The 57,671-nt window shown below is 31.3% G+C and carries 58 protein-coding genes and 2 tRNA genes (2 of these 60 only partly in view); 42 read left to right on the top strand and 18 right to left on the bottom strand.

Annotation, left to right across the window (positions count from 1 at the left end):
* Positions 1 to 129: the end of a ComF family protein gene (locus tag ACTS9J_RS01090; protein WP_280035031.1), read on the top strand. Its footprint begins 537 nt before the window's first position; only the last 129 of its 666 coding nucleotides appear in the window; its start codon lies off the left edge, out of view; it ends in the stop codon at positions 127 to 129.
* Positions 130 to 156: 27 nt separating this feature from the next.
* Positions 157 to 1,914: an Ig-like domain-containing protein gene (locus ACTS9J_RS01085; RefSeq protein WP_448352732.1), complete on the top strand. Its 1,758-nt coding sequence runs from the start codon at positions 157 to 159 to the stop codon at positions 1,912 to 1,914.
* A gap of 18 nt (positions 1,915 to 1,932) precedes the next feature.
* On the opposite strand, the gene ACTS9J_RS01080 is transcribed toward ACTS9J_RS01085, so the two are convergent.
* The 4 genes from ACTS9J_RS01080 to radA form a co-directional block, all read right to left on the bottom strand.
* Entirely contained in the window at positions 1,933 to 2,463 is a 531-nt protein-coding gene (locus ACTS9J_RS01080) for a hypothetical protein (protein ID WP_448352731.1), read from the bottom strand.
* Positions 2,464 to 2,468: 5 nt separating this feature from the next.
* Positions 2,469 to 2,879: a DUF2752 domain-containing protein gene (locus ACTS9J_RS01075; protein ID WP_448352730.1), complete on the bottom strand. Its 411-nt coding sequence runs from the start codon at positions 2,877 to 2,879 to the stop codon at positions 2,469 to 2,471.
* A gap of 4 nt (positions 2,880 to 2,883) precedes the next feature.
* The gene (locus tag ACTS9J_RS01070) at positions 2,884 to 3,261 is read right to left on the bottom strand and encodes a CD225/dispanin family protein (protein WP_291069359.1); all 378 of its coding nucleotides are present in this window, start codon (positions 3,259 to 3,261) and stop codon (positions 2,884 to 2,886) included.
* 71 nt (positions 3,262 to 3,332) lie between these two features.
* Positions 3,333 to 4,697: a DNA repair protein RadA gene (radA, locus tag ACTS9J_RS01065; protein ID WP_125349136.1), complete on the bottom strand. Its 1,365-nt coding sequence runs from the start codon at positions 4,695 to 4,697 to the stop codon at positions 3,333 to 3,335.
* A gap of 198 nt (positions 4,698 to 4,895) precedes the next feature.
* Between radA and ACTS9J_RS01060 the strand changes: the two genes are divergently transcribed.
* From ACTS9J_RS01060 to ACTS9J_RS01045, 4 genes are read left to right on the top strand one after another with little or no spacing between them, the layout of a single operon-like run.
* Complete coding sequence (locus ACTS9J_RS01060) at positions 4,896 to 5,705, top strand: hypothetical protein (protein WP_448352729.1); 810 nt, start codon at positions 4,896 to 4,898, stop codon at positions 5,703 to 5,705.
* On the top strand, positions 5,698 to 6,492 hold the full coding sequence (locus ACTS9J_RS01055; RefSeq protein ID WP_448352728.1) for a hypothetical protein: 795 nt from the start codon (positions 5,698 to 5,700) through the stop codon (positions 6,490 to 6,492). The genes ACTS9J_RS01060 and ACTS9J_RS01055 overlap by 8 nt, the downstream gene beginning before the upstream one ends.
* Positions 6,485 to 7,273 carry a hypothetical protein gene (locus ACTS9J_RS01050; protein WP_114998536.1) on the top strand — a complete coding sequence of 263 codons (789 nt, stop codon included), beginning with the start codon at positions 6,485 to 6,487 and terminating at the stop codon, positions 7,271 to 7,273. The genes ACTS9J_RS01055 and ACTS9J_RS01050 overlap by 8 nt, the downstream gene beginning before the upstream one ends.
* Entirely contained in the window at positions 7,266 to 8,042 is a 777-nt protein-coding gene (locus tag ACTS9J_RS01045) for a hypothetical protein (protein ID WP_291087583.1), read from the top strand. The genes ACTS9J_RS01050 and ACTS9J_RS01045 overlap by 8 nt, the downstream gene beginning before the upstream one ends.
* 157 nt (positions 8,043 to 8,199) lie before the next feature.
* Here the strand turns inward: ACTS9J_RS01045 and ACTS9J_RS01040 are convergent, their stop codons facing one another.
* From ACTS9J_RS01040 to panC, 3 genes are all read right to left on the bottom strand, one after another.
* Positions 8,200 to 9,219: a lysylphosphatidylglycerol synthase transmembrane domain-containing protein gene (locus tag ACTS9J_RS01040; protein ID WP_291065429.1), complete on the bottom strand. Its 1,020-nt coding sequence runs from the start codon at positions 9,217 to 9,219 to the stop codon at positions 8,200 to 8,202.
* Between the two features lie 23 nt (positions 9,220 to 9,242).
* Positions 9,243 to 9,590, bottom strand: a complete 348-nt coding sequence (gene panD / locus ACTS9J_RS01035) for an aspartate 1-decarboxylase (RefSeq protein WP_038336011.1) — start codon at positions 9,588 to 9,590, stop codon at positions 9,243 to 9,245.
* Positions 9,591 to 9,675: 85 nt separating this feature from the next.
* Entirely contained in the window at positions 9,676 to 10,518 is an 843-nt protein-coding gene (panC, locus tag ACTS9J_RS01030) for a pantoate--beta-alanine ligase (protein ID WP_416425882.1), read from the bottom strand.
* Between the two features lie 118 nt (positions 10,519 to 10,636).
* Here panC and ACTS9J_RS01025 point away from each other — a divergent pair, with 118 nt between their 5' ends.
* The 6 genes from ACTS9J_RS01025 to ACTS9J_RS01000 all read left to right on the top strand — a co-directional run bounded on the left by ACTS9J_RS01025 (position 10,637) and on the right by ACTS9J_RS01000 (position 17,811).
* Positions 10,637 to 11,449, top strand: a complete 813-nt coding sequence (locus ACTS9J_RS01025; protein WP_416425884.1) for a glycogen/starch synthase — start codon at positions 10,637 to 10,639, stop codon at positions 11,447 to 11,449.
* A 15-nt stretch (positions 11,450 to 11,464) separates the two neighbouring features.
* On the top strand, positions 11,465 to 13,075 hold the full coding sequence (locus ACTS9J_RS01020; RefSeq protein ID WP_448352727.1) for a DUF4270 family protein: 1,611 nt from the start codon (positions 11,465 to 11,467) through the stop codon (positions 13,073 to 13,075).
* Between the two features lie 46 nt (positions 13,076 to 13,121).
* Positions 13,122 to 14,969, top strand: coding sequence for a glutamine--fructose-6-phosphate transaminase (isomerizing) (glmS, locus tag ACTS9J_RS01015; protein WP_416425888.1), 1,848 nt, complete (start codon positions 13,122 to 13,124; stop codon positions 14,967 to 14,969).
* Between the two features lie 103 nt (positions 14,970 to 15,072).
* Entirely contained in the window at positions 15,073 to 15,660 is a 588-nt protein-coding gene (locus ACTS9J_RS01010) for a riboflavin synthase (protein ID WP_291065436.1), read from the top strand.
* A gap of 2 nt (positions 15,661 to 15,662) precedes the next feature.
* Positions 15,663 to 17,111, top strand: a complete 1,449-nt coding sequence (locus tag ACTS9J_RS01005; protein WP_448352726.1) for an ATP-binding protein — start codon at positions 15,663 to 15,665, stop codon at positions 17,109 to 17,111.
* Between the two features lie 49 nt (positions 17,112 to 17,160).
* Positions 17,161 to 17,811, top strand: coding sequence for a tRNA1(Val) (adenine(37)-N6)-methyltransferase (locus tag ACTS9J_RS01000; RefSeq protein ID WP_448352725.1), 651 nt, complete (start codon positions 17,161 to 17,163; stop codon positions 17,809 to 17,811).
* Between the two features lie 194 nt (positions 17,812 to 18,005).
* Here ACTS9J_RS01000 and pckA read toward each other — a convergent pair whose 3' ends face one another.
* Positions 18,006 to 19,577 (bottom strand): phosphoenolpyruvate carboxykinase (ATP), encoded by a 1,572-nt coding sequence (gene pckA, locus ACTS9J_RS00995; RefSeq protein WP_448352724.1) that lies wholly within the window; start codon positions 19,575 to 19,577, stop codon positions 18,006 to 18,008.
* Positions 19,578 to 19,806: 229 nt separating this feature from the next.
* On the opposite strand from pckA, the gene ACTS9J_RS00990 reads away from it, so the two are divergent.
* From ACTS9J_RS00990 to ACTS9J_RS00890, 21 genes are all read left to right on the top strand, one after another.
* On the top strand, positions 19,807 to 20,043 hold the full coding sequence (locus tag ACTS9J_RS00990; protein ID WP_038336002.1) for an acyl carrier protein: 237 nt from the start codon (positions 19,807 to 19,809) through the stop codon (positions 20,041 to 20,043).
* A 13-nt stretch (positions 20,044 to 20,056) separates the two neighbouring features.
* Positions 20,057 to 21,310: a beta-ketoacyl-ACP synthase II gene (gene fabF, locus ACTS9J_RS00985; RefSeq protein ID WP_448352723.1), complete on the top strand. Its 1,254-nt coding sequence runs from the start codon at positions 20,057 to 20,059 to the stop codon at positions 21,308 to 21,310.
* Positions 21,310 to 22,062: a ribonuclease III gene (gene rnc, locus ACTS9J_RS00980; RefSeq protein WP_038336000.1), complete on the top strand. Its 753-nt coding sequence runs from the start codon at positions 21,310 to 21,312 to the stop codon at positions 22,060 to 22,062. The genes fabF and rnc overlap by 1 nt, the downstream gene beginning before the upstream one ends.
* Positions 22,063 to 22,066: 4 nt before the next feature.
* Positions 22,067 to 22,525 carry an IPExxxVDY family protein gene (locus ACTS9J_RS00975; RefSeq protein WP_280045920.1) on the top strand — a complete coding sequence of 153 codons (459 nt, stop codon included), beginning with the start codon at positions 22,067 to 22,069 and terminating at the stop codon, positions 22,523 to 22,525.
* A gap of 32 nt (positions 22,526 to 22,557) precedes the next feature.
* A complete protein-coding gene (gene pyk / locus ACTS9J_RS00970) occupies positions 22,558 to 24,000 on the top strand; it encodes a pyruvate kinase (protein ID WP_448352722.1) in 1,443 nt (480 codons plus the stop codon).
* 129 nt (positions 24,001 to 24,129) lie between these two features.
* On the top strand, positions 24,130 to 25,122 hold the full coding sequence (locus ACTS9J_RS00965; protein WP_448352721.1) for a mannose-1-phosphate guanylyltransferase: 993 nt from the start codon (positions 24,130 to 24,132) through the stop codon (positions 25,120 to 25,122).
* 101 nt (positions 25,123 to 25,223) lie between these two features.
* On the top strand, positions 25,224 to 25,643 hold the full coding sequence (locus ACTS9J_RS00960) for an adenylyltransferase/cytidyltransferase family protein (RefSeq protein ID WP_114998507.1): 420 nt from the start codon (positions 25,224 to 25,226) through the stop codon (positions 25,641 to 25,643).
* The gene (locus tag ACTS9J_RS00955) at positions 25,643 to 26,659 is read left to right on the top strand and encodes an NAD-dependent epimerase/dehydratase family protein (RefSeq protein ID WP_448352720.1); all 1,017 of its coding nucleotides are present in this window, start codon (positions 25,643 to 25,645) and stop codon (positions 26,657 to 26,659) included. Before ACTS9J_RS00960 ends, ACTS9J_RS00955 begins: the two co-directional genes overlap by 1 nt.
* Positions 26,656 to 27,978: a nucleotide sugar dehydrogenase gene (locus ACTS9J_RS00950; RefSeq protein ID WP_295676917.1), complete on the top strand. Its 1,323-nt coding sequence runs from the start codon at positions 26,656 to 26,658 to the stop codon at positions 27,976 to 27,978. Before ACTS9J_RS00955 ends, ACTS9J_RS00950 begins: the two co-directional genes overlap by 4 nt.
* On the top strand, positions 27,978 to 28,526 hold the full coding sequence (gene rfbC, locus ACTS9J_RS00945) for a dTDP-4-dehydrorhamnose 3,5-epimerase (protein WP_295676920.1): 549 nt from the start codon (positions 27,978 to 27,980) through the stop codon (positions 28,524 to 28,526). Before ACTS9J_RS00950 ends, rfbC begins: the two co-directional genes overlap by 1 nt.
* Positions 28,527 to 28,546: 20 nt before the next feature.
* A complete protein-coding gene (gene rfbA / locus ACTS9J_RS00940; protein ID WP_295676923.1) occupies positions 28,547 to 29,407 on the top strand; it encodes a glucose-1-phosphate thymidylyltransferase RfbA in 861 nt (286 codons plus the stop codon).
* A 4-nt stretch (positions 29,408 to 29,411) separates the two neighbouring features.
* A complete protein-coding gene (wecB, locus tag ACTS9J_RS00935) occupies positions 29,412 to 30,536 on the top strand; it encodes a non-hydrolyzing UDP-N-acetylglucosamine 2-epimerase (protein ID WP_295676925.1) in 1,125 nt (374 codons plus the stop codon).
* Positions 30,536 to 31,834, top strand: coding sequence for an oligosaccharide flippase family protein (locus ACTS9J_RS00930; RefSeq protein ID WP_448352719.1), 1,299 nt, complete (start codon positions 30,536 to 30,538; stop codon positions 31,832 to 31,834). Before wecB ends, ACTS9J_RS00930 begins: the two co-directional genes overlap by 1 nt.
* Positions 31,835 to 31,908: 74 nt before the next feature.
* Entirely contained in the window at positions 31,909 to 32,925 is a 1,017-nt protein-coding gene (locus tag ACTS9J_RS00925) for a hypothetical protein (RefSeq protein ID WP_448352718.1), read from the top strand.
* A gap of 3 nt (positions 32,926 to 32,928) precedes the next feature.
* A complete protein-coding gene (locus ACTS9J_RS00920) occupies positions 32,929 to 34,026 on the top strand; it encodes an EpsG family protein (RefSeq protein WP_448352717.1) in 1,098 nt (365 codons plus the stop codon).
* Positions 34,019 to 34,849, top strand: a complete 831-nt coding sequence (locus ACTS9J_RS00915) for a glycosyltransferase family 2 protein (RefSeq protein WP_448352716.1) — start codon at positions 34,019 to 34,021, stop codon at positions 34,847 to 34,849. The genes ACTS9J_RS00920 and ACTS9J_RS00915 overlap by 8 nt, the downstream gene beginning before the upstream one ends.
* Before the next feature lie 15 nt (positions 34,850 to 34,864).
* Entirely contained in the window at positions 34,865 to 35,788 is a 924-nt protein-coding gene (locus ACTS9J_RS00910) for a DUF6625 family protein (protein ID WP_448352715.1), read from the top strand.
* Entirely contained in the window at positions 35,785 to 36,891 is a 1,107-nt protein-coding gene (locus tag ACTS9J_RS00905) for a glycosyltransferase (protein WP_448352714.1), read from the top strand. The genes ACTS9J_RS00910 and ACTS9J_RS00905 overlap by 4 nt, the downstream gene beginning before the upstream one ends.
* Complete coding sequence (locus ACTS9J_RS00900; RefSeq protein ID WP_448352713.1) at positions 36,872 to 38,017, top strand: glycosyltransferase family 4 protein; 1,146 nt, start codon at positions 36,872 to 36,874, stop codon at positions 38,015 to 38,017. Before ACTS9J_RS00905 ends, ACTS9J_RS00900 begins: the two co-directional genes overlap by 20 nt.
* A gap of 19 nt (positions 38,018 to 38,036) precedes the next feature.
* On the top strand, positions 38,037 to 38,642 hold the full coding sequence (locus tag ACTS9J_RS00895; protein ID WP_448352712.1) for a sugar transferase: 606 nt from the start codon (positions 38,037 to 38,039) through the stop codon (positions 38,640 to 38,642).
* Between the two features lie 3 nt (positions 38,643 to 38,645).
* On the top strand, positions 38,646 to 39,257 hold the full coding sequence (locus ACTS9J_RS00890) for an acetyltransferase (RefSeq protein ID WP_448352711.1): 612 nt from the start codon (positions 38,646 to 38,648) through the stop codon (positions 39,255 to 39,257).
* A gap of 22 nt (positions 39,258 to 39,279) precedes the next feature.
* Here ACTS9J_RS00890 and ACTS9J_RS00885 read toward each other — a convergent pair whose 3' ends face one another.
* On the bottom strand, positions 39,280 to 39,501 hold the full coding sequence (locus ACTS9J_RS00885; protein ID WP_448352710.1) for a hypothetical protein: 222 nt from the start codon (positions 39,499 to 39,501) through the stop codon (positions 39,280 to 39,282).
* A gap of 3,047 nt (positions 39,502 to 42,548) precedes the next feature.
* On the opposite strand from ACTS9J_RS00885, the gene ACTS9J_RS00880 reads away from it, so the two are divergent.
* The 3 genes from ACTS9J_RS00880 to ACTS9J_RS00870 all read left to right on the top strand — a co-directional run bounded on the left by ACTS9J_RS00880 (position 42,549) and on the right by ACTS9J_RS00870 (position 45,915).
* A complete protein-coding gene (locus tag ACTS9J_RS00880) occupies positions 42,549 to 43,322 on the top strand; it encodes an RNA polymerase sigma factor (protein WP_448352709.1) in 774 nt (257 codons plus the stop codon).
* Between the two features lie 10 nt (positions 43,323 to 43,332).
* Positions 43,333 to 44,430: a hypothetical protein gene (locus tag ACTS9J_RS00875; RefSeq protein ID WP_280045889.1), complete on the top strand. Its 1,098-nt coding sequence runs from the start codon at positions 43,333 to 43,335 to the stop codon at positions 44,428 to 44,430.
* A gap of 348 nt (positions 44,431 to 44,778) precedes the next feature.
* On the top strand, positions 44,779 to 45,915 hold the full coding sequence (locus tag ACTS9J_RS00870) for a DegT/DnrJ/EryC1/StrS family aminotransferase (RefSeq protein ID WP_291093647.1): 1,137 nt from the start codon (positions 44,779 to 44,781) through the stop codon (positions 45,913 to 45,915).
* Between the two features lie 176 nt (positions 45,916 to 46,091).
* Here the strand turns inward: ACTS9J_RS00870 and ACTS9J_RS00865 are convergent, their stop codons facing one another.
* Both ACTS9J_RS00865 and ACTS9J_RS00860 read right to left on the bottom strand, forming a co-directional pair.
* Positions 46,092 to 47,084 carry a hypothetical protein gene (locus ACTS9J_RS00865; protein ID WP_180905601.1) on the bottom strand — a complete coding sequence of 331 codons (993 nt, stop codon included), beginning with the start codon at positions 47,082 to 47,084 and terminating at the stop codon, positions 46,092 to 46,094.
* The gene (locus ACTS9J_RS00860) at positions 47,077 to 47,733 is read right to left on the bottom strand and encodes an ATP-binding cassette domain-containing protein (RefSeq protein ID WP_180905602.1); all 657 of its coding nucleotides are present in this window, start codon (positions 47,731 to 47,733) and stop codon (positions 47,077 to 47,079) included. Before ACTS9J_RS00860 ends, ACTS9J_RS00865 begins: the two co-directional genes overlap by 8 nt.
* Positions 47,734 to 47,829: 96 nt before the next feature.
* Here ACTS9J_RS00860 and ACTS9J_RS00855 point away from each other — a divergent pair, with 96 nt between their 5' ends.
* Entirely contained in the window at positions 47,830 to 48,849 is a 1,020-nt protein-coding gene (locus ACTS9J_RS00855; protein ID WP_038336503.1) for a phenylalanine--tRNA ligase subunit alpha, read from the top strand.
* A gap of 83 nt (positions 48,850 to 48,932) precedes the next feature.
* A complete protein-coding gene (locus ACTS9J_RS00850; protein ID WP_448352708.1) occupies positions 48,933 to 50,438 on the top strand; it encodes an NAD(P)H-hydrate dehydratase in 1,506 nt (501 codons plus the stop codon).
* Between the two features lie 22 nt (positions 50,439 to 50,460).
* On the opposite strand, the gene ACTS9J_RS00845 is transcribed toward ACTS9J_RS00850, so the two are convergent.
* Together ACTS9J_RS00845 and ACTS9J_RS00840 are read right to left on the bottom strand one after the other, a co-directional pair.
* A complete protein-coding gene (locus ACTS9J_RS00845; protein WP_448352707.1) occupies positions 50,461 to 50,970 on the bottom strand; it encodes a MepB family protein in 510 nt (169 codons plus the stop codon).
* Positions 50,971 to 52,038, bottom strand: a complete 1,068-nt coding sequence (locus tag ACTS9J_RS00840; protein ID WP_448352706.1) for an ABC transporter substrate-binding protein — start codon at positions 52,036 to 52,038, stop codon at positions 50,971 to 50,973.
* A gap of 191 nt (positions 52,039 to 52,229) precedes the next feature.
* On the opposite strand from ACTS9J_RS00840, the gene ACTS9J_RS00835 reads away from it, so the two are divergent.
* Positions 52,230 to 52,303: transfer RNA gene (locus tag ACTS9J_RS00835), tRNA-Arg, on the top strand.
* Positions 52,304 to 52,411: 108 nt separating this feature from the next.
* Here the strand turns inward: ACTS9J_RS00835 and der are convergent.
* From der to ACTS9J_RS00815, 4 genes are all read right to left on the bottom strand, one after another.
* The gene (gene der, locus ACTS9J_RS00830; protein WP_180905606.1) at positions 52,412 to 53,719 is read right to left on the bottom strand and encodes a ribosome biogenesis GTPase Der; all 1,308 of its coding nucleotides are present in this window, start codon (positions 53,717 to 53,719) and stop codon (positions 52,412 to 52,414) included.
* 103 nt (positions 53,720 to 53,822) lie between these two features.
* Positions 53,823 to 54,251 carry an adenylyltransferase/cytidyltransferase family protein gene (locus ACTS9J_RS00825; RefSeq protein ID WP_180905607.1) on the bottom strand — a complete coding sequence of 143 codons (429 nt, stop codon included), beginning with the start codon at positions 54,249 to 54,251 and terminating at the stop codon, positions 53,823 to 53,825.
* A 35-nt stretch (positions 54,252 to 54,286) separates the two neighbouring features.
* Positions 54,287 to 54,637 (bottom strand): phosphomannose isomerase type II C-terminal cupin domain, encoded by a 351-nt coding sequence (locus ACTS9J_RS00820; RefSeq protein WP_448352705.1) that lies wholly within the window; start codon positions 54,635 to 54,637, stop codon positions 54,287 to 54,289.
* Positions 54,638 to 54,749: 112 nt separating this feature from the next.
* Positions 54,750 to 54,825 (bottom strand) — tRNA-Phe (locus ACTS9J_RS00815).
* A gap of 133 nt (positions 54,826 to 54,958) precedes the next feature.
* On the opposite strand from ACTS9J_RS00815, the gene cls reads away from it, so the two are divergent.
* Positions 54,959 to 56,449, top strand: a complete 1,491-nt coding sequence (gene cls / locus ACTS9J_RS00810; RefSeq protein WP_448352704.1) for a cardiolipin synthase — start codon at positions 54,959 to 54,961, stop codon at positions 56,447 to 56,449.
* Between the two features lie 34 nt (positions 56,450 to 56,483).
* Positions 56,484 to 56,627, top strand: a complete 144-nt coding sequence (locus tag ACTS9J_RS00805) for a hypothetical protein (RefSeq protein WP_168801854.1) — start codon at positions 56,484 to 56,486, stop codon at positions 56,625 to 56,627.
* A 42-nt stretch (positions 56,628 to 56,669) separates the two neighbouring features.
* Here ACTS9J_RS00805 and ACTS9J_RS00800 read toward each other — a convergent pair whose 3' ends face one another.
* On the bottom strand, positions 56,670 to 57,308 hold the full coding sequence (locus ACTS9J_RS00800; RefSeq protein ID WP_291068824.1) for an HdeD family acid-resistance protein: 639 nt from the start codon (positions 57,306 to 57,308) through the stop codon (positions 56,670 to 56,672).
* Between the two features lie 173 nt (positions 57,309 to 57,481).
* Here ACTS9J_RS00800 and ACTS9J_RS00795 point away from each other — a divergent pair, with 173 nt between their 5' ends.
* On the top strand, positions 57,482 to 57,671 hold the beginning of the coding sequence (locus ACTS9J_RS00795; protein ID WP_448352703.1) for a hydroxymethylglutaryl-CoA synthase family protein. Its footprint extends 1,136 nt past the window's final position; only the first 190 of its 1,326 coding nucleotides appear in the window; the start codon lies at positions 57,482 to 57,484; the stop codon falls past the right edge of the window.

The raw sequence follows: 57,671 nt of genomic DNA, 5'->3' as shown, positions 1-57,671 counted from the left end.
CTTAAACCTGGACATTATATTTTGATTGATGATGTCTTAACAACTGGTGCAACAATTGCATCGGCAATAAAAAAGTTTAATCTTTCTGAAAATTTTAAGATAAGTGTAATTACCATTGCTTGTGCTTAATAACAAGCTTTTTCTTAACTTGCGCCCATGAATAAGACGACACGTTTTTCGCTTTTGATGTTAACCATTTTGACGGTTATTTCTTGTGCAAGACAAGGTTCACCAACAGGAGGACCTAAAGATGAAACTCCGCCAGTTTTCCTAAAAGCTGATCCAGATACATTGGCTACGAATGTAGATGTCAATTTGCAAGAGGCTACAATCAACTTTGATGAGTATATTCTTCTGAAAGAATACAGTAAAAATGTGGTTGTTTCGCCATCGTTTCAGATTCCTCCAATTGTGACGCCGCAAGCTTTAGCGAAGAAGAATATTTCGATTAAATTTCAAGAACCATTGTTACCAAATACAACATATAGTTTCAATTTTGGTGATGCGATTCAAGATTTTAACGAAAATAATAAGTTATCAAACTTTCAATATGTTTTTTCGACAGGTAGTTTTATCGATTCGTTGAAGGTAACAGGTCGTGTAAATTCGTCTTATGATTTCAAATTACCAGAAAAGATATTGGTCGGGCTATATAAAGTAGATAGTACATACAAAGACAGTATCATTCTGCAAAAGAAACCATATTACATTGCGAGAGCCAATGATAAAGGAGAATATCAATTAAATTATTTGGCTTCGGGTAAGTATAAATTAATTGCTTTTGAGGATAAGGTAGAAAATGTGATGTACGATTATGGAAAAGAGCGTTTGGCTTTTCATAACGAACCAATTGAGCTGAATGCGAATCAACAAATCAACTTGAATTTATTCAATCAAAAACCAGCTTATCGTAAACCTGAAGCGAGTTTTAAACAAGAAGGTTTAATTGTTTTTAAAACGACAGGAGCAACGGATGATGTTACGATAACGCCGGTTGGGAAAGAATTCAAAACGGCTTATATTCAGAAGTTTCCAAGACAAGATTCGATTAATTTTTGGTTCAATCCAAAAGTGGATACAATTGTAGGAAGAAGTGCAAAATTGAACTTCAGGGTTCAACATAAAGATCAAATTGATGAAGTAAGTGCATTATACTCAAAATCGAATACTGAACGAAAATTAGAATTTAAAGCAATAAATGATCAAAAATTAGCACCAAATAAACCGTTTAAAATTCAGGCAAATGCACCAATAAAATCATTGGATTTATCTAAAATTTATGTGTTTAAGGATACGCTTTCCATTCCATTCAAAGTTTCGATCGATACAGTGAATGCTCAGAATTTGAATTTTGCTTTTGAGAAAAATTTAGATGAAAAATTTGAAGTAAATCTCTATCCAAATGCGTTGACAGACGTGTTAGGAGAGAAGAATGATACACTTGCTTATCCTATAAAAATGGGAACGCGTGGAGATTTTGGACATTTAAAATTAACGCTTCAAAATACACCATCAAAACCATTTATTTTACAGTTTTTAAAGACTGATAAAGATTTTACAGTAATTGAAGAAATTTATAATCCAGCAAATAAAAACTATTTTGAGTTCAATTTTATTGAGCCAGGAGAATATTTGTTCCGTTTATTGGTTGATGAAAACGAAAATGGAAAATGGGATACTGGCGATTATTTATCAGGTAAACAGCCCGAACCAATTTATTTGTATCCAGAGCCAATTAAAATTAGAGCGATGTGGGATGCGACCGAAACTTGGGTTTTAGGAGAGGCAAATCAACCAGTTTCTTTACCAAATGATGACAAAGATTCGGACAAAAATAGAATACGTCGAGGAGAATTGAAAGAAGGCGAGGAGCGTCAAAATCCACGAACAGCAAATAAGAAATCAGAGGAATAGTTCTCTGATTTTTTTAATTTAGTCAATTCGCAAATTTCTCGTAATACTTGCGTATGGTTGTATGTCATAAACTGGACAACCTATTCTGTCCAAAATAATACTTCCTACAATTAAATAAACTTGATATTGAGTTTTAGGTGAATTGTTATCAAAAAGATGTTTACAATTTGTAATTAAAATTGCATTGATAAACTCTTCAACAGTAAGTTCTTCCCATTTAATAAAATGATAATCTAAGAAAATATATTTTAAAATATTAGAATAATTTTTAATTTTTAGATTTAAAAAATTGCTTAAATCTTGAAAGTTATTTATTTGTAAGTAATTTGATATTTTATCTGCTAGTTGAATATGATTTCCAAAATAATCCTGAAATAAAGCATAAAGTGAATTAAATTCTTCTTTGTTTTCGGAAGTAATATCAATCATTTGACAAATTAGGTTTGAAATTTCCCCAACTCGACTTATTTGCTGAATATCTTCATCTTTAAAACGAATATTGAAATGATTTTCAAATTCCATGATTAATTCAACTGTATCTAATCCCATATTTTCTAACTTTCTGGTGCCAAATATATAAAAGGTGAAAGAGGAATGTTTCTCAAAATAGAATAAACCAAAAGGAAGATTAAGAAATTTCTAGCAAAACTTTCGGGAAGATGTAATTTGCCTGACATTGGTTTGCCTAAAAAAATATTTTCAATAATAGCATAATACAATTGTACACAAATGTAAAGTGCAAAAGGCAAAATAAGATTGTAGCGTAACGATTGTAAAAAATGCCCGTTAACAAGCAAGGAAAAAGCACGTTGACCACCACAGCCAGGACACCATAAACCTGTTATTTCATGAAACATACATTTGATAGAAAACGGACTTTGGTTGCTGTAATAACTATAAAAATAGACGATTACCAAAATGGGTAAAAGCGTAGCTAATCCATAAACCAAAATCCGTTTTATCATATGATTAATTTCCGTTAGAGCTTTCTAAAATACTTTTATATTGCTCCATATAAGCATCCATACCTCCTGTAATTAACATCACAACATTGATAATAACACCAATTACGCCTAAACCAATTGCAACATAAGCTAATAATTTAGAATTCTTAGCTGCTTGTTCAGCACCTGTATAATCGCCAATATTGTGTTTTGTATTCACTTGATTTGCAAAAACAATTGCAATAATACCTACAATAGTACCGATGCAACAAGGAGAACAAAGCCCTAAAATAGTTCCGATGATGGCCAAGACAAGGTTATTTTCTGGTTTCGGTTTAATTTCTTCAAAAGAAGATTGTTGTGGTTGATTAAAATCTTGATTAGATTGGCTAGAATAATCCATAATAATGTTTTTTTAGTTTCGAATAAAAATAGAAAAAATGTTTAAATAAATTTAATAAAATATTTAATATTCTATTGAAATAACATTCGATATAAATCTTCTACTTTTGATATTCTGACGATTCTAATTCCAAAATCAGTATCTTTTATTTTATTGTATTTTGAAACAAAAATTGCATCAAAACCTAATTTTTCAGCTTCGGTAATGCGTTGTTCAACACGATTTACAGCTCTTATTTCTCCACTTAAACCAACTTCTCCTGCAAAACAACAATTGTCTGGAACAGCAGAATCTTCGCTTGATGAAAGAATTGCTGCAATAACAGCCAAATCAATCGCAGGATCATCCACACGAATTCCGCCTGTAATATTCAAGAAAACATCTTTCATATTCAATCGGAAACCAGCGCGTTTTTCTAAAACAGCCAGCAACATATTCAATCGCTTGGCATCAAAACCAGTCGCAGTACGTTGTGGAGTTCCATAAACAGCAGTAGAAACTAAAGCTTGAATTTCAATCAACATCGGGCGAACACCTTCCAAAGTTGCTGCAATTGCATTTCCGCTTAGTAATTCATCTTTTTTGGTAATTAATACTTCTGACGGATTTGTGACTTCACGCAAACCAGCTCCTTGCATTTCATAAATTCCGATTTCTGCAGTCGAGCCAAAACGGTTTTTGTTTGCACGTAAAATTCGATAAATATGGTTGCGATCGCCTTCAAATTGCAACACAACATCTACCATATGTTCCAAAATTTTTGGTCCAGCAATTACACCTTCTTTCGTAATATGACCAATTAAAATAATCGGTGTGTTGGTTTCTTTTGCGTATTGAATCAGCTCAAAAGTTGTTTCTCGAATTTGCGAAATACTTCCTGGAGATGATTCTACATAAGTGGTTTGAAGCGTTTGTACAGAATCGACAACAATCAGTTGAGGTTGAATTTCTTTGGCATGCGCAAATATTTTTTGCGTATTAGTTTCGGGTAAAATAAAACATTGATCCGATTCAATTCCGATTCGTTCGGCACGAAGTTTTACTTGCGAAACAGATTCTTCTCCAGATACATATAAGATTTTAATCGTATCTAACTTTAAGGCAACTTGCAACATCAATGTCGATTTTCCAACACCAGGTTCTCCACCAACCAAAATCACTGATCCAGGAACAATTCCACCACCTAAAACCCTGTCTAATTCTTGGTTTTTCGTTGAAATTCTTATTTCTCCTAATGGATTTATTTCGCGAATATTCAGGGCAAAAGTTTTTTCTTTTTTATCCGATTTATCTTTCCACGATTTTTTTTCGTCGCCTTTGTCTACAATTTCTTCAACAATGGTATTCCATTCGCCACAACTTTTGCATTGTCCCATCCATTGCGCGGTTTGCGTGCCACAGTTTTGGCAGAAATATGTAGTTTTTGTTTTAGCCATAGTTTCAAATTTAGACAAAAATAATGTTTTATCGCGACAAGATATGGAGTTATAAGTGTGAAAAATTTTAATACAACAACTAAAAAACGTTAATAATAATTTACTTTTTTAACAAATTATCAACTTTAGATAAAGTTGAGTTAAATATTGATTTTCAATCATTTTCTCGATTATTTTTAATCATATTTTAAAATGCCAATGAAAAGAACTTTACTTCTTAGCTTTTTTTATATTTTTTGTATTTCTGTCAATGCACAATCGACTTTAATTTCGGGGAAAATTATGGTAGATAATGCGGATGAAATCGTTAATCTTGATGATTTTGTAATCGAAAATTTAACGTCAAATGCACGAACAAAATCAAATGAAAAAGGTCTTTTTTCGATTCGAGTTCAGCCAAACGATGTTTTACTTTTCAAACAAATTGGAATTGAAGAACGTCAGCTTAAGATTTCTGAATCAATGATTAGAAAGGGTTTTATAGACGTTCATCTAAATGTTGAAGTGATAGAATTATCCGAAACGAAAATAAAACCGCTTAAAAAGAATTGGAAAGAAAATATTAGCAAAGAAGAAACGCAAAGCGAAAAAATCAATAAAAGTTTAGGTATTAATGAAGAGTTTAAAAATGATATGGTGAAAGCCTATTTTGCTTCGGAATATCTTCGAAAATTAAGAGTTCCCATTCGTTATGAAAATGTGATGGGTTTGATAGAGCAATATTCGGACAAAGAAGTGCAGACGTATAAACATTTTCTGAAAAAGAAAAACCTTGATAAATATGATAAAATCATTCAACTCAAAGATTATTTTACCGAATATTATTTTGCACATGATTTGAAAATTCCGAAAGGAAATATTCTTGATTTTATTCATTATTGCTTTGTTCAGTTTAAGTTAGAACCACTTTTAAAAGCAAATAATTATGATAAAATCACTTTAATTTTCGAAGAACAAGCACCAAATTATCTTTCTACTATCAACCAAAAAACAATCGAACATGAGTAAATTTTTATTCTTTTTATTAATCATTTCATCAAGTTATCTTCAAGCACAAAGCACTTTAATCACAGGAAAAATTATTGTGGATGATGCAGAAGAAGTTATTAATTTGGAAGGAACTTCGATTGAAAATTTAACGACTAAAGTTAGAACCAAAGCAAATAATGTTGGTTTATTTTCGATAAATGTGAATTTGAATGATGAATTGTTAATCAAACATACGGGAATCGAAGAAAGAAAATTGAAAGTTTCGGAAACTATGATTACGAAAGGTTTTGTGGAGATTCATGTTAATATTGAACTGATTGAATTGAAAGAAGCGAATATCTCGAAATTGAATATAGATAAACTTAACAAATTGGGAAAAAATAAATCTGCTTCCAAAGAAATTGTTGATGCGACTGGTGTTAATGATAAGGAATTTCAAAAAACTGTTGTTGAGAGACATAATTGGGCGGCATTTCATCGAAAAGATAATCCATATGCAGGTAATTTATTGGAAATCGTGAAATTATTTAAAACACCAAATGGAAAAGGAATTTTAGATAAAAGAAGGATTTCTACTTATGAGAAAATTATTGATTTGAAAAGTGTTATAGGTGAAACTTTTTTCATCAAAGAGTTGAAACTTTCGAGAAGTCAAATTATGGATTTTATTGGAACATGTTATTATTCAAATAATTTTGACAAGTTAATTCGTAAGAAAAATTTCAATAGAATAAAGCAAATTTTAAAAGAACAAGCACCAAATTATCTTTCTACTATCAACCAAAAAACAATCGAACATGAGTAAATTTTTATTCTTTTTATTAATCATTTCATCAAGTTGCCTTCAAGCACAAAGCACTTTAATCACAGGAAAAATTATTGTGGATGATGCAGAAGAAGTTATTGATTTGGAAGGAACTTCGATTGAAAATTTAACGACTAAAGTTAGAACCAAAGCAAATAATGTTGGCTTATTTTCGATAAATGTGAATTTGAATGATGAATTGTTAATAAAACATACGGGAATCGAAGAAAGAAAATTGAAAGTTTCGGAAACTATGATTACGAAAGGTTTTGTGACGATTCATGTTAATATTGAAGTGATAGAATTGAAAGAAGCGAATATCTCGAAATTAGATAAAAATTCGCTCAAAAATTTGGGAAAAGAAAAATCATTTCAAGAAAAATTGAATGATGAAGCGGGTTTTACTTCTCTAGAATTTAAAGCGGAACTGAATCTTAAACATGATGAAGAAAGAGTCAATAGAACGATTAAACAGGTTGGAGGAGTTAATCTAAAAGGGGTATTTGATTTGTTCAAAAACCCAAAAAAACGAATGAAAAATCCAGGTCCAATAAAAGTTGTGAAAGAAGATCAATTATCGGCGTTGCATAAATTTTTTACGACATATTATTTTGTGAATGATTTGAAAATTCCAGAAGGAAAAATAAACGAGTTTTTAGATTATTGTTATTCAAATTTTGATTTTCCGAAATTGTTGCGAGATAATAATTTTGATGAAATTCTTTTTATAATTGAAGAACAAGCGCCGATTTATTTAGCAAAAATGAAGAAAAATGAGTAGAATAAATTACATTATATTATTGAATTTGTTGAGCGTTTTTACATTTGCGCAAACAACCTTGATTACTGGAAAAGTAGTGATTGATGATGGTGTTGCTGGGCAAGATGCGGTAGACAATATTTTGGTGACAAACGAATCGACGAATGCGAAAACGTTTACAAATGCGAGCGGAATGTTTTCAATTAAAGCTTCTGTGGGAGATGAATTGGTGATTACACATGATTTTTATATCGAACGAAAAATCAAAATTACATCGGATATTTTAGTAAAAGGAATGCTGACGATTCATTTGAATATTGAAACGATTGAACTTGCTGAAGCGCGAATTAATACGTTGGACAGAAATTTTAAGAATAACATCAAGTTAGAACACGGAAAAGTAGATGAATTGTATGATAATTTGAACTTGGGTTTTAATCCAAATTTGCGTTTCCGAAAGATAAATCCTAACATGACTTCTACAATTAATAATAATGGATTGTTGGATCCGTCGAATTGGATAGCAACTATTTCTGGACAAAAGAAAAAAGATAAAAAACAAAACGAATATTTCAAAAAGGTAGATAAAATCAAGGATTTAGAGAATTATTTCACCTCAAATTATTTCATCGAAACATTGAATATTCCCGAAAATAAAGTCACTGATTATGTGCGTTATTGCTATGCGAATTTTGAATTAGAGAAACTCGTAAAAGAAAATAAATACGATAAGATTACAGAAATTTTAGAAGAACAAGCGCCTAAATATTTGGAAATGATAAAGAAATAAAATGTATATTTAATGAAACTTATTAGCTATGGAATTACTTTTTGTATTGTTTGTCAATCTTATTTTCTTTTTTGTTATGAAAATAAGTTATAAAATAAATCCTTGGGAAATCAATAAAATGGTAAAGCTTTGGAATCGTAGTTTTGGAGGTATGAGATTATTGTGTAGAATCTCGTCGAATTCGTGCGATTTTGTAAATAGCAATCAATCCAAAACTAATCATCGATACAACTTGAGCTATATAAAGAATTAACCCAAAATAATCGCCAATTGCTCGTCCTTCGTGCTGATCTCCGCCTTTTGCTAAATAAACGGCCGAAAATGCAATCGACATAATATACGGATAAGCCAAACCTCCCGAAACAGGCAAAATCATTCCCAAAGATCCTGCAATCAATAGAAATAAACCTTCTGGTATACTAAAATTTTTGGTGTCTGGAAAAGCAAAGAAAACAAGGAAAGTCATTAGGAAATAACAAATCCAAAGTGCGAAAGAATAAAAAATGAATAAGCCTCTTTTTTCTAATTTCGAGATTGATTTTATACCTTCCCAAAGTCCAAATAGAAAGGTTTTGATTTTTTCAAAAAACTTTAATTGACTAATTTTTTTCCAGAAAATAGCGATTAATCCAATTCCTAAAACAAGAACTCCAATTGTGATGTAGTATTTTAAGAAAGAAGGTTCAGCTGTTGGTTGATGTACTTTTTCTTTGTTTCCTAATTCTACAAATTTGATGAATGTTTCATAATTGAAAATAAGTGTTAAACCGAAAAATAATCCCAAAAATAAAACGTCAATTACACGCTCTAAAACTACTGTTCCGAAAGATTTCTCAAACGGCACTTTTTCCATTTTATAGAAACTTGTTGCACGAGCCACTTCACCACTTCGAGGAATGGTCAAATTCATAAAATATGCAAATGCAATAGCCCAAAAACCAGATGAGGTTTGTGTGTTGTAGCCCATTGGCTTTAGAAGAAGATTCCAACGAGCGGCGCGTATCCAATATGTGAGAATACTGATTGCCATAGATGCAAAAATCCAAAAATAATTGGTTTGTTTTAAAACTTTTGCAACTCGTTCGAAATCAATTTGCTTCACTGTTACCACGACAAAAAAAACGGCTAACAATGAAGCAATGATTAAGAAGAGCGATTGTTTGATCATACTCTTCATATAAATTATTGAAAATTAATTTCTTAATCTAAACGATTGTTCTCGTTAGGGAAAACAATTGTTGGTTCGTATGTTTTGGCTTCCTCAAACTCCATCATCGCATACGTAATGATGATAACTGTGTCACCAACTTGTACTTTACGCGCTGCAGGTCCATTCAGACAGATTTCGCCACTTCCACGTTTACCTTTTATAATATAAGTTTCAAATCGTTCGCCATTCTCTTGTACCACGATTTGTACTTTCTGACCCACAACCATATTGGCAGCATCTATCAAATCTTCGTCGATTGTAATACTTCCGATGTAGTTTAATTTTGCGTCTGTTACCTTAACTCTATGTATCTTAGAGTGAAAAACTTCTACCATCATAATCTTGCAAAGTTACACTGAACTTATAAATTTCAAAACCTGTTTCAATATTTTTCTATTGATTTGAGAAATTTATTATATTTAATTAAAACTGAATATTATCGATTAAACGTACATCGCCTGCATAAGCAACGACAAATCCACGAATATATTTGGCATCAGAAAAATGTTCGATAGACAACAACGTTTCTTCATTTGTGATTTCAAAATATTCTAATTCGAAAGGTGAATTTTTGAATTCATTTTCGACGAAAGCTTTTACTTCAGGAACATCTTTTCCTTCTTTTTTAAGCGTTATAGCTTGTGATAAAATTGAATAAATTTGTGGTGCATCCGAAGTTTGTTGCGTTGATAAACGTGCATTTCTTGAACTAAATGCTAAACCAGAATCTGCTCTGTGAATTGGCATTGGAACAATTTCGACATCTAAATTCTCTTGTTTTACCATTTCTTGAATGATACGAATTTGTTGAAAATCTTTCTCTCCAAAATATGCTCTTGTTGGCTGAACTGCTTTGAATAATTTGCAAACAATTGTGGCAACTCCATCAAAATGTCCAGGACGAGAAGCGCCTTCCATCACTTGGTCTATTGTGCCAAAATCGTAATGTTTTGCACCTTCATTTGCATCATATAAATCCTCAACAGTAGGCATATAGACAAAATCACATCCATTTTTCATTAACAATTCTTTATCATTTTCCTCAGTTCGAGGATATTTTGCTAAATCTTCTGCATTATTAAATTGTGTCGGATTGACAAAAATGCTGACGATTGTGTAGTCGTTTTGAGCTTTAGAAGCTTTGACCAAAGACATGTGACCTTCGTGTAAAGCGCCCATTGTAGGGATAAAGCCAATGGTTTTGTTTTGGTTTTTTAACTCGACGATTGCGGGAGTTAATTTTTCCTTTTCGTTAAATATAACCATAACACTGATTTGTTAAAAAAAAACTAATATCTCGCAAAGCTACTATAAGCAAATAATATATCAACATTTTTTTGTAAATTTGTGCCTTATTATTCATTAGGAAAAGAGAGTAGAAATTATGGAAGGAAAGCGCATATTGTATGTAACAACAGAAATGGTACCTTACTTTCCTGAAAATCCGATGTCTTCACAAGCATTAGATTTGCCAAAAATCATGCAAAGTAGTGGTGCAGATGTAAGAATCTTTATGCCAAGATTTGGAGCAATTAACGAAAGAAGACACCAATTACACGAAGTAATACGACTTTCAGGTATGAACATGATTATTAATGATTTGGATCAACCATTAATCATTAAAGTCGCTTCTGTTCCAGGAGAAAGACTACAAGTGTATTTTATTGATAACGAAGAATATTTCAAACGTAAAGAAGTTTATGGAGAACATAATGGACTATTTTCTGATAACGACGAACGTTCTATTTTCTTCGCAAAAGGAGTTTTAGAGACAGTAAAAAAATTAAACTGGAAACCAGATGTTGTTCACGTAATGGGTTGGATGTCTAGTTTAGTACCATTGTATCTAAAAAAATATTATTCTGACGATCCTTTCTTTCAAGATGCGAAAGCTGTTGTTTCTTTATTTGACAACGGATTTGAAGGAGAATTAGATAACGAATTAGTTAAAAAATTAGCTTTTGATAAAGTAGAAGCTGATGTACAAACATATTTAGAAAAACCTACACATTTGGGTATGATTCAAGCTTCTTTAGAATATGCTGATGCAGTTGCGAAAGGAGAAGAGATGATTCCAGAAGATGTGAAAAACTATATCAACCAACAAAATATTCCTCTATTAGACTATTGTTCTAAAGAACAAGCAAAAGAAGTTTACAATAACTTTTATCTTGAGGAAGTAATGAACTCTAATTAAAATCTGTTTAGATTAATGAAAAAATTTTTGAATGTCCTTTCTGTGTCTGTTGCAATGATGATTGGAATGGGAGCAATTGTTTCGTGTGAGAATGAAACATTAGGATTAGATAACAACGTGATTGGAGGTGAGGCAGAAGGAAATGTAAAATCCTTGGATGTTATTGCTTTTAATGCCAATTTTGACACGCTTCGTACAGATAAGTTTGTACTTCAAAATGGAGCTTTTGGTGTGTACAATGAGCCAATTTTTGGTTCTACATCTTCTAAGTTTTATACACAAATTAGACCTTCGTCTATTGGAGATCAAGATTTTGGAACTGAACCTAAAGTAGATTCTGTGAATTTGATAATTCCAGTTTATTACAGCACGACTAAAGATCCAATTTCTAAAGATACAATCAATCTTTCTAAACCAGGAGAGAAACCAAAAGATACAGATACAATCCAAATTACAACAAAGTATGCAGTTGACTCTTTGTATGGGAATAAGGATTTAACAATGACGTTGAAAATTAAAGACATTCATACAGTTTTATATAAAGACACGAAATATTTTTCAACATTAAGTGGCCTTGAATCTCCAATTTCTGTTAATTCAAGAGTAATCGGAAAAGCTACTATCGGAAAAACAGTAACAGGAAAAGTTGTTAAACAAAAAACGGGAACTTCTAATATTTCTGAGGTTGTTCCTGGTTACAAAGTTTCTTTAGATCCAGATTATTTTGACGAAAAAATTATTAAAAATGCAAAAACAGGATTACTTTCTGATTACGCAACATTTATTCGTGAAAATATCAAAGGTTTAGAGTTTTCTGTTGAAGAATCAAATGGATTTATTGTCAATTTTAATCCAAATAAAATTGACTTGAAGATGTATTATTCATATAAAAATCCGACAGCAAAAACAGATTCAGACACAAATTATAAAGAACGTTTGAGTGCTACTTATGCTTTTGATATGACAAATCAGTGGAATTCTGGTACTGCAAATAATGCCAATATTATTGCTTCTCAAATTGTGAATAATGCAGTAGGTTCTACTTATTCTACAATCAAACCCGATGAAGTGAATGGTGACGCGAGATTGTATTTAAGCGGAATGAGTGGAAATTATGCAAAATTAAAATTCAATCAAACGCAATTAGATGAATTAAAATCTGAGATGACAAAAAGTAATATTGTGATTCTTGGAGCAAAATTAAAATTCTATATTGATGGTTCAACTAGTTTTCCAAAACCGCCTTATTTAGTAGCTTGGAATAACTACAAAAAAGATGATAAAGTTATAAATGAATTGTATGCAGACGTTTTAGAATTCTATAATTCATACCCTACATCAGTTCACTTTAATCCTATTGTAAAAGGAGATACGGATTATTATACAATTGATATCACGAAACATCTAAAAAGCATGTTAGAGAAAGGAAATGAGTATAAAGATCAAACGATGTTTATTACAATGGGTAATTTTATAACATCTGTTAGCGATGCAACTACGATTAATAGTACAAATCCTTATCAAAATAATAGAGCTTATAATCCATACAGAATTGTTTTACATGGAAATAATTCGGAAGTAGCGGATAAAAAATTGAAATTATTGGTATATTACTCTCAAAAATAGAAAGTATTATATTTAACGAATTTAACTTAAAATACTATAAAATATTATGTGTGGAATTGTAGGATATATTGGACATCGCGAAGCGTACCCAATTATAATTAATGGACTAAAAAGACTAGAATATCGTGGATATGATAGTGCAGGTTTAGTTCTTTCTACTGGTACCGATTTTGAATTGGTAAAAACAAAAGGAAAAGTTTCAGATTTAGAAGATAAATCAGCAAATTTAGATAAAACACCTCATTTAGGAATTGGGCATACACGTTGGGCAACACATGGTGTTCCAAATGATGTAAACTCTCATCCTCATATGTCTAATAATGGACGTTTGGTATTGGTTCATAACGGAATTATCGAAAATTATGAATCAATCAAACAATTACTAAAAGACAAAGGGTACGTTTTTCATAGTGATACAGATACAGAAGTTTTAGTAAACTTTATTCAATTATTTCAAGAAGAACAAAATTTAAACTTAACTGACGCAGTTCGTTTAGCTTTGAATGAAGTGATTGGAGCATATGCGATTGCAGTTTTAGACAAAGAAGAAGCAAATACAATTGTTGTAGGACGTTTAGGTTCTCCATTGGCAATTGGTATTGGAGAAAACGAATTTTTTGTAGCTTCTGATGCTTCTCCGTTTATTGAGTTTACAAAAGATGCGGTTTATTTGGAAGATGGTGACATGGCCACAATTACTTTAGATAAAGAAGTTGATGTACGTACAATCCATAACAATGAAGCAGTTTCTTTAGATGTTCAAGAGTTACAATTAAATATTGAAGCGATTGAAAAAGGTGGTTATGAGCATTTCATGTTAAAAGAAATCAACGAACAACCTCGTTCTATTCGTGATACAATGCGTGGACGTTTATTAGTAGACGAAGGTATTATTAAAATGGCTGGTATTTGGGATTATCAAGAAAAATTCTTGAATGCAAAACGTATCATCATTGTTGCTTGTGGAACTTCTTATCACGCAGGTTTGGTTGCAGAATACATGATTGAAGATTTCGCTCGTATTCCTGTAGAAGTTGAATATGCATCAGAATTCCGTTACCGTAATCCAATCATCAATAAACACGATGTGGTTATTGCAATTTCTCAATCAGGAGAAACGGCTGATACATTGGCGGCGCTTAAATTAGCAAAAGAAAAAGGAGCATTCATTTTTGGAATCAACAATGTTGTGGGTTCTTCTATTGCTCGTATTACAGATGCTGGTGCTTATACGCATGCAGGACCAGAAATTGGTGTTGCATCAACAAAAGCATTTACAGCTCAGTTAACAATTTTAGCATTGATTGCCTTAAAATTAGGAAAACAAAACGGTGAATTATCAACAGAGAAATTTACATTGTTAACACGTGAATTAGAGCGTATTCCAGATTTAGTTCAACAAATTTTAGACAACTGTGAAGGTGTTGTTGATCAAATCGCAGAAAAATACAAAGACAACAGAAATGCAATTTATTTAGGACGTGGATACAACTATCCATCGGCTTTAGAAGGAGCATTAAAATTGAAAGAAATTTCATATATCCATGCAGAAGGTTATCCAGCAGCAGAAATGAAGCACGGACCAATTGCCTTATTGGACGAAAATATGCCAGTTATTGTTATTGCAACGAAAAAAGGTTATTACGAAAAAGTAGTTTCTAATATTCAAGAAATTAAATCACGTAGTGCTAAAGTAATTGCAATTGTTAATGATGGTGATGAGCAAGTAACTGCTATGGCAGATGATTACGTAGTAATCCCAGAAACAGCAGAAGAATTCTCTCCAATCTTAACAGCTATTCCATTACAATTATTATCGTACTGGATTGCCGTTAAATTAGGTAAGAATGTAGATCAGCCTCGTAACTTGGCAAAATCTGTTACTGTAGAGTAAAAATTATTACAGAGATAATATATTTAAGGGATGATGTTTTAAAATCATCCCTTTTTCATTTTATAAGTTTAAATTAATTATTAATTTCACAAAAAATAACATCATGTTTACAGGAATCGTAGAAGGAGTAGGAAAGCTTATAAAAGCAGAGAAAGAGCAATCTAATTTACATTTATGGATTGAAGCTGATTTTTGTGATGAATTAAAAATTGATCAAAGTGTTGCACATAATGGAGTCTGTTTAACGGTTGTTGATTTCAAAGATGGACTTTATAAAGTTACTGCTATAGAGGAAACCTTACAAAAAACAAATTTTAACACTTTAAAAGAAGGTGATTTGATCAATTTAGAACGATGTTTGCAATTCAATGGTCGTATCGATGGTCACATTGTGCAGGGTCATGTAGATCAAACCGGAAAAATTGTTTCGATAGAAAACCAAAATGGTAGCTTTTTTGTTACAGTAGAATATGATGAAGCATCGTCTGGAAATGTTACAGTAGAAAAAGGTTCGATTTGTCTTAACGGAATTAGTTTAACAGTTGTTGACAGTAAAGTAGGGCAGTTTTCGGTTGCAATTATTCCATATACTTGGGAGTTTACAAACCTTAATCAAGTGAAAGTTGGCGATACAATGAATTTAGAATTTGATATCTTAGGAAAATACGTCAAAAGATTATTCCAACAATAAAAATGATTAGAAAAAATAATAACCTATCGCTACCCGTTCGTATTATCATTTATATGGTAACGATTTTGTTATTTACAGCAGGTGCTATCTTGCTGATTACTGCCAATCATTTCAATGAACAAACTAAACAATATCACGAAGATATTCTCAAACGAAAAGTTAGAGCGGTAGAGTCTGCGATAGATTATGAAATGGATAATTATCCTGGAATTGCAACCAAAGATAATATTCACGAGATTTTAGAAGATGGTTTTCTTCGCATCGGTGATATCAATAAAACCGATATTGTAATTTATGATTTACGTGGTAATAAAGTTTTAACTACGCAGCCGGTTTCAACGACTTATAATGTTTTGCCTCAAAAAATATTAGACAAACTACAAAAGTCAAATGATTTTATTGTAACGAATAAAGATACCGCTGATGATAACAATCTTTATTCGTCTTATAGTCATATCAAAAATTATTACAATGAAAACATTGCTATTCTCTGTCTACCTTATCAATCTAACCAAGATTTTTTACAACAAGACATGTTTACCTTAATTGGTAGTTATGGATTAGCTTTTGGAGTTATTCTTTTGTTTGGAACGTTAGCGGTTTATTTTGTTACAAAACGGACCCTGAATAAACTTTGGTCGTTTGCAGATCGTATTCGTGAAACAGAAGTTATTGCGAACAATATGCCTATTCGCTATGATGGGAACGATGAAATAAAAGTTTTGGTAGACTCCTATAATGATATGTTGTACCGATTGCGGGAACAATCAGATTTATTAGCTAAGCAAGAACGTGAAGAAGCATGGCGAGATTTTGCGAAACAAGTTGCGCATGAAGTCAAGAATCCATTAACACCAATGCGATTAATGCTACAGAATTATATGCGAAAATTTGATGTAAATGATCCAAATCTTGAAGAAAAGACGATGCGAACAACTACTATTTTATTGCAACAAATTGATACCATCTCTGCGATAGCCGAAGCTTTTTCAGATTTTGCTAAAATGCCTTCTCGTAAAGATGAAAAAATTGATGTGGTAGACGTCATAAAAAATGCGCTATATGTTTTTCCATTGGAGTTTATCGAATTTAATTATTCTCCCAACATCATCATGATGACTTTTGATAAACAATATTTGAATCGAATTATCACCAATATTACAAAGAATGCGTTTCAATCTATTCCGAAATCTCGTATAGCGAAAGTTAAAGTAGATGTGTTTTTAGTGGATGGTTTTTTGCATATAACCATTCAAGATAACGGGAATGGAATTCCTGTCGAATCACAAGATTCTATTTTTGTTCCAAAGTTTACAACAAAGAATAGTGGAATGGGAATTGGTTTGCCAATGGTGAAAAAAATTATTGACGATTATGATGGAACAATTCGTTTCGAAACTGAAATTTCTGTTGGTACAACATTCTACATTTTGATTCCTTGCAATGAATAGAAAACCTTTTCGATTCAAACAATTCGAAATTTTTCAAGACAAAACCGCAATGAAAGTAGGCACAGATGGTGTTTTACTTGGTGCATGGGCTACTTTAAAAAGTGGAAATACTATTTTAGATATTGGTACAGGAACTGGATTACTTTCGTTGATGTTAGCGCAACGTTTTCCTCATTCTATGATTGATGCAATAGAAATTGATAACGATGCTTTTTTACAAGCAAAAGAAAATTACGAGAATGCCCCTTTTTCAGATCGATTAACCATTTTTAATTCATCGCTTCAAGATTATTTAACCCATAAAAAATATGATTTGATTGTCAGTAATCCACCTTTTTTTGTGGTGAATGATACGGTTGATTTTGACGCGCGTAAACAAGCACGGCAGCAAGAAACATTGACTTTTGAAGAATTAATCAAAAAAACTGCTGAATTACTACACAAAGACGGATTAGCGAGTTTTATAATTCCATACGATCAAATGGGTAGTTTTAGTGAAATAGCTATTCAAAACGCTTTAAAACTATCTAGAGTCGTTTATATCAAAGGGAATTCGACAACAGTTACAAAACGTGTGTTGTTAGAATTTAGTTTTCATGAAAAAGAAGTAGAAGAACAAGAACTAATCATTGAAGTCGATCGACATCAGTACACAGAAGATTATATTCAGTTGACAAAGGATTTTTACTTGAAAATGTAATTTTCATCAATGATGAAAAACGATGAGTAAACTACTGATTTTGATGTCAAATAGAAAATTGTATTTCTATGCATCTATGTAAAGATTTATTCAACATTTAAAAACATAAAAAAACCGAGCAATTTGCTCGGTTTTATATTTATTTCTGATTTTCAAAATGAGTTAAAAACTCATTCTCCACCTCAATCTTAACCTTAAATCGTTGGTCCACCCGCTAATAAATCAGCCGTTGCAAACTCTTCAAATTTCTTGAAGTTCGCTTTGAATTTATCTGCTAATTCTTTCGCATTTGCTTCGTATGCTGCTGTAGAATCAAAAGAAGTCGCTGGATTTAATTTTTCTGATGAAACACCATCTATTGCAACTGGAACTTCAAATCCGAAGTATGGATCCTTTTTAAACGCTGCGTTATCCAAATCTCCATTTAAAGCTGCATTGATAACGGCGCGAGTGTCTTTTAAAGACATACGCTCTTTTTTACCATTCCAACCTGTGTTGATTAACCAAACATTTACACCAGTTTTCTCAACTTTATCGCTCAACATTTCAGCATATTTTGTTGGATGTAATGGCATAAATGGTGCACCAAAACATGTAGAAAATGTAGTTTGAGGCTCTGTAACACCAGCTTCTGTACCAGCAACTTTAGATGTATATCCTGAGATAAATAAGTAAGCCGCTTGATCTGGGTTTAATTTTGCAATTGGAGGGAAAACTCCGTAAGCATCAAACGATAAGAAGAAAATATTTTTAGGATTTTTTCCTACAGATGGAACTGCAATATTTTCGATATAATCAATTGGATAAGAAACACGTGTATTTTCTGTGATAGATGTATCTGTAAAATCAACCTCGTTAGTACCTGGAATTAATTTACAGTTTTCTAATAAAGCTCCGTCTTTGATTGCTGCAAAAATTTCTGGCTCACCTTCTGGAGATAAGTTGATAACTTTTGCGTAACAACCACCTTCAAAATTGAAAACTGTATTGTCTTCTGTCCATCCGTGTTCATCATCACCAATCAAACGTCTGTTTTTGTCTGCCGATAAAGTTGTTTTTCCTGTACCAGATAATCCAAAGAACATTGCTGTATCTCCGTTTTTACCTGAGTTAGCAGAACAGTGCATTGGTAAAGTATTTCTAAATACTGGCATGATGAAGTTCAAGGCAGAAAAAATACCTTTTTTCATTTCTCCTGTATAACCAGTTCCTCCGTTTAAAACGATTTTACGTTTAAAATTTAAGATAGAGAAATTGTGTTGTCTTGTACCATCTTCGTCTGCATCTGCAACAAAAGTTGGTGCATTGATAATTGTCCATTCAGCATCACCAAAGTTTTTTAATTCTTCTTCTGTTGGACGAATAAACATGTTATAAATAAATAAATTAGCAGCAGGAGTTTCTGTAATTGCTCTAATTTTTGTTTTGTATGCATCGTCAGCACAAGCAAAAGCATCACGTACATAAATTTCGCGGTTGCTTAAATGCTCAACAACTTTATCGTATAAAGCGTCAAATTTATCAGAATCGAAAGGAATATTGATGTTTCCATCCCACCAAACGTTTTCTGCAGTGATTTCGTCTTTAACAATAAAACGATCTTTAGGAGAACGTCCTGTAAATTCTCCGGTTAACATATTTACTGCTCCAGAAGATGTAATTTCTCCCTGTCCTAATTCTATCATTTTCTCTGTAAGCTCTTCAGGAGATAATTGATAGTTAATTTTGGAATTTTTTATTCCGTAAGATGCCAATTCTATGCTCATTTTTGTGATTTTTAAAGTATTTTTAAAATTTTAAAGGTAAAAACTTTGCACAAAGTTACAATAAAAAGAAGCGTAAAAAATTTGACTTATGTCATTCACTTAAACGTTTTCGTGCATGTTTTTTCACCATATATTTCCAAGTTCTTATGCGTGCATATAAAAAAAAGCTTGTATTTAATATAAGTTTTATATTTTTGCACTAGTTTACAACAATTAAAATTAGAAAATTATGTCTGACATTACATCAAGAGTGAAAGCGATTATCGTAGATAAATTAGGAGTTGACGAAAGCGAAGTTACGCTAGAAGCAAGTTTCACTAACGATTTAGGAGCTGATTCATTAGACACAGTAGAATTAATCATGGAATTCGAAAAAGAATTTGATATCCAAATTCCAGACGATCAAGCAGAAAAAATTTCAACTGTAGGTCAAGCTGTAACATACATCGAAGACTTAAACAAGTAATAGTTCCTATTTTATGGAATTAAAAAGAGTAGTAGTAACAGGTTTAGGCGCGCTAACACCAATCGGAAATACATACCAAGAATACTGGAATGGATTAGTGAATGGTGTAAGTGGCGCTGCGCCTATTACGCTTTTTGACGCAACTCTTTTTAAGACACAATTTGCTTGTGAGATCAAGAACTTCAATATCGAAGATCATTTTGATCGTAAAGAGGCAAGAAAAATTGACCGTTGTGCCCAATTGGGAATTATTGCAGCTAGAGAGGCAATAAAACACAGTGGAATCTTAGAAGATGCAAATGTAAACAAAGAGCGTATCGGCGTTATATGGGGATCTGGTATCGGTGGAATTAAAACTTTTGAAGAAGAAGTTTCAAATTACTCTACAGGAAATGGAACACCTCGTTTCAATCCTTTCTTTATCCCTAAGATGATTGCAGATATCACGCCTGGTCATATTTCAATGGAATTTGGTCTTATGGGACCTAATTATACAACTGTTTCGGCATGTGCCTCTTCAACAAATGCAATTATTGACGCTTATATGTTATTAAGACTTGGAAAAGCAGAAGCAATTGTAACAGGAGGTTCAGAAGCTGCGATTACAGCATCAAGTATTGGAGGTTTCAATGCATTACATGCGTTATCTACACGAAATGATGATCCACAAACTGCTTCAAGACCATTCGACAAAGACCGTGACGGTTTTGTAATGGGAGAAGGAGCTGGATGTATTGTGTTAGAAGAGTACGAACATGCTATTGCGCGTGGAGCTACCATTTATGCAGAATTAGTAGGAACAGGAATGACAGCAGATGCTCACCATATTACAGCTCCACATCCCGAAGGATTAGGCGCATTAAATGTGATGAGAGAGGCTTTATTAGATGCCAATATCAGCGTAGAAGACGTGGATCATATCAATATGCACGGAACATCTACACCATTAGGTGATATTGCAGAATCTAAAGCAATTCAAAAATTATTTGGAGAACATGCTTATAATATTCAAATCAATTCAACAAAATCTATGACTGGTCACTTATTAGGTGGTGCAGGGATTGTTGAAGCGATTTCGGCTATTGGAGCAATCAATAACAGTATCGTTCCACCAACAATTAATCATTTTACGGATGATGAAAATCTTGATCCGAAAATCGATTATACATTTAACAAAGCAAAAGAGAAAAATGTAGATTATGCATTGAGTAATACTTTTGGTTTCGGTGGTCACAATGCTTGTGTGATATTTAAGAAGTATAAGTAATGTCTTTCTTAAAAAAATTATTTTCTTTTAAAAATCATCGTGATGATTCAAATTCATCTGATCCTTTTTTGAAATTTTTGAAGTCGATTTTGGGTTATACTCCTCGCAATGTTGAGGTTTTTAAAGAAGCATTTACCCACAGATCTGCACAGAAAAAAGATGAAAATGGAAACAGTATAAACTTTGAAAGATTAGAGTTTTTAGGAGATGCATTACTTGGTGCTTCTGCAGCAATGCACTTATACTACAAAGCGCCAGATCAACAAGAAGGTTATTTGACAAAAATGCGCTCTAAAATTGTTTCGCGTAAACAATTGAATGCCGTTTCCAAACAACTTGGCTTGTTAGATTATTTGGATCCAATGAACAATCACAACAATTTAGGTGAAGATGTAAATGGTGATATGTTGGAGGCGTTGGTTGGTGCAATTTATGTTGATGGAGGCATAGATGCTGTACAAAAATTTATTCAAGTCAAAATTATTGACCCTTATGCGGATTTAGATCGTTTGGAACACACGATTACAAGTCACAAATCGTTGATTTTGGAATGGAGTCAAAAAACGAGAAATACGATAAGATTCAATACATTTGAGGAGCAAAACGCAGAAGATTTGCAGGTTTTTGTATCAGTTATCCGTCTCAATGATAAAGTCATCTCGAAAGGGAGAGGAACTTCTAAAAAGAAAGCGGAAGAAAGTGCAGCAAAACGCGCCTACTATTCGCTACAAAAGAAAATAGAAAAAGTTTAGAAACATGGCAGAATTACTCTTATATGATGATTGGATAGATTTTCATCTCATAGGCGTAAATTCTAGTTTTAACACTTCTACACAATTTATTTTCCATCTCAACTCTACTTTTGATACGCGTTTTGAGCGTATTCACGATTTGGATATTCGGTTAGATGAGCATACTTATTTTTTCGAAACCTATCAATGGTTAGATGAAGCAAATAAAATAGATTATCATATCATTAAAAATACTCCAAATCAATCCGATTTTAAAAAAAATGAAGTAGATTTATCAAATCTTTTCAAAGAGAGCGTTATTCTTGTGCCAAATTACAAGGATTGCAACTATGTAGTAAAAATCTCTGGTTGGGAAGATGAACTACAATATCTTCAACTACCATTTGTAGAAAAAGATTTTATAAAAACGATCAAAAAAATAGATATCGATTTGATTAGCAATGCAGATCAATTGGTTTTCTAACATAATATTGTGCATAAAAAAAGGGAAAAATTATGATTTACGATAGACAATATCTTAAAAAGACAAAAATTGTCGCGACTTTAGGTCCGGCAACCGATAGTCCAGAGATTTTATTAGAAATGATGAGAAAAGGAACAGATGTGTTCCGTATCAACTTTTCGCACGCAGACTATGCGGATGTGAAACGTAAGATTGAAACAATTCATCAATTAAATAACGATCATGGCTACAATACAGCAATTTTAGCAGATTTACAAGGTCCAAAATTGCGTATTGGAAAAATGGAACACGAAGATTTTATCATCAATCCAGGAGATATTTTAACTTTCACAAACGAAGATGTTGTAGGAACGAACGAAAAAGTTTTTATGACGTACAAAAAGTTTGCGCAAGACGTGCAAGTGGGAGAAAATATTTTGATTGATGACGGAAAATTAATCTTCAAAGTAATCGAGACAAACGGAACGGATACTGTAAAAGCAGAAACGATTCAAGGAGGTCCGCTACGTTCTAAAAAAGGAGTTAACTTACCAAACACCAATATTTCTTTACCTGCTTTAACAGAAAAAGATAAAGAAGATGCAAAATTCGCAATCGAAAATCGTGTCGATTGGTTTGCATTATCTTTTGTACGTTCTGGACAAGATGTAAAAGATTTATCAGAATTTATCAAAGAAAATGGAACAGTAAAAATTCCAATTATCTCTAAAATTGAAAAACCAGAAGCATTAGAAAATATTGATGATATTTTAGAATTTTCTGATGGATTAATGGTTGCTCGTGGAGATTTAGGAGTTGAGGTTCCGTTTGAAATCGTTCCAAAAGCGCAAAAACAATTAATTGACAAAGCGAAATTATCGCGTAAGCCAGTTATTGTTGCAACACAAATGATGGAAACAATGATTTCTAGTTTGACACCAACTCGTGCTGAGGTTTCTGATGTTGCAAATGCAGTTTTTGATGGAGCAGATGCCGTGATGTTATCTGGAGAAACTTCTGTAGGACAATATCCTGTACAAGTTATCGAGAAAATGACGAAGATTCTTCAAACTGTTGAAGATGATGAGCACGTACATGTACCTGAGCACAAACCAAAGATCAAAAACGAACGTTTTGTAACCGATATGGTTTGTTACAATGCAGCTAAAATGGCAGAAGATACTGGAGCGAAAGCAATTGCAACGTTGACGTATTCTGGTTATACCGCTTTCCAAATTTCTTCTCATCGTCCAAATTCATTTATTTTGGTTTTCAATCCAAGTAAACGAATCAACCGTATGTTGAATTTGTTATGGGGTGTAAAATCAATCAATTACGATCCTCGCGATACATCTACGGATCAAACGGTTACAGAGGTAAATATCTTAGCGAAAAATGAGGGTTATGTAGAATATGGTGATTATATCATCAATCTGAATGCAATGCCAGCATTTGAGAAAGGAATTACCAATACACTACGTATTTCGATGATTTAATAAAATCAATACTAATACTTTAAAGCGTTCAATTTTGAACGCTTTTTTTGTATTTAAAAGAAAAATCATAATAGAATGCTATGATATAGTAGTTTTTAATAACTTTACAAGTTCGAATTAGAAGAATTTATGTGTATTTATAACGTGATATTATCTGGAGGAGTAGGAAGTCGTTTATGGCCACTTTCTCGTAAAAGTCATCCAAAACAATATTTACCTTTGTTTAATGAGCAATCATTATTTGAGTTAACAATTCAACGTAACCGTCCAATTGCCGATAAATTAATTGTGATTGGGAATAAAGATAATGACCACTTAAGTCAAGAGGCTTTAGATAAGCACGATGTTGAATACACAAAAATTGTAGAAGCTGTTCCACGTAATACAGCTGCTGCGATTGCATTTGCAGCTTTAGCAGTTGAGGATGATGATATTCTAATTGTTACACCATCTGATCATTTGATCGAAGATATGGAAGCTTATCAAGTTGCAATGAAAAAAGCGATTGCGTTAGCCGAAAAAGATTATATCGTAACATTTGGTGTTCATCCGACTCGTCCAGAAACGGGTTATGGTTATATTGAGCACAAAGGAGATAATGTACTTTCTTTTCGCGAAAAACCAAATCATATTACTGCGCAAGATTTTATCGAGCAAGGAAACTTTTTGTGGAATAGTGGAATGTTTTGTTTCAAAGCGAGAGTTTTACTGAAAGAATTAAAGAAATTTGAGAAAGATATTTACGAAAATTCAAAAATTGCTTGGTCTGAAAATATTAACGGAGAATTGAACGAAGAACTTTCTATGAATATTCCATCAAATAGTATCGATTACGCCGTAATGGAACGAAGCAAGAAGATAAAAGTAGTTCCAGCAAAATTTGTTTGGAATGATTTAGGTTCTTTCGAATCCTTGTATGATTATTTTGTGATGAACGGACATTATGTCGATCGTAATGGAAACATGGTGATTGGAACAGATGTTTATACTTCTTTTGTTGGTTTACAAAATACCATTTTTGTGAATACCCCGACAGCGAATTTAATTCTACAAAAAGAATATTCACAGGAAGTAAAGAATGTTTATACGCATTTAGAAAAAAGAAATTCTGAATTAATTTAAATACTTAGCACTCGATTTGAGTGCTTTTTTTATGTCATAAAAGCTTAAAATTAATTCAATATAAATCCTTAAATTTGTCGTTCCAACAATATTATTATAAAATGACAACGGGAATTACATTCGGTATATTTGACCTTCTTCATGCAGGTCATGTGATGATGCTCGAAGAAGCCAAAAGACAATGCGACTACTTAATTGTAGGGCTTAATACAGATCCTGCAAGTGTAGATCCTTCAAAAAATAGTCCCACGCAATCCATCGTAGAGCGTTATATTCAATTAGAAGGTTGTCGATATGTCGACGAAATTATTCCCTACGAAACCGAACAAGATTTGTTTGATATGTTAAGTGCTTTACCAATAAATGTTAGAGTTATTGGCGAAGAATATCGAAATATCGACTTTACGGGAAAACAATATTGTTTAGATAATAATATTCAAATTTACTACAACAAGCGTACACACCGCTTCTCTAGTTCTGGATTAAGAAAAGTAGTTGCGACTTCTGAAAAGGAGAAATAATGAAAACAGTATTAATAACTGGTGTAGCTGGTTTTATAGGTTACCATTTAGCTGAAAAATTAATCGAAAAAAATATCAAAGTTGTTGGAATTGATAACATTAACGATTATTACACTATTCAGTTAAAATATGATCGATTAAAAGAATTAGGAATCAATCAAGAATTTGCTTCAAATTTTGGGCAGAAAGTTCTTTCTTCTAAATACGAAGAAAAGATGATTTTCTATCGAATGAATTTAGAAGACAAAGAGTCATTGGCTCAACTTTTTAAAGAATATTCGTTTGATGCGGTTGTTAATTTAGCTGCTCAAGCAGGTGTTCGTTATAGTATCGAAAATCCTGATGCCTACGGACAAAGTAATTTGGTTGGTTTTCTAAATATTTTAGAATGTTGCCGAAATTATAACGTCAAAAAATTACTGTACGCAAGTAGTTCAAGTATTTACGGAAACTCTTCAGATGTTCCTTTCTCAACAAATCAAAACGTTGATCATCCTATTAGTTTATACGCAGCTACTAAAAAAGCAAACGAGCTAATGGCGCATGCGTATAGTCATTTATACAATTTCCAAACGATAGGTTTGCGCTTTTTCACGGTTTATGGACCTTGGGGACGACCAGATATGGCCATGTTTTTGTTTACAGATGCTATATTGAATCATCAACCTTTAAAAGTTTTTAATCACGGTGATTTGTCACGCGATTTCACTTACATTGATGATATTATTCAAGGAATAGACAAAATACTTGAAGATAAAAATATTAAAGAAAAATACCAATTATACAATATAGGAAATAGTAAACCTGTTCAATTAATGGATTTTATCAAAGAAGTTGAGCTTTCGACAGGTGAAAAAGCTATTTTAGAAATGTATCCGATGCAAGCAGGAGATGTCAATCAAACATGGGCTGATGTCCAAGAGTTGAAAGATAAATTTGGTTATAATCCTAATTATCCGGTTGACAAAGGAGTGTATAACTTTGTACAATGGTACAGAAAATATTATAATAAATGAATCAACAACATAAAATAGCAGTTATCGGTCTAGGTTACGTAGGTTTACCGTTGGCTCGATTATTTGCAACAAAATACCCTGTTGTTGGGTTTGATATCAATCAGAAACGTATTGCTGAATTAAACAATGGAGTAGATTCAACTTTAGAAGTTGAGAATAATGTTTTACTGAATGTTTTATCAACACAAAATCCTTTTATTCAAGTAGAAAATGGATTGTTTTGTTCATCAGATATAACGGATATTGAAGATGCGACAATTTATGTGGTAACCGTTCCTACGCCAGTGGACAAAAATAATCGACCAGACTTGACTCCTTTGAAAAAAGCTTCGGAAACGGTAGGTAAAGTGTTGAAACCAAATGATATTGTTATTTATGAATCAACGGTTTATCCAGGTGTTACAGAAGAAGAATGTATTCCAGTATTGGAACATTCTTCGGGATTGAAGTTTAACCAAGATTTTTATGCGGGATATTCACCAGAGCGAATTAATCCAGGCGATAAAAAACACACGGTTGAGAAAATTTTAAAAGTAACATCAGGTTCAACGCCAGAAATTGGAAAAATTGTTGACGATTTATATCAATCAGTAATTGTCGCAGGAACGCATTTAGCACCGACAATCAAGGTGGCAGAAGCATCGAAAGTGATCGAAAATTCGCAACGTGATATCAATATTGCGTTTATTAACGAATTATCGAAGATTTTTTCGCTAATGGATATTGATACCAATGACGTATTAGAAGCAGCTGGAACAAAATGGAATTTTTTACCATTTAAACCAGGTCTTGTGGGAGGACATTGTATCGGTGTTGATCCATTTTATTTGGCTCAAAAAGCACAAGAAATTGGATATTATTCTGAATTAATTTTAGCAGCAAGACGATTGAATGACTCGATGGGAGCTTTTGTAGCTTCTCAGGTTGTTAAATTGTTAATAAACAACGATATCAAAGTAAAAGGCGCAAAAATTCTCAATTTAGGAATTACCTTTAAAGAGAATTGCCCCGATATACGAAATTCAAAAGCAATTGATGTGATTCATGCTTTAGAAGAATATGGAATAGAGGTGACAACGTTAGACCCTTGGGCTAACCCAGATGAGGTAAACCATGAATACGGAATAACTTTTTGTAATACATTGGATCAGGTTTTCCAGTTCACCAGTTCACCAGTTCACCAATTCGACGCCATCATTCTAACAGTTTCACACGACGAATTTTTAAATCTTCAGTTAAATGATTATTTAAATGAAAATGGTGTGATTTATGATGTAAAAGGGGCTTTGCCTAAAGAAGAAGTTGATAAACGACTATAATGAAAGCGACAGAAACGAAATTAAAAGGTTGTTTTATTTTAGAACCGACAGTTTTTGAAGATTCGAGAGGATATTTTTTCGAATCATATAACGAGAATAAATTGGAAGAAATTTTGGGTTACAAACCAACTTTTGTTCAAGATAATCAGTCTAATTCATCTTATGGAGTTGTGCGTGGATTGCATATGCAAGCGGGAGAACATGCGCAAGCAAAATTAGTTCGTGTGGTAGAAGGGGCAGTGATAGATGTTGCAGTTGATGTTCGACCAGGTTCTGAAACCTATGGTCAATCAGTAGAAGTTGAATTATCTGCAGATAACAAAAAGCAATTGTTTATTCCGAGAGGATTTTTACATGGATTTTCTGTTATTTCTGATTCAGCTACCTTTTTCTATAAATGTGACAATGGCTATAATAAAGCTTCTGAAGATGGAGTAAATCCATTAGATGGTGAAATTGGAATTGATTGGGGAATCCCTTCAGATAAAATGATTATCTCTGAAAAAGATCAAGAAGCGCAATCGTTTCATTCATTTAAAACAAAATAACTAAACTAAAATACTATAAATTGAAAGGAATTATTTTAGCCGGAGGTTCAGGCACACGTTTGCATCCATTAACATTAGCGGTTAGTAAACAGTTAATGCCAGTATATGATAAACCAATGATCTATTACCCATTATCAACTTTAATGTTGGCCGGGATAAATGAAATATTGATTATTTCTACTCCTCATGATTTGCCACATTTTGAAAAATTATTAGGTGATGGTTCTCAAATAGGATGTAAATTTTCTTATAAAGAACAACCAAGTCCAGATGGATTAGCACAGGCTTTCATATTAGGGGCTGATTTTATTGGCGATGATAAGGTAGCCTTGATTCTAGGTGATAATATTTTCTACGCTTCTGGAATGTCAAAATTATTACAAGACTCAGCAGATCCAGATGGAGGCGTAGTATTTGCTTACCAAGTATCAGATCCTGAACGTTATGGCGTAGTTGAGTTTAATAAGGATAATGAGGTTGTCTCTATTGAAGAAAAACCAAAAGAGCCTAAATCAAATTACGCCGTTCCAGGATTGTATTTTTATGACAATGATGTGGTAGAAATTGCCAAGAATATAAAACCTTCACCAAGAGGGGAGTTAGAAATTACAGATATTAATGCAGAATATTTACGTAGAGGCAAATTAAAAGTTGGAGTGTTTAACCGTGGTACAGCTTGGTTAGATACTGGTACTGTTAATTCGTTGATGCAAGCCGGACAATTTGTACAAGTGATTGAAGAGCGTCAAGGAATGAAGATTGGTGCCATAGAAGAAGTGGCTTACCGTATGGGTTACATCAACAAAGCGCAGTTAAATGAAATTGCTGAACCATTACGCAAAAGCGGTTATGGAGAGTATTTAATGAAGGTTTGTAAATAATATTATGAATAAAACAAAACACTTAATAATTTTTGGAACTAGACCAGAGGCTATTAAAATGGCTCCTTTAGTAAAGGAATTTATAAAACACGAAGAATTTGAAACAAAAGTTTGTGTAACAGCTCAACATAGAGAAATGTTAGATCAAGTTTTGGACTTTTTTGAGATAAAACCTGATTATGATTTGAATTTAATGAAGCCAAATCAAAATTTATTTACATTAACAGCTGATATTATCACAGAATTAAAGCCAGTTTTAGAAGAGTTTAAACCTGATTATGTTTATGTTCATGGAGATACTTCAACTTCTACAATTGCGGGATTAGCTGCATTTTATGCAGGTGCAAAAGTTTGTCATGTCGAAGCAGGGTTAAGAACACATAACAAATGGTCTCCTTTTCCAGAAGAAATGAATAGACAATTAACAGGTAGATTAGCGGATTATCATTTTGCTCCAACTCAGCAATCTTACGATAACTTGATTAAGGAAAATATTAAAACTGAGAATATTGTCATTACAGGTAATACGGTGATTGATGCATTATTAAATAGTTCAGAAAAAGTTAAAACGATTAATAATGATGAAATTGAATATTTGAAAACAATAGTTGATTCGTCTAAGAAATTAATTTTAGTAACAGGACATCGTAGAGAAAATCATGGACAAGGTTTTATTAACATTTGCGAAGCTCTTAAAGAAATAGCATTAACACATTCTGATGTTCAAATAATTTATCCTGTTCATTTAAATCCAAATGTACAAAAACCAGTACATGATATTTTAACAGGAATAGAGAATATCAAATTAATTGAACCTTTAGCTTATCCAGCCTTTGTTTGGTTAATGTCACAATCTTTTATGATTATTACTGATTCTGGAGGTGTACAAGAGGAAGCTCCAAGTTTAGGGAAACCTGTATTAGTCATGCGTGATACGACAGAAAGACCAGAAGCTGTAGATGCAGGGACAGTAATTTTGGTTGGTACAGATAAAACAAAGATTGTTACAGAAGCTAACGATTTATTAAATAATCAAAACCGATACAATTCGATGAGTGAATTACATAATCCTTATGGAGATGGAAAAGCTTGCGAAAGAATTGCAGAATTTATTCAATCATTATTTTAATGAACTATAAAGAAAAAATATCAAGTATTTTATCATCAGATATTAATAAAAAAATATTTAACCATGGTATATGGATTTTATTAGGTAATGTCATTTCTAAATTTGTTCTATTAATAGCTACTATTATTATGGCTAGATATTTAGGTAAAGATGAATATGGGCAGTTTGGAATTATTAAATCTACAATTTTAATGTTTACAATGTTTGCTGGATTGGAACTAGGTATGACGGCTACAAAATATATTTCTCAATATAGGGTTTCTAATAAAGAAAAAGTAGAACGAATAGTGGGGCTATCTAATGTTTTTGCTATTACTTTAAGTATTTTAGTAACATTGCTTGTTTATTTTTTTTCGAAGGAAATATCGATAAAAATTAATGCACCATCTTTATCTCCCGAAATAAGAATTAGTTCATTTATTCTATTTTTCTCTTCTTTAAATGGTATACAAGGAGGGATTTTGGCAGGGATTGAAAAATTTAAAGAACTCTCTATAAATAATGCTATTGCAGGTATAATATCATCAATAGGGTTAATTTTTGCATCAAAATTTTTTAATTTAAATGCAGTTGTGATTGCTTTTGGTTTAAATTATGTATTGCTATTTTTTCTTAATTTTAATACTTTGAGAAAAAAATTCTACTCGGAGTTTAATATTTCTGTCTTTAGAATAAGAAACTTTGAAGAAATAAATGTTTTATGGAAGTTTAGTCTACCTGCAATTTTAGCTGGGCTTATGGTTGGTCCAACAGTTTGGTACTGTAATTATTTATTAGTGAATCAATCGAATGGATATTTTCAAATGGCAAATTTTGATATTGCAAGCCAGTGGAGAAATACTATCTTATTTATTCCATCTGCATTAGCTCAGGTAGCTCTTCCGTTATTAGCATCTAATATTAATAATAAATCTGAATATAGAGATGTTTTTAATAAGAATTTAAAAGCTAATCTTTATACTGGAGGAGGGTTAACAATCTTTTTTACATTAATATCACCATTAATAATAATGTTTTATGGAAAGGAATATCATGATGCATTATTACCATTAATTATTATGTTTATAACAGCAGGTTTTATAACAGTTAATAATGTAATAGGACAAGCGATTGCAAGTCAAGGAAAAATGTGGTTAGGTTTTTTTGTTAATTTATTATGGGGGATTGTTCTAATATTCTTTAGTTATTTATTTGTAGTACAATGTAAATTAGGAGCAATAGGATTATGTCTAGCTTATTTAATTAGTTATATTGTTCATACAGTTATTCAGTTTTTTTATATTAGAAAATTTCTTTAAAATCGTGCCAATAGCTTTATGCATGAGAAATTAGATAGTACAATTTATTTAAATAACATTTTATATTAGAATTTATGAAGCCAATAGTATATTTTTATTTACCAAAAGGAACTTTAAATGATGCTACAGAGTATTATTGTAATATAATAAAGAGAGCTTTCAAACAAAAGGGGTATATTATTGAAACTCGTGATTTATTATTCAAAGTTAAGCATGACGTTTATATTGTAGCCATTACGCCAGCGAATGCTTATCAAATAAAAAAGAAAAACCCAAAAAGTAGGTTAGTTACTTGGTTTCAAGGAGTAGGACCAGAAGAATATATTATGCTTCATGGTAAGACCGTGAAGTCCTTTTTGGTAAAGAAGTTAAGTGAATTTTGGGAAAGGAAAGCATTAACGCAGTCTGATATTCGTATTTTTGTTTCTGAAGCTATGTTGGATCATTATAAATCAAAGTATCAAATACCAATAGATAATTATTTAATTATCCCATGTTACAATAAAGCTTTAAATAAGGATTTAATTATAGATAATTCTTCAAAATACGAAAATTTAAGTTTTGTCTATGCTGGTTCATTATATAAATGGCAGTGTATTGAAAAAACATTAGAAGTATTTCGTGAAGTAGAAAAAATTGATAGTTCTGCACATTTAACATTGCTTACTAAAGATGAGACTGAAGCGAAGCAAATGGTAGAATCATCTGGCATTAAGAACTTTGATGTTAAATATGTTCCTTTAGAATATTTAGATAAAGAGTTGACAAAATATAAATATGGGTTTTTATTGAGAGAAGATAACATTGTGAATAGAGTGGCAACACCTACTAAAATGAATTCATATTTGTCTGTAGGCACTGTACCTATCTATAGTAATGTAGTTGATTCTTTTAAAAAGAATTTAGATTTAACAGCTTTTCAAGTATCTATTGGAATTGAAGAGTCATCTAAGGAGATTGCCCAAAAAATTATTAATCAACATCGTTGTGAAATAGATAGTGGTCAGTTTATTTCTAAATTAGAAGAAAATTTCAATAGATATTACAATGATAATTTGTATGTCAACGAAATAATAACAAGACTTGATTAGATTATGAATGATAAGCTCATATTTGATTCTTTATATAATATATTATACTTTTCATTTGCTTTATCCGTTTTATTATTTTCATTTCAAATAGATTTTAAAGGATATACTAAAATTACACATAAAATAGGTAAATGTTTAACACTATTCTTTTTAGTAGCTTACATATTGTTGATAGGAACTAGAGCTTATGATGTGGGGACAGATACAGTTAATTATTATAAGTTTAATTGGCAAATGGATACTAAATCTGATGGTGGAGAATTCTTATTAGTATGGATTGTTCAGTTTGTCAAAATAATTGGAGGATCCTTCACGTGGTTTCTTTTATTAATTAGTTTTATTTTTTTTTATTTAAATTATAAAACATATTATCAAATAGGAAAAATATTTAATACAAATGTGATTTTTATATTATTTTCTTTAATCTCATTGTTTTTCACTAAATCTTTATCAATAAATATTATTAGACAAGGTTTGGCTTTGGCTATATTAACATATGCTTATTCAAAATGGTTTAATCAAAATAAAATAACAATAGAATTAATTCTACTTCTTTTGGTTTCAATGATAAGCCATACAACGTCAATTGTTCCAATTTTTATTTTTACATTTCTACAATGGAAAACAAAAAAAATTTCAATTAATTTTTTTCTATTTATATATATTACAGGTATAGTACTATCTGTAATAAATATAGGTCTTTTAAATATAGCTCCATTTTTAAATAATATAATTACAGATAGAAGATCTATATATATTGCAAAAGATAGTGATTTAGAATATTCTGTAGGGTTTAAACCTAACTTTATATTATTTAACACAATATTTCTTTTAATTTTCTATTATAGACTAAAAAAAATAAGAGAAGTATCACAATATGAAAAATATGAAAATCTACTTAAATATTTTATTGTAACATCTTTTTTATTTTTTATGACATTTCAAATACCTTATTCTGATAGATGGGGATTATTTAGTTGGATTGCAATACCCATTTTAGCCACTCCAATTTTTTCTTATAGGAATTATAAGAAATTTTATATATTCCCTTGGGTAATTTTTTTTATATTAGTCTTCTCATTTTTCATTTTTTATGGATAATACCAATGATAAAATCTACTTAACAATAGCAATACCATTCTATAATGCAGAAAAGTATTTAGCACAAGCGATAGACTCTGTTATAAATCAATCATTCCAAGAATGGAATTTATTGTTAATAGACGACGGTTCTAATGATCAATCTTTAAATATTGCGAAAGAGTACGAAAAGAAAGATGATCGTATTAAAGTTTATTCAGATGGACTGAATAAGAATTTAGGATATCGATTAAACCAAATTCCTTCTTTAGTTTCAACGAAATATTTAGCTCGTATGGATGCTGATGATATTATGCATCCATTAAGATTACAAAAGCAGATTGAAGCATTAGAAAAACATCCAGAGATTGACGTGTTAGGTACAAATGCGTATTCTATCGATGAAAATAATAATGTTGTGGGTATCAGACTGGATACTAATTGTGGTTACTTGGTTGATGTTCATCATTTTATTCATCCAACTATTATGGCAAAGACAGAGTGGTTCAAAAATAATCCGTATGATGTGAAAGCAATTAGGTTGGAGGATGCTGAGCTATGGTTTAGGACAAAGAATATGAATACATTTAAAATGTTGTCAGAACCTTTATTTTTTTATAGAGAATTCAGTGGTAGCTATTTTAAAAAGTATTGGAAGGGGTATAAGACTGTATTTTACCTAAACAAGAAATATAAATTTTCGAAGCCGTTTGTGGGCTGGATATTTACAACACCTATTACCATTTTAATTTACTTTTTGTTTGAGCAAGTTTTAAAAAGTGATAAGCTAAACCTTAGAAGAAATGAAATTGTATTTAAAAGTAGAAAAATAGTAAAGATTTAATTAAAATTGATTTAGATGAAAAAAGTATTAGTTATTGTACCTTACTTTGGCAAACTTCCCGATTATTTCGATTTATGGTTAGATTCTGCTAGATATAACAACGATATTAATTGGTTACTTTTTACTGATGATTCAAGTTATTTCGATTACCCTCCAAATGTAAAGGTGAATTATTGCACATTTGCAAATATAAAAGATGAAATACAGAATAACTTCAACTTTAAAATAAATTTGGAAAATCCTTATAAATTGTGTGATTTTAGACCTGCATATGGCGAAGTTTTTTCTGAGTATCTAGAGGGTGTACACTATTGGGGATATTGCGATTTGGATTTGATCTTTGGTGATATTAATATGTTTATTAGACATCTTGTAGCGGATGAAAAATATGATAGGTTATATACTTATGGTCATTTTTCTTTAATAAGAAATACTCATAAGACAAATTCTGCTTATAAACATAAAGTATTAGGATATCCTTATTATACAGAAGTCTTCAGCTCCCCTGAATTTTATCATTTTGATGAAATGAATGGAATGACGCCAATATTTAATGATTTAAATCTAAAACAATTTTATGAAGAGGATATGTGTGACATAAATTCATTTTATTTTCCGTTGAGATTAGTTATAAATAAGCATTCAAAATTGAAGAATTACAAGTGTCAACAATTCCGATATGAATCTGGAAAAGTATATAGATTATATAAGTCTGGACAAAAACTTTTGAAAGATGAATTTTTATATTTTCATTTTCAAAAAAGAAAAATAAGATATATTCCTACCAAAGATCAATATAAAGATTATAGGTTGGGTCCTGATTGTTTCGCTGATCAAAGTATTTATATTAGTCCAAGTATAAAAAGTATATTATTTTTCTATAAAAAAGTTATTATTCGGATTTTAAAAGCTGTAAAAAAGAGAGTAAGTAAATTATGAGAATTTTACAAATTATAGATAGTCTTCCGGCCACGAGCGGTGGGGCACGGTTTGTAGTTAATCTTTCAAAATCGTTAACCAACCTAGGACACGAAGTTGAGGTACTAGTTGTACAAGGTACAGAATCGCATTTTTTTACAGAGCTTAAAAGTAATAACATTAGGATTATAGATTTGGGTGGTAAAAACTTAGTATATAGATTTAATCCTATATATATATTGAAGATTGCAAAATATTTAGATAAATATGATGTGGCTCATGTGCACATTTTTCCCACCTCTTATTTAGTTGCCTTTTCCTCATTTTTAATAAATAAAAAGTCGCCAATAATTTTTACTGAGCATAATTCTTACAATAGAAGAGCGGGGCATAAAATATTTAATAAATTGGAAAAATTAGTTTACAGTAGATTTAGTCATATTGTAGCACTTTCAGATCAAGTTAAAGAATTTATACTTAATAATTTTCTAACATGTACAAAAAAACTTTCTATTATACAAAATGCGATTAATACTGATGAAATTTTTGATGCTATTCCTTTAGATAGATCTGTTTTTGGTTTTAAAAGCTATGATTTTTTATTATTAATGAGTGCTCGCTTTACGAATCAAAAAAATCATAAACTGTTACTTAAAGGAATGTTAGAACTTCCAGACAATGTTAAATTGATTTTGGCTGGTGATGGGGGACTCAAAACGGAAATGGAATATTTTGTTGAAGTTAATAATTTAAAAGAGCGGGTTTTATTTTTGGGAAATAGAAGTGATATTTTTTCACTTATGAAAATGGTAGATGTTAATATACTATGTTCTAATTTTGAAGGTTTGTCTTTAGCTGCATTAGAAGCAATGGCTTCTGGTAAACCTTTTATAGCTTCCAATGTTGAAGGATTGGATTTTGTTGTTAAAAATAAAAATTTATTGTTTAATAATATTGTTGATGAACTTGTTGAAACAGTAACTCGTTTATTAACAGATAAGATTTGGTATGAAAAAGCTTCTGAAATTTCCGTACAAAGATCAAAAGACTTTGATTTTATAAAAATGACTGAAAAATATTTGGATGTATATCAAAAAGTAATTAATGAAAAAAATCAAGTCTAAATTTTTTTTAATGACAACTGTTTCTATGTCATTAAACTTTTTTAAAGAACAGATAAATCATCTTAATCAATTTTATGACGTAACTCTTATTAGCTCTCCTTCTGCTGAATTAAAAGAAATTGCAAAGAGAGAAAATGTAAATTATAAAGGAATAAAAATGAATAGGGAAATAGCTCTATTTAATGATATTAAAAGTTTAATATGTCTTATAATAGTCTTTGTAAAAGAGAGGCCGACAGTCGTACATTGTAATACACCAAAGGCATCTTTATTAGGATTGATTGCAGCTTATATAACCAGAGTACCGAATAGAATTTATTATATACATGGATTAAGATATGAAGGTGTAACAGGAATAAAACGCAAAATATTGATTACAATGGAAAAAATTTCATGTTTTTGTGCAAATAAAATTGTTGCCGTTAGCTTTGGGGTTCAAGAAATTGTTCAAAATGATTTAACGTCCAAAAAAGTAGATGTTATTCATAATGGAAGTGCAAATGGAATGGTTATAGATGATTTTATTAATTCCCAATATAACAAATCAGAAATTAGGGAAGAATTAAATATTTTGAAATCAGATTTTGTATATGGTTTTGTGGGTAGAATAGTTGGTGATAAAGGAATAAATGAGTTGATTGAAGCATTTCAGGTACTAAATGAAGAATATAAAAACACAAAACTTCTTTTAATAGGATTTTATGAAAAAGAATTAGATCCTTTAAAAAAGGAGACAATAGAAAAAATAAAAAATAATCAAAACATCATCGAATTAGGTTTTCAAAAAGATGTAAAAAAATATTTATCAATTATTAATGTCTTTGTATCTCCTTCTTATAGAGAAGGATTTGGGTTGTCTTTATTAGAAGCAAATTTGATGGGAAAACCTGTTATAGCAACAAAAATAACAGGCTATACAGAAATTGTCACCCAAGGAGAAAACGGTTTTTTAATACCTATTAAAAATAGTGAAGAGCTAAAAAATAAAATGGAATGGAGTTTACTTAATTCTGAAATAATATTAAAAATGAAAGACCAATGTATTAATATTGTAAAGGAAAAATACAACCATGTGGACGTTTTGAAATACGCTCTTAATTATTATTTACAAATGAAGAAGAATTAAAAGTTTAATTATTAGTAAAATGTATAGTAATTTTTTCAAACGCCTTTTCGATTTCATCATCGCTTTTGTTGGGTTGATTATTTTATCACCCATATTTATCATCATTACAATTGGTTTGTATTTTGCCAATCAAGGAAAACCGTTTTTCTTTCAGGCTAGACCTGGTAAGAACGAGAGAATCTTTAGGATTATGAAGTTCAAAACAATGAACGATAAAAAAGATGCTCATGGTAATTTACTACCCGATGCTGAACGTTTAACTCCAATTGGCGCTTTTGTACGTAAAACATCGTTAGACGAAATACCACAGTTAATCAATGTGTTAAAAGGCGATATGTCACTAATAGGACCTCGTCCTTTATTGCCACATTATTTACCATTATACAATGCTCATCAAAAACGCCGTCATGAAGTTCGTCCAGGAATTACAGGTTGGGCACAGGTCAATGGTAGAAATGCCATTACATGGAAAAGAAAATTTGAATTAGATGTGGACTATGTGGATAATTTATCTTTCTTGATGGATGTAAAGGTATTCTTTTCAACGTTCAAAAAAGTGTTCAAATCAGAAGGAATTTCAGCCGATGGGCATGTAACAATAGAACCTTTTAACGGAAATAATTAAGACATGTATTTATACGGAGCAAGCGGACATGGAAAAGTAATTGCTGAAATTGCTGAAGATTTAGCTATTAATATAACGGGGTTTATTGATGCAAACACTAGTATCACTTCAGTATTAGATTATACTGTAATTGCTATTTCAGCTACTAATCTAAACGGTAATGCAGTGATAAGTATTGGGAGTAATAAAATAAGAAAACAAATTGCAATTAAAGAAAATCATCTTCAGTTTATTTCTTTACTATCGCCTAAAGCGAATATTAGCCAAAGAGTGGTTATTGAGGAGGGTACAGTTGTGATGATGGGAGCAACAATTAATAGTGAAGTTGTAATTGGTAAACACTGTATCGTAAATACAAATGCTTCTATAGATCACGATTGTAAGTTAGGTGATTTTGTACATATTTCACCCAATGTTGCTTTAGCAGGCAATGTAACAGTTGGAGAAGGGACACATATTGGAATTGGTGCTTCGGTTATTCAAGGAATAAATATTGGTAAGTGGTGTACAATAGGCGCAGGAGCAGTGATTATAAAAGATGTTCCAGATGGAGCCACAGTTGTAGGAAATCCAGGAAAAATTATTAAAATAAAAGATATAAACGAATACAAATAGATAATGCTCCATTAGGAGCCTTTTATATATTAACTAATTTGAAAAATTCATATAGTTTAATTTCTCGTGCCTCACAAATTCTTAAAATTGTTTTTAAACTGATATTATAATTTCCATCTTCTTTAATTAATCTTACAGTCTTTTCATCAATTCCATGAGAAGTTGCAAAAGAAAGGTTGCTTTGACTATCTGCTAACCAATTGTCTCTTATAAACTCTACAATTTTTCTGTTTTTATCCTTCATTTAGACAAATGAAAGAGTTATTTAAAAAAATAATTCGGATTTATATCCGAATATCGAATATTATTATTATATTTGTTATCAGATAGTTAAAAAATAAAGTAAAAATACTTTTATCTCGCATTGGAAAACTGGTAATTTTTGTAGCAACGAGAAAATAAGTAAATTTGCTCACGACCTAGGCGTGGGCTCTCTTATTGTTGCTCGGTATACCAGTACCTCTAATGCTTTAAGAAGAGTTCCATGCCTTTCTTGTTTTTGGTCGTTTTCTTCCATCACAATCGCATCGAACTTCATATAATATGCTTGGTTTTATTCCTCTACAAATCAAGTAAAGTACTCTCTCTAAATATGTATTTCTTATAATAGAAATGCACAGACGGTTATTCGATTCAGTTAGAATTGTAAGATGTAGGAGTTGTGATGTATTATGTATTATGTATTATGTATTATGTATTAAGTAGTATGTTTTCAGATTAAGGATGAGGTTTTGAGATGTGAGATATTCGATATTCGATATACGATTTTCGATTTACGATATACGATGTGAGATTTTAGATTTGTGAAATGTATGATGTATTTAAATATTGAAAAAGGATGAAGAAACCGGCATTAAAACTCTCACGTTAAGAAAATGGTTGAGTGCAACGTTAAAAAGGTTTTAGCCCGTAGGGTTTTTAAAATCTTTAGTGGAATGAGGGCATTTTTAGTAGAGAGGTTTACGGCCAAGAGTTTTTTGTTTCGTTTTTTGCGCTCAAAAAATGAAAATAAAGAACAAATTTGAAATAAAAAAACAAAACCTCCTTTCCCCAAAACAAAGTTGACGCGATGTACAGGAAAAGGAGTGGCTTTTAAAACTAATGTTGAATTAAATAACTATGTAAAATTATGAGAAAATTTTACTTCAAATTCAGTAGGCAATCTTATGTTAATCTACTGGGACTATTTTGTGCTATACCTTTATATGCACAAATAAAAACCATGACTGACATGGTAAAAGAAATTCGAACCTCATTGGTGGATATACTACTAGTAGGAAGGAGAAATAGTGAACAAAATTATTAAGCGATAAAGACTCACATTTAATTCCCCGAAGACAACTTATAAGAGAGTGAATGATCTTCATAAAAGTAGTGTTAATTTTTATTTCATTTATTAATGTAATTTTTAAAACTGTCTAAGGGGAATTTGTGGGTTTATGCCTGGTTTCATAATGACCAAATTCGTTGTCAAAATCGAATTAGAATTTTGATTAGAAAAACCACGTAAAACGTTAAGTGTACAAGGTAAAATTTGATAAAAACCATTGAGGTTAGATAAATTAAGTGTTAAAAAGAGTTAAAATCCTGTATCGTTGTATATCGAAAAAGACACTTTTCTGTATCGGTTGTGTATCCGCGCTGTATCCATTCTATATCCATTGTATATGCGTTCCGTATGGTTTGTTCGGTGTTCGTGTATCGGAAGGATTGTTAGGATGTACTATGTATTAAGTAAAAAGTACAGATTAGATGTTAGATATGAGAATTGAGATTTTATAATTGTAAGATGTCTTATGTATTTGAGGTTGAGATTAAGGATAAGGTTCTGTGACGAACTAAGAATAACAACGATTTAAAGGATGAAGAAAATGGCATTAAAACTCTCACGTTAAGAAAATGGTTAAATGGAGCGTTAAAAAGGTTTTAGCCCGTAGGGTTTTTAAAATATTTAGTGAAATGAGAACATTTTTAGTAGAGAGGTTTATAGCCAAGAGTTTTTTGATTACTTTTTTACTCTTAAAAAAGTGATAGTAAGATTTTTATACAAACCCAGAATGATAAATACGTAAAACGTTAAGCGTATCACGTAGAATTTAATAAAAACCTATGTTTCTATTGTGGTTAAAAAATAACACAGAACGTAAAACTTAATAAAAACCCCTTTCCCCAAACAAAGTTGGCGCGATGTACTGGAAAGGATGGCTTTTAAAACTAATGTTGAATTTAAAAACTATGTAAAATTATGAGAAAATTTTACTTCAAATTCAGTAGGCAATTGTATGCTGAACTACTGAGATTATTTTGTGCTATACCTTTATATGCACAAATAAAAACCATGACTGACATGGTAAATGAAATTCTGACCTTAGTGGTGGATATACTACTAGTAGGAAGGAGAAATAGTGAACAAAATTATTAAGCGATAAAGACTCACATTTAATTCCCCGAAGACAACTTGTAAGAGAGTGAATGATCTTCATAAAAGTAGTGTTAATTTTTATTTCATTTATTAATGTAATTTTTAAAACTGTCCAAGGGGAATTTGTGGGTTTATGCCTGGTTTCATAATGACAAAATTTGTTGTCAAAATCGAATTAGAATTTTAATTAGAAAACCACTTAAAACGTTAAGTGTACAAGGTAAAACTTGATAAAAAACATTGTGGTTAGATAAATTAAGTGTTAAAAAGAGTTAAAACCCTGTATCGTTGTATATCGAAAATGACACTTTTCTGTATCGGTTGTGTATCCGCGCTGTATCCATTCTATATCCATTCTATATCCATTGTATATGCGTTCCGTATGGTTTGTTCGGTGTTCGTATATCGGTGTTTAATTTGTAAAAAGTACTATGTATTAAGTAAAAAGTACAGATTAGATGTCAGATATGAGAATTGAGATTTTATAATTGTAAGATGTCTTATGTATTTGAGGTTGAGATTAAGGATAAGGTTCTGTGACGAACTAAGACAACGATTTAAAGGATGAAGAAAATGGCATTAAAACTCTCACGTTAAGAAAATGGATGAATGGAGCGTTAAAAAGGTTTTAGCCCGTAGGGTTTGTAAAATCTTTAGTGAAATGAGAACATTTTTAGTAGAGAGGTTTACGGCCTTGACTTTTTTGTTTCGTTTTTGTGTCAAGACAAAAATGAAAAGAAGAGATTCTGATACAAGCCCAGAATGACAAAATCTGTTTTTAAAAATGAATTTGAATATTAATAAGAAAAAAGACGTTGAGCGTATAACGTAATACGTATCACGTAAAACATAAATAAACCACCTATATTATGCTAGAAAAAGAATATGAATTACTGAAAAAAGGCGATCCCAAAGCCTTAGAACATATTTATGTAAGATATAAAAGACTACTTTTTTGGATTGGTAAACAAATAATTACGGATGAATTTGTAGTAGAATGTTTGGTACAAGATGCGTTTCTGAAATTATGGGAATATCGTGAGAAGATAGAAAGACCTAAACATATCCTTTTCTTTTTGAAACTTGTACTGAAATACAGTTGTTATTCGCATTACTATAAACCGAAGAATAAATTTTTTAGGTCAGTGTATTCATTAGAGAGTTACGAGAATTATGATAGTTATTTGACTGGATATGACCCCGCAGATAACATTCAAAACCTAATCGATCATGATAGACAACAGCAATATTATGAAGAAATTATAAAGGTATTGCCTTTATTAAGCACTGAAAGAAAATATTTGATTGAGCTCTGCTTGAATTATGGATTCAGATACAAAGCAATTGCCAATGCAATGGGAAGAGGAATAACTGAAACAACGAATGAAATTAAACGAGCTATAGCGGATCTCCAGAACATTCTAAGTCACCAAGAAAAGTTAGCAAATAAAAACAAAACAGTATCTGAGACAAAGAAAAAAAATCAAATGACAGAAAAACAATCGTTGATTTTAAAGCTTCGATTCGAGAAGAAACAATCGTTTACAACCATTGCCAAGACATTAGAACTTTCTCAGAAAGAAGTGCACAATGAGTTTGTAGTCGCTTATCAATTGTATCAACAAAAAAGCTTAAACCCCTAAATAACTAAATATGGAAAATTCTACAATTTTTTTAATACGTAAAATACAGTTAATCGTTGATTTACCAACCCAAGAAGAACGAAAGGAAGTTTGGAGTACCCTATACAAATGGCAAAATAGATGTTTTATAGCAGCTAATTTGATTGTTTCTCATTTGTATGTGCAAGAAATGGTGAAAGATTTTTTTTATTTCTCTGAAGGAATCAAATATAAATTAATAGACGAAAACAAAGATGAAGATGGAATACTAGAATGTTCACGGTCGACTACCATTTATCGTGTGCTCTCAAAACGTTTTAAGGACGAAGTTCCGATGTACATATTGTCTAGTTTGATGAATACGTTATACTTATCCTTTAAGAAGGATTGTGTCAAATATTGGAGAGGAGAAATTTCCTTAAAAACATTTAAACGGGATATAGCAATTCCTTTTAACTTAACAAGGATAAGTAAATTTTCGTATGATTCAGATCAAAAAGAGTTTTATTTTAAATTTTATAAAATTCCTTTTAAAACATATCTTGGTAAAGATTATATTGATAATCATAAGGTATTGGAGCAATTTGTAAGTAACCAAATTAAAATTTGTAGATCGCAAATTAAATTAGAAAAAAATAAAATATTTTGGGAATTCGCTGCAGAAATTGAAAAAGAAAAAAATCAATTACAACCCGAAATTATTGCAGAAGTTTCTTTGTCGTTGGAATATCCGTTGGTTGTAAAAATAGATAAATATCGACTTACGATTGGTACCAAAGAAGAATTTTTGTATAGAAGATTGGCGATACAAGCTTCTCGTAAAAGAATATTAGAAGGAGTACCTTATTGCAAAGGAGGGAAAGGAAAAGAAAGAAAATTAAAAATAGCAAAAAAATTAAAAAATACAGAGAGTAAATATGTTCATCATCGGCTACATGTTTACAGTAGAATGTTAATTGATTTTTGCGTTGAAAAAAAAGCAGGAACGATAGTTATTGTAGATCAAGAAGAAAAAATAGAAATAGCCAAAAAAGAACGATTTGTCCTAAGAAACTGGAGCTATTATGAACTCATGAATAAAATAAAATACAAAGCTGATAAAGCAGGTATTGAGCTTATAACAGCTTAAACCATAATTTAGGAGGGTGATTTGTACACCCATAGGGTGAGGTTATTGCGAACACTCACTAAATGTGAAAAACATATACAAACGGGGGGATTTTTTAAATTTTATTGAAACTTGCTAGATACTCCCAATATAAAGGCAAGATAAAGGCAACATAGTGGCAGTAGAATGTATGTAAGGGTTATTCGGTTCAGTTAGAATAGTAAAATGTAAAAAGTATTATGTTCAAATTAGAATTTAAAATTGATGCTCGAGTTTTTTTATTCTACAATTATGAAGTTTTATGATTAACTAATGAAGCGAAAACAATAGTTTTATTCTAAATTTGTACAACAAAAACAACTATAGAAAATGGCTGAAAAGATATGGTTATCATCTCCTCATATGGGAGGAAATGAATTAAAATACATTCACGAAGCATTCGATGCAAACTGGGTGGCTCCTTTAGGACCAAATGTTAATGGTTTTGAAGCAGATTTAGAAAAATTCTTAAATGCAAATGTAAAAGTTGCAGCATTATCTGCTGGTACAGCTGCAATTCATTTAGCTTTAATTGAATGTGGCGTTGGCTACGGAGATGAGGTTCTTTGCCAATCAATGACATTCTCAGCAACTGCAAATCCAATCGCTTACCAAGGCGCAACACCTGTATTTGTAGATTCTGAAAAAGATACATGGAATCTTTGTCCAATAGCATTAGAAGAGGCGATTAAAGATCGTATAGCAAAAGGAAAAACACCAAAAGCGATTTTAGCCGTTCATTTGTACGGAATGCCTTATAAAGTTGACGAAGTACATGCTGTTGCAGATAAATACAACATTCCTGTGATCGAAGATGCTGCAGAAGCATTGGGTTCTACTTTCAAAAATAAATCTGCAGGAACTTTTGGACGTTTCGGTGTTTTATCATTCAACGGAAATAAAATTATTACAACTTCTGGTGGTGGAGCGTTGGTTTCCCATACACAAGAAGATAAAGATAAAGCGGTATTTTTAGCAACTCAGGCTCGTGATAATGCACCACATTATCAACATTCGCATATTGGGTACAATTACCGTATGAGTAATATTACAGCAGGTATCGGTCGTGGACAAATGGAAGTTTTAGCGGATAGAGTAGCAGCTCGTCGTGCAATGAATAAATTCTACCAAGAGTTGTTTGCGGATATTGATGGCGTAACTGTTTTTGTAGAACCAAGTTCTGATTATTTCTCTAACCATTGGTTATCAGCGATTTTAATTGATCCAAAAGTAGCAGGGAAAACGCGCGAAGATTTACGTTTAGCTTTCTTGGAAGATGATATCGAATCTCGTCCGTTATGGAAACCTATGCACATGCAACCTGTCTTTGCAGATGCACCTTATTATGGAGGAACGGTAGCAGAAGAATTATTCGAAAATGGATTATGTCTTCCTTCTGGTTCTAATTTAACAGATGCAGAACGCGAACGAATTACAGCTAAAGTAAAAGAAGTATTTGGAAAATAATTTTCAAAATATAATATCAATCAAATCCTCTTAAGTTTTCTTAGGAGGATTTTTTGTTTATTAAAGCATTTATCTTCATCTTATCGTCAGTCAGAGTGGCGTTTGCAAAACGTTGTATCGAAGACTTAGACGATAAACAAAGTTAAATCTCTCTCGTTAAAAAATAATGTAATTATCTACAAATAAAACCCAGAATCCCCAGTAATCCTTTCCTTCGTGAATTTCCGGAAAGCAATGAGATGTAGAATAAAACTTATCGGAAAAATACTGAGATAAAGCAACCAATCTACTTTTTCATTTAAAATAATCGTTAGAAAAAAACAGACAATAAGCATCGAAAGTAAACCAATTGGAAATTGATGATTGATAAAAATATATTTGATTGGAAAAGTAATAATAATTGCTCCTAAACAACTTATTCCGTAACCAAAATAGGTTGGATTTAGAAATAAAGCCATTATCAAACAAGGTAAAATAAAGAGCAAACTATTTAGGCTAAAATCAATTTCATTCTTTAGTATATATTGTTTGTTGGATAATTTTGAACTTATAAAGTAAGCTAATTTCTCTGTTTTTTGAATATTTCCGAGAAGAAGAAAAAGAATTCCTACAATAGAAACGAGAAACAAATTCAGGTTATTTTCAATCAATCCTTGATACGAAATGTAATAGGCGCCAATAAAAATGAGATAATTAATTTTGAATCGTCTAAGTTGAACAATCGTCAAAACATCTAAAATTCGAAGTCTATTTTTCACCATTGGTTTACCAATTTTTCCATTATAAAAAGTGAAAAATAGAATGAAAGCAAAAATAACCGCTAAACTAATCATCCAACCAAAATGAATAGCCACAATAATGTTGAAAACATTAACAAGGATGAGGTCTATAAGATAAATGAGATAGGTTTTTCGGGGGGTGAATAAACCTTTTAAAAGTCCGAAATCTTTTCTGATATTCACTTGCTGACTTGCCATAAAACTAAAAAATAGAACAAGATATTCTTTATAATCGAAAGCAGGGAAACTCGGAAAACTACCATTCAATATTTTGAAAATAATGACAAAATAAAGGATAAAAGGTATCCAAAATTTAGACGAATCGTTGTAGGTTAATTGGCGAAAACGGTTGATATAAATGATTTTTAGCGTATATAGAATTTTATCCATGATCGATTGATTGCATAAACAAGTTCATAATATTTTCATTCTCAACTTCCGTGATTTGTTGCTCATTTACATAAAAAGTTTTAGTCAAATAAGGCGAAACAATTTCGATAATATGCGAAGAAACAAACACAATATTTTCCTTTGCTAATTCTCTAATTTTATGGAGTAAAACATAATTACTTTCGATATCTAAACCATTAAAAGGTTCATCGAAAATATAAATTTTATAATCATCAAATTGTAAAATAGTATTGACATATGCCTTTTTCAGTGTTCCTGTCGACATTGTTTTAAGTAAAACTTTTTCGTCAATATCAAAGATTCGAGTTGAATTTGAATTCTTTCTACCTGATACTTTTTGATAAAATTTATAAAATTCTTCTGCTGTCAAATATTCATAAATCATCGGTTCTGTTGCTAAAAATGCAACATCAGAAGGTTGTAGAATTTCATTGTTTAATCTAATTGTTCCTTCATAGGATTTCAAACCGCACAAGGTTTTTAGAAAAGTACTTTTTCCTTGTCCATTTCTCCCAAAAACGCCATACAAACCATTTGAATCTATTTTGAGATCGATCGCTTTCAAAATAACTTTATCTAAATCATAACTGATTTTTTCAAGATTAATTTCTAAAATTGGTTGAACCATTTTTACAGAGTTTTAGTGGAATAAAGATAAAAGTACTCGAATAATTTGTTATAAGTTGATTATCGGTTAAATTTGTAATCAAATTGATCAGAAATTATGATTGACCAAATCAAACAATATATTGAAGAAGTAAAAAACTTCCATTCAACAAATGCTGCTGAAATTGAAGAATTCAGAATTAAATTTTTAGGAAAAAAAGGAATTTTAACGGACTTGTTTACACAGTTCAAATCTGTTCCGAATGAACAAAAAAAGGAATTTGGTCAAGTTGTGAATGAATTAAAAACATTGGCAACAGAAAAATCAACTGTTCTTAAAAATGAAATCTCAAACGAAGGAAAAACTGATTCTTCTTTAGATTTAACGCGTCCTGGAGAGCCTTTTACATTGGGATCTCGTCATCCAATTAATATTACAAAAAATCGTATTATCGAAATTTTTAATCGCATTGGATTTAGCGTTTCTGAAGGTCCAGAAATCGAAGATGATTGGCACAATTTTACCGCGTTAAATTTGCCAGCGCATCACCCTGCGAGAGACATGCAAGATACATTTTTCATCGAAACTGATCCAGATATTGTGTTGCGTACGCATACATCTTCTACGCAGATTCGTCATATGGAGAAAAATCAACCACCAATGCGTTTCTTAGCGCCAGGTCGTGTTTACCGTAACGAAGCGATTTCGTCTCGTTCGCATATGATGTTCCACCAAATTGAAGGTTTGTATATCGACGAAGGTGTTTCGTTTGCAGATTTGAAACAAACTTTAAGTTATTTTACAACTGAGTTATTTGGTAAATCTGAAATTCGTTTACGTCCTTCATATTTCCCATTTACAGAGCCTTCTGCTGAGGTTGACGTATATTGGGGATTAGAAACTGAAACCGATTATCGTATGACAAAGGGTACAGGTTGGTTAGAAATTATGGGATGTGGAATGGTAGATCCTAACGTTTTGCGCAATGTAGATATCGATCCTGAAAAATATTCGGGTTATGCATTCGGTATGGGAATTGAGCGTATTGCGTTGTTGTTATATCAAATTGGGGATATCCGTTTGTACACAGAAAATGATAAACGTTTCTTAGAGCAATTCCAATCAGAATTATTTTAAGATTAATAAAATATAAAGACTAGAAGGAACTCAATTTGAGTTCCTTTTTTTATTTACTACCTTTATGTAAACAAATATTATTCATGAAAATACTCAATTCAAAACAGATAAAAGAATGGGATCAATTAACGATCAAACATCAAAATATATCCTCTTGGGATTTGATGGAGCGAGCTGTATTGAAATTGACTGAAAATGTAGTGAATGATATTCCATCTAAAGAATTACCAATTATTATTTTTTGCGGAAAAGGAAATAATGGAGGAGATGGATTAGGAGTTGCAAGAGAATTGAAAAAATTAGGCTATAAAACGTTGATTTATATATTGAAATCAGAGAATTATAGCGAAGATAATTTAAAGAATCAACAACTTTTTTGTTCTGATGATTTACATTTTTTTAATTTGAATGAAGAATTACAACTTCCTGAAAATTCAGTTATTATCGATGCTATTTTCGGGATTGGAATTAATCAACCTTTGCATGATGATTGGAATTCAGTCTTCAATCAAATAGAAGAGTCAAATCCGACGCAAATTATCTCGATAGATTTGCCTTCTGGTTTTATTGCTGATTCTCCTATGCAAAAATATTTTCCGTGTTGTAAATCAAATAAAACATATACTTTTCAGGTTCCTAAATTAGGTTTATTATTTCCTGAAAATCAGATTTACACTGATGAATTTATTTTATTAGATATTGGATTAGAACAGAATGTGAGTAATGAATTTGAGACAAATTATTATTTTATACAGAAAAATGATGTTCAGAAATTTCTAAAGAAACCAAGTAAGTTTTCGCACAAAGGTACATTTGGTCATATGTTGATAATTGGTGGAAGTTTAGGAAAAATAGGTTCAATTATTTTAAGTGCAAAAGCAGCCTTGAAGACGGGTAGTGGTTTGGTAACGACTTATACTCCTCAATGTGGATTAAATATTTTGCAAACAAATTTGATAGAATCAATGAGTTTGGTTGATGATTCAGAAAAACAAATTGAACATTTTCCTGAGATAAAAATTTATCAAGGAGTTGCCGTTGGAATGGGAATGGGAAAACACCCAACTACAGAAGCAAATTTTATCAATTGGATTAAGAATCAACAACAACCTTTGTTGATTGATGCTGATGCATTAAATTGTTTAGCTAATCAGAAAGATTGTTTTACGTTGATTCCACAAGATTCAGTTTTAACACCGCATCCAAAAGAGTTACAACGTTTAATTGGAGAATGGGAAAATGATTTTGAGAAATTAGAAAAAGTTAAAAAACTTGCTGTTTTTCATCAATTGACATTTATTATAAAAGGTTTTTATACTGCAGTTATTACATCCGAAGGTAAAATTTATTTCAATTCCACGGGAAATTGGGGAATGGCAACTGCTGGATCTGGAGATACGTTGAGTGGAATTATTGCGTCGCTAATTGGACAAGGTTATAATTCATCAGAAGCTTCAATTTTAGGTGTTTATTTACATGGATTGGCTGGAGATTTGGCTGTAAATAAAATTCATCCACATAGTTTAATTGCGTCAAATATTAGTGATTTTATCAGTGAAGCTTATTTTTATTTGGATTCGAATTTTTGAAAAAATAACAAAAAAACGGAACTTAATTTGAATTCCGTTTTTTGTTGAATATCTTTTCTAACTTGGTTTTATCAATTTGTTGATTGTTGACTTCTACAAAATAATCTTGTTGCCAATTTTGAGTTTTCTCCGCTTGTTTATTTTCAGGTTTTACCCAATTCGGATAAACTCTAAAACCTCTTTTTCCTTCTTTTTTAATTGAGGTCAAAATATGTTTTTCAATTAAAATTGATTTCGGAAAAATATAAAAACCTAGTTTAGAATTATCTTCTGCCGCAATAATGTAATAATCAAAACCATCATTTTCGTCGAAAGGTTCGGTTTGTTTAGCTGTATTTCGTTTCCATAATGTTACAAATTGACCAACTTTTTTAGGCGTAATTTTCGATTTTCTAAATTTTATAGAAAACTCATTAACATTGAAATTATAACCTATATATTCGTCACATTCTGCATCTTTTTCAAGAGTTGAAATGGATAAATTCGAAGATTTTAGAACAAAATCTTCGAATTTTTGAATAATTTCAGTCATTTATTTCAATTGTTGATAAAAGTACAACTCATACGTTGGAAATAAATTTGGATAGAAAATTTTTCCTAAATCATTCAAAATAATATCTGGACGAAGAATTCCTTGTTCAAAATAATCATTCGAACCTTTTGCATTCATTCGTTTGTTGTAAGCGTAGACATTTCCTTTCTTAAATGCATCAAACCACGCATAATTTGGATAAGAAGCTTTCATTTCTGCCAACGAATTCACATTTGTTACATTGATCCAATAATTTGCAGATTTTCCAGCTGTATAAACTTCTTCAAACGTTAAACTCAAACTATTTTCACCTGTTTTATTCTTGAAAATATAATTTCCTTTTGCGTCATCAATCAACTTCGCTTGTAACAAATCTTTTGTTGGTACATACCAAATATCGCCATACATTGTATTCACAATTGTTGAAACATTACCTTGTGCTTTGGTTTGAATGATATTTTTGATTGAATCGTAATTATTTTTAACCGTTTCTACGCGTTTTTCAGCTTCTGTATCTTTTCCGAATAATTTTCCGAAAACCTTCAAATACTCAACTTGTCCTATTGGATTTTGCTCTTTGTATTCATCTAAATACAATACTTTTATCCCATTTTGTTCCAATTGTTGATGAAATTTTGCCAAAACAGGATTTGAATTTGCAATAATTAATTGTGGCTTATTTTTTAAGATAATTTCTGTGAATAATTCGTTCGAATTTCCAACTTTCAAGATTGATTTATTAGCAATTCCTTCGGCAATTTTAGGATTGTAAATAAAATCTGCATCGCAAACTCCTTTGATTAAATCAAGACTTCCTAATTGATCTAAAAACGTCACAGCAGACGAAGTTTCTACCATCACAGTTTTGATTGGCAAGTCTTTTTTATCAAATGAAATCGTATTTCCAGAAGATTTTATCGTGATTGTTTCGTTGTTTTCTTCGATAGAAATATTTTTCGCAAACTGAAAAGTTGTATTTTCTTGTTCGGTTTTAACAGCTTCTTTCGACTGTTTACAACTACTAATGGCAAGAAGAATGAATGAACTTAGAATTAATTTTTTAATCATTTTGGATTGAATTTAGAGGAAGCAAGTTAAGAATTCTGTCAAAATCATAAAAAAATATTTTTGTAAGCAATTGATATGTTGTAAATTAAATTATTGTTAAAAATTTTTCTGAAAAAGCTTAGGTTTTTACGATAAAAGTGCTGTATATTTGCATTCGAAAATAAGGGAAAATACTTTCAATTATTTCAAACGGCCGAGTGGCGCAACTGAATAGCGCACTTGATTACGGCTCAAGAGGTTACAGGTTTGAATCCTGTCTCGGTCACAAAAATGCTCAGCGTCAATCGTTGAGCTTTTTTTATGAATGTTAAATTCTATTGTTATCAATAAAAAAGTCCATCTACAAATTGTAAATGGACTTTTTGGATTTTTATTATTTCTTTCTGAAGTAAACTTCAACTGGAACTCCTTCAAAATTAAATTCCTTTCTCAATTGATTTTCAATAAATCGTTTGTAAGGATCTCTAATATATTGCGGCAAGTTACAGAAAAACGCAAATTGAGGCGTTTTTGTAGGTAACTGCGTTACATATTTGATTTTGATGTATTTTCCTTTTACTGCAGGTGGAGGTGTAATCTCGATAATCGGTAACAAGGTTTCGTTTAATTTACTTGTTTTGATACGACGACTACGATTCTCGTAAACTTCGATAAATGTATCAACAGCTTTCAAGACACGTTGTTTTGTAAGAGCCGAGATAAACAACACAGGAACGTCTGTAAAAGGCGCAATACGTTTTAGAATAGCATCTTTGTATTCTTTCATTGTATTGGTTTCTTTTTCCAATAAATCCCATTTGTTGATTAAGATGACAACACCTTTTCGGTTGCGTTCTGCTAAATAAAGAATGTTCAAATCCTGTGCTTCAATTCCACGTTCTGCATCAATTACCAAGACACAAACGTCACATTCTTCGATTGCACGAACCGAACGCATCACAGAATAAAATTCTAAATCTTCGCTAACTTTTCCTTTTTTACGCATTCCAGCAGTGTCTACCAAAACAAATTCGTGTCCAAATTTATTGTACAACGTTTCGATAGAATCACGTGTTGTTCCTGCGATATCGGTTACAATATTACGTTCTTCACCTAATAATGCATTGATTAATGTAGATTTTCCAGCATTTGGACGACCTACGATCGTAATTTTAGGTAAACCTTCGAATGGATCAATGTGTTCTTCTTCTGTAAAACAATCTACTACATCATCCAATAATTCACCTGTTCCACTTCCGCTCATTGCAGCGATTGTGTACATTTTTTCGAATCCTAAGTTATAAAACTCATAAGAATCGTCTAAATTTTTGTTGGTATCGACCTTATTCACAACTAAGAATGTAGGCTTCTTAGTGCGTCTTAAAAGGTTGCCAACTTCCTTATCCATATCCGTTAAACCAACTTGATTGTCTACCATGAACAAAATTACATTTGCTTCATCGATAGCCAATTCAACTTGCTTGCGGATCTCTTCTTCAAAGGTATCATCTGAACCAACGACATACCCTCCGGTATCGATTACGGTAAACTCTTTTCCATTCCAATCAGATTTTCCATAGTGACGGTCACGTGTAACACCAGAAGTGTCATCAACGATAGCTTGTCTTTTTTGGATCATTCTGTTGAAGAACGTAGATTTACCAACGTTTGGTCTTCCTACAATTGCAACTATATTTGACATTTTGCAAAGGTATAATTTTTAGAATTATTTTTTACATTAATTTTTTGATTGAGAAAGTATTGTAAATAAAAAAGGTTAGATAAACTCTAACCTTACTCAATTTTTATTTTACAACTTTAAGAAGTTCTTTTTCTGCAACCACTTTTCTAAGTCCAGAACTTGAGAAACGGTGGTCTCTTGAATTGTAGTACAATTCGATTCCTTTTTCTTCACAATATTTACGTCCTGTGAAGTTTTTGTCTTGGTATTCAATACCTAAAATACGCACATCAATTTTGAAAGATCTCAAAACATCTTCCAAATCTTCTTCAGTTGCATAAGGCACAATTTCGTCAACAAATTTGCAACCTTTTAACTGAATGTAGCGTTCTACAACAGTTTGTGTTGGTTTGTTTTTTTCTGGTCGATCTAATGTTGGATCTGTTTGTAAACCTACAATCAAATAATCGCAATGTTGTTTTGCGTCTTCTAGCATTTTGATATGTCCAGCATGGAGCAAATCAAAAGCACTAAATGTAATTCCGATTTTCATAGTCAATTAGTTTAGTCTTTTATAGTTAGTTTTTCTTAATCTTCAGATGATCGGTTGTAATCATCTTCGATGCGAATGATGTCTTCTTCGCCAAAATACGTACCATGCTGAACTTCGATAAAAATTAATGTCTCATTACCTATGTTCTGAATACGATGTTTTGCTTTTAATGGAATAATAACGACTTCTCCCGCTCTGTATTCATATTCTTTATCATCAAGTGTCACCATTGCAGTTCCTTGAACAATTGTCCAAACTTCTGCACGATGATTGTGATATTGGTAAGATAAACGCCCGCCAACATTCACTTCTATTCTTTTTAATTTATATATATCGGTGTCCTCTAATACATAGTAAGAACCCCAAGGTCTGTTTCCTATTTCCATGTTTTATGCAATTTACGGAATATTTAGATACAACTCTAAAATACTCGATGAATAAATTGTTATGTTCATTCAAAAAAAAAACCTCAAACACATGCTTGAGGTTTTATAAATGTGGTGGTGCCTCCAGGAATCGAACCAGGGACACAAGGATTTTCAGTCCTTTGCTCTACCAACTGAGCTAAGGCACCGTCATTTTGGATTGCAAATATAAGAAGGTTTATTTATCATTTCCAAAATTATTTTTAAATATTTTCTGTTAATTTTTTAAGCAGTTGATTTTTATTCATTTATTTTTATAAAAAAATTACGAATCTGTAACAAATGGAATGGTCAATCACACTTTTGCACATCTGGAATTTTATCAAAGAATGGTATTGGGTTCCGCTTACAATCCTTTATATAATGGTGATTGTTACTATTTTGATCGAAAATCGAAACCCAACCAAAACAATTGCATGGATATTAGTGATTGTTTTTCTACCGTTTATTGGAATAATCCTATATTTTTTCTTTGGACAGAAATTTAAAAAAGATGAATTTTTTAAACGAATAGATAAGAATCATCAAAAAATCATCAATGAAAAATGGGCTGAAATGGATCAATTTGTTCAAGATGATTTAGATAAAGTAAAAGAAAGAATAGGTTCGTTTTCACAGGTTTATCGTTATTTAAACAATGCAAGAGTTGCTTATCCTGCTACAAATAATAAAGTAAAGTTGTTGACAAATGGAGAAGAAAAATTCCCTCTTTTTTTGGAAGCTTTACGTGAAGCGAAAGATCATATTCATCTCGAATATTATATTTTTGATGAAGATCATATCGGAAATGAAATCATTGATATTCTGATTGAAAAAGCTAAAAATGGTATAGAAGTTCGTGTAACCGCGGATGATTTTGGTTCACCAAAACTGAATAAACATCAATCAAGATTCGATGGAACAGGTGTGGAATTTCAAACATTTTTACCTGTTCGATTTTCGTCTTTGGCGAATTCTAATTACCGTAATCACCGCAAAATTTTGATTGTTGATGGCCAAAAAGCATTTGTAGGCGGAATTAACATTAGTGATAAATATATCAATCAAAATGGTGTAATAAGCCCAAATAATAAGGTTTATTGGCGTGATACTTCTGTGATGATTGAAGGAGATTCTATCAATAGTTTGCAATTGCATTTTTACTTAAATTGGATGATGACAGAAGGCAAAAAGTATAATATTTCTGATCCAAAATATTTTTATTCAAGTAAAGAAAAGAACGATTTTTCAACGGTTAGTTTTGGACTTTCTTCACCAGGAAGTGATTTACATTCGGCAATGGAAGCGATGGTTTTGGCAATTACTTTGGCGAAAAAGAAAGTGCAATTGTGCACGCCATATTTTATACCAAGTGACGAATTTAAAACAGCGATGATGATTGCGGTTTCGAGTGGAGTAGAAGTGGAGCTGATTATTCCTAAAGAAGGTGATTCGATAGTGGTACAACAAGCGTCATTATCGTTTCTAAAACCTTTGATGAAGCGGGGTGTAAAAGTTTATTTATACGAAAAAGGATTTATTCACGCCAAAACAATAACGGTTGATGATAAATTGGCTTTTATTGGAACAGTGAATTTAGATTATCGTAGTTTTATGATTAATTTCGAGATTACTTCGGTGATTGAAAACACGACGTTATTGCAACAAATGAGTGCTCAATTTGATATAGATAAAGAGGATTCAGAATTATTAAATATTGAAAAATGGGAAAATAGACCTTGGTATAACCGTGCGTTTGCATCGATTTGTAGATTATTAGCACCGATATTGTAAATATTTATTATATTTAATTTTAAATCAAGGTAATATGAAAAAGCTATCTTTGTTATCAATTGGAAAAATTGCTATAGGTGCAGTTCTAGCTTATGGTTTTCTAAATTTTATAGATCAACCAGATGTTATGATTGAATCTTTTAAAACTGGATTTTTAGAAGGAATCTTAGGAAAATAAAACAAAAACCTCCACTTCAATTAAAGTGGAGGTTTTTGTTTTTTATTGATTTTTAAAATCTTCGATTTCTTTTCTAATTTCTTCATATCGACTTCTCAAATCGTCTGAAATATTATTCGGGATATCTTTAATTTTCTTCAATTGTAATGAAATAAAAATCGCAAATAATCCGGTAGAAATAACTGCTAATCCTAGCCATGCAACAGCTGTTAAACCTGCTAATTGTGGAGATGATAATAAAATTAGGGAAATGATTAATCCAATAATAGCTAAGAACAGAGAAATTCCCCAATCTTTTACGCCATAATTTTTTAGGTCGAAAGCATAACTAATTCCAGAAATTGAGCGGAATAAAATTAAAAATCCAACATAATAAGCAAAAACTTCTAAACTTAGAATTGGATTTACAACTAACATAAATCCAACAATAGTTGTAATAATTCCATATGTCAATGTCCAGCCCCAACTATCAATTTCATCTTTGTTTGAGATCGAAAAAACAATTTCCGAAATTCCAGAGAATAAAAAAGATACAGCAAAAAATACTGAAAGTGCAACATACGATGCTGTTGGAAATGCGAATGTATAAATTCCAAGTCCAACGAATAATAATCCAATGATTAATAAAATCCACCAATATTTGACAGAATTTTTGATTGATTTGTAAAAAGTACGAGCCATTTTGAAAAAAAATATTTAAAATTATAGACTTAAAATTAAGAAATATTCTAATTAAACCTCTATTTTTTTGTTTTTTTATAATGATTATTGATTTCTTAAAATTCAGGATTTATTTCATGCTTACTAAAAATTAAATACTCTTAACTTTGAAGTTCGCTTAAAAATCAACGAAAATGAAGTATGGAATAGAGGCGGCTTCTATCTACGTTCCGCATATATATTTACCAATAAAAGATTTAGCAATTCAGCGTAATATTGATCCTGATAAACTTGAAATTGGTTTGGGTTTAAAGAAAATGTCAGTTTTAGACGCTCACGAAGATACAGCAACGATTGCTGCGAATGCTTTGTTGAAATTGATTA

This window comes from Empedobacter sp. ULE_I140 (assembly GCF_053482575.1).
This window is presented reverse-complemented; position numbering and strand designations above follow the sequence as displayed.

Bases quoted from the DNA above. Each gene is read 5' to 3' on its own strand.
- ACTS9J_RS00910 (WP_448352715.1), top strand. From the start codon at position 34,865: ATGAAAAAAGTATTAGTTATTGTACCTTACTTTGGCAAACTTCCCGAT.
- ACTS9J_RS00950 (WP_295676917.1), top strand. From the start codon at position 26,656: ATGAATCAACAACATAAAATAGCAGTTATCGGTCTAGGTTACGTAGGT.
- ACTS9J_RS00990 (WP_038336002.1), top strand. From the start codon at position 19,807: ATGTCTGACATTACATCAAGAGTGAAAGCGATTATCGTAGATAAATTA.
- ACTS9J_RS01070 (WP_291069359.1), bottom strand. From the start codon at position 3,261: ATGGATTATTCTAGCCAATCTAATCAAGATTTTAATCAACCACAACAA.
- panD (WP_038336011.1), bottom strand. From the start codon at position 9,590: ATGATGGTAGAAGTTTTTCACTCTAAGATACATAGAGTTAAGGTAACA.
- glmS (WP_416425888.1), top strand. From the start codon at position 13,122: ATGTGTGGAATTGTAGGATATATTGGACATCGCGAAGCGTACCCAATT.
- ACTS9J_RS00900 (WP_448352713.1), top strand. From the start codon at position 36,872: ATGAAAAAAATCAAGTCTAAATTTTTTTTAATGACAACTGTTTCTATG.
- ACTS9J_RS01000 (WP_448352725.1), top strand. From the start codon at position 17,161: ATGAAAGTAGGCACAGATGGTGTTTTACTTGGTGCATGGGCTACTTTA.
- ACTS9J_RS00860 (WP_180905602.1), bottom strand. From the start codon at position 47,733: ATGGTTCAACCAATTTTAGAAATTAATCTTGAAAAAATCAGTTATGAT.
- ACTS9J_RS00885 (WP_448352710.1), bottom strand. From the start codon at position 39,501: ATGAAGGATAAAAACAGAAAAATTGTAGAGTTTATAAGAGACAATTGG.
- ACTS9J_RS00845 (WP_448352707.1), bottom strand. From the start codon at position 50,970: ATGACTGAAATTATTCAAAAATTCGAAGATTTTGTTCTAAAATCTTCG.
- ACTS9J_RS00870 (WP_291093647.1), top strand. From the start codon at position 44,779: ATGGCTGAAAAGATATGGTTATCATCTCCTCATATGGGAGGAAATGAA.
- ACTS9J_RS01025 (WP_416425884.1), top strand. From the start codon at position 10,637: ATGGAAGGAAAGCGCATATTGTATGTAACAACAGAAATGGTACCTTAC.
- ACTS9J_RS00825 (WP_180905607.1), bottom strand. From the start codon at position 54,251: ATGAAAATCGGAATTACATTTAGTGCTTTTGATTTGCTCCATGCTGGA.
- ACTS9J_RS00925 (WP_448352718.1), top strand. From the start codon at position 31,909: ATGAAGCCAATAGTATATTTTTATTTACCAAAAGGAACTTTAAATGAT.
- ACTS9J_RS00905 (WP_448352714.1), top strand. From the start codon at position 35,785: ATGAGAATTTTACAAATTATAGATAGTCTTCCGGCCACGAGCGGTGGG.
- ACTS9J_RS00895 (WP_448352712.1), top strand. From the start codon at position 38,037: ATGTATAGTAATTTTTTCAAACGCCTTTTCGATTTCATCATCGCTTTT.
- ACTS9J_RS00850 (WP_448352708.1), top strand. From the start codon at position 48,933: ATGAAAATACTCAATTCAAAACAGATAAAAGAATGGGATCAATTAACG.
- ACTS9J_RS01045 (WP_291087583.1), top strand. From the start codon at position 7,266: ATGAGTAGAATAAATTACATTATATTATTGAATTTGTTGAGCGTTTTT.
- panC (WP_416425882.1), bottom strand. From the start codon at position 10,518: ATGGTTATATTTAACGAAAAGGAAAAATTAACTCCCGCAATCGTCGAG.
- ACTS9J_RS01010 (WP_291065436.1), top strand. From the start codon at position 15,073: ATGTTTACAGGAATCGTAGAAGGAGTAGGAAAGCTTATAAAAGCAGAG.
- wecB (WP_295676925.1), top strand. From the start codon at position 29,412: ATGAATAAAACAAAACACTTAATAATTTTTGGAACTAGACCAGAGGCT.
- pyk (WP_448352722.1), top strand. From the start codon at position 22,558: ATGATTTACGATAGACAATATCTTAAAAAGACAAAAATTGTCGCGACT.
- ACTS9J_RS00955 (WP_448352720.1), top strand. From the start codon at position 25,643: ATGAAAACAGTATTAATAACTGGTGTAGCTGGTTTTATAGGTTACCAT.
- ACTS9J_RS01080 (WP_448352731.1), bottom strand. From the start codon at position 2,463: ATGGGATTAGATACAGTTGAATTAATCATGGAATTTGAAAATCATTTC.
- ACTS9J_RS00915 (WP_448352716.1), top strand. From the start codon at position 34,019: ATGGATAATACCAATGATAAAATCTACTTAACAATAGCAATACCATTC.
- ACTS9J_RS01075 (WP_448352730.1), bottom strand. From the start codon at position 2,879: ATGATAAAACGGATTTTGGTTTATGGATTAGCTACGCTTTTACCCATT.
- rfbC (WP_295676920.1), top strand. From the start codon at position 27,978: ATGAAAGCGACAGAAACGAAATTAAAAGGTTGTTTTATTTTAGAACCG.
- der (WP_180905606.1), bottom strand. From the start codon at position 53,719: ATGTCAAATATAGTTGCAATTGTAGGAAGACCAAACGTTGGTAAATCT.
- ACTS9J_RS00880 (WP_448352709.1), top strand. From the start codon at position 42,549: ATGCTAGAAAAAGAATATGAATTACTGAAAAAAGGCGATCCCAAAGCC.
- ACTS9J_RS00930 (WP_448352719.1), top strand. From the start codon at position 30,536: ATGAACTATAAAGAAAAAATATCAAGTATTTTATCATCAGATATTAAT.
- ACTS9J_RS00855 (WP_038336503.1), top strand. From the start codon at position 47,830: ATGATTGACCAAATCAAACAATATATTGAAGAAGTAAAAAACTTCCAT.
- ACTS9J_RS00805 (WP_168801854.1), top strand. From the start codon at position 56,484: ATGAAAAAGCTATCTTTGTTATCAATTGGAAAAATTGCTATAGGTGCA.
- ACTS9J_RS00965 (WP_448352721.1), top strand. From the start codon at position 24,130: ATGTGTATTTATAACGTGATATTATCTGGAGGAGTAGGAAGTCGTTTA.
- ACTS9J_RS00975 (WP_280045920.1), top strand. From the start codon at position 22,067: ATGGCAGAATTACTCTTATATGATGATTGGATAGATTTTCATCTCATA.
- ACTS9J_RS00875 (WP_280045889.1), top strand. From the start codon at position 43,333: ATGGAAAATTCTACAATTTTTTTAATACGTAAAATACAGTTAATCGTT.
- ACTS9J_RS00840 (WP_448352706.1), bottom strand. From the start codon at position 52,038: ATGATTAAAAAATTAATTCTAAGTTCATTCATTCTTCTTGCCATTAGT.
- ACTS9J_RS00800 (WP_291068824.1), bottom strand. From the start codon at position 57,308: ATGGCTCGTACTTTTTACAAATCAATCAAAAATTCTGTCAAATATTGG.
- ACTS9J_RS00960 (WP_114998507.1), top strand. From the start codon at position 25,224: ATGACAACGGGAATTACATTCGGTATATTTGACCTTCTTCATGCAGGT.
- ACTS9J_RS00890 (WP_448352711.1), top strand. From the start codon at position 38,646: ATGTATTTATACGGAGCAAGCGGACATGGAAAAGTAATTGCTGAAATT.
- cls (WP_448352704.1), top strand. From the start codon at position 54,959: ATGGAATGGTCAATCACACTTTTGCACATCTGGAATTTTATCAAAGAA.
- ACTS9J_RS01060 (WP_448352729.1), top strand. From the start codon at position 4,896: ATGAAAAGAACTTTACTTCTTAGCTTTTTTTATATTTTTTGTATTTCT.
- ACTS9J_RS01005 (WP_448352726.1), top strand. From the start codon at position 15,663: ATGATTAGAAAAAATAATAACCTATCGCTACCCGTTCGTATTATCATT.
- fabF (WP_448352723.1), top strand. From the start codon at position 20,057: ATGGAATTAAAAAGAGTAGTAGTAACAGGTTTAGGCGCGCTAACACCA.
- rnc (WP_038336000.1), top strand. From the start codon at position 21,310: ATGTCTTTCTTAAAAAAATTATTTTCTTTTAAAAATCATCGTGATGAT.
- pckA (WP_448352724.1), bottom strand. From the start codon at position 19,577: ATGAGCATAGAATTGGCATCTTACGGAATAAAAAATTCCAAAATTAAC.
- ACTS9J_RS00820 (WP_448352705.1), bottom strand. From the start codon at position 54,637: ATGGAAATAGGAAACAGACCTTGGGGTTCTTACTATGTATTAGAGGAC.
- ACTS9J_RS01055 (WP_448352728.1), top strand. From the start codon at position 5,698: ATGAGTAAATTTTTATTCTTTTTATTAATCATTTCATCAAGTTATCTT.
- ACTS9J_RS00865 (WP_180905601.1), bottom strand. From the start codon at position 47,084: ATGGATAAAATTCTATATACGCTAAAAATCATTTATATCAACCGTTTT.
- ACTS9J_RS01040 (WP_291065429.1), bottom strand. From the start codon at position 9,219: ATGAAGAGTATGATCAAACAATCGCTCTTCTTAATCATTGCTTCATTG.
- ACTS9J_RS01050 (WP_114998536.1), top strand. From the start codon at position 6,485: ATGAGTAAATTTTTATTCTTTTTATTAATCATTTCATCAAGTTGCCTT.
- radA (WP_125349136.1), bottom strand. From the start codon at position 4,697: ATGGCTAAAACAAAAACTACATATTTCTGCCAAAACTGTGGCACGCAA.
- ACTS9J_RS01020 (WP_448352727.1), top strand. From the start codon at position 11,465: ATGAAAAAATTTTTGAATGTCCTTTCTGTGTCTGTTGCAATGATGATT.
- ACTS9J_RS01085 (WP_448352732.1), top strand. From the start codon at position 157: ATGAATAAGACGACACGTTTTTCGCTTTTGATGTTAACCATTTTGACG.
- ACTS9J_RS00920 (WP_448352717.1), top strand. From the start codon at position 32,929: ATGAATGATAAGCTCATATTTGATTCTTTATATAATATATTATACTTT.